The sequence below is a fragment of the Bacillus cereus group sp. MG16 genome, assembly GCF_040459875.1.
Lineage (GTDB): Bacteria > Bacillota > Bacilli > Bacillales > Bacillaceae_G > Bacillus_A > Bacillus_A paranthracis.
On the sequence record NZ_JARVHE010000001.1, the window covers coordinates 1,530,725 to 1,588,395 of the forward strand.

Sequence of the window (57,671 nt, forward strand, 5' to 3'; positions counted from 1 at the left end):
AGCGTTATAACATTCCATTCTTTAGAAGACCGTATTTGTAAAACGACGTTTAAGCGAAATAGTACAACGCCACAATTGCCACCAGGATTACCAATTATTCCTGATGAATTTAAGCCAAAATTAAAACTTATTACAAGAAAACCGATTTTACCTTCTGATATAGAGTTAGAAGAAAATAATCGAGCGCGTTCTGCGAAATTGAGAATCGCTGAAAAACGATAAAAAGGGGAGAGAGGTATGAGTAACTTAGCTGTAAAGTACAAGCAACAAGCGCAAGAAGAGGTTCAGATTCAAACGCCCCCACAGCAGATGGTTCAGCCGAAAGCTAAAGCGAAGATTACAAGAATCGAAAAACTGTTGTATGTAGTGTTTATTGGCTTTTTATTGTATGCCTGTGTAGCGTTTATTGGAAATAAAGCAGGCCTTTATCAAGTTAATGTAGAAGCTGCGACAATAGAACAAAAAATTGTACAGCAGCAAAAAGAAAATCAAGAGTTACAGGCTGAAGTAGAGAAGTTAAGTCGTTATGAACGAATCGCTGAAGTTGCAAAAAAACACGGGCTAGAAATTAATGCGAATAATGTGAAAGGCCTCAAATAAGGCAATAGGTGTGAAGGGAAAATGAAGAGAAATATGACTAAATTTCATACCAATAAGGGAGCAGGGTATTTTATGATTTTATTCCTCCTGCTCTTTTTGCTGTTATTAGCCCGATTTTTTTACATACAAGCGACAGGAACAGTGCATAATCAGGATTTGGATAAACTCGCTCAGCAAAAACATAGTAAAACAGGAGTTCTCGAAGCAAATCGCGGGACGATTTATGATCAAAACGGTCATGTGTTAGCGCAAGATGCAAACTCTTATAAACTTGTAGCGGAACTAAAAGGTGCGAAGCCGGTTGAGAATAAAGAGGATACCGCCAAGAAAATTGCGGGCGTACTCGGAAAAGATGAAAAGAAGATTTTAGATACGTTAAATAAAGAAGGTAGAAGTCAAGTAGAATTTGGGAATTTAGGTAAGGGCTTGACGAAAGAACAGAAGGAACAAATCGAAGCATTGAAATTGCCAGGTATATCTTTTATTACAGAAAATGCAAGAGTGTATCCAAATGGTGATTTCGCATCTTATGTTGTAGGTCATGCGAGACCTGATGATAAAGGAATTGCTATAGGACAATTTGGTTTAGAAAAGAGTTTGGATAAGTATTTAGGTGCTGCTAATGGAAAAGTAGCTTATACAGGTGACCGTAGAGGAGTATCTCTTGACGGTGGAAAAGTGAATGTAAAGGCACCTAAAAATGGAGATAATGTCTATTTAACGCTTGACCAACGTATTCAAAGTTATTTAGAAGACGCGATGAAAGAAGCGAGTAAACATTATGAACCGGAAAGCTTAATAGGAATTGTTGCGGATCCAAAAACAGGGAAAATATTAGCGATGTCTAGTAAACCTAGTTATGATCCGAACCAGGAAATTAATGAGTATTATTATAATGATGCAATTGCAAATGCATTTGAACCTGGATCAACAATGAAAATTTTCACGCTAGCAGCAGCTATTAATGAAGGTGTGTATAAGGGACAAGATTATTATCAGTCTGGTACATATCAAGTCGGGAACCGCAAAATAAAAGATCATAATGGCGGTGCTGGATGGGGATCTATCACATTTGATGAAGGGGTAGAGCGCTCTTCCAATGTAGCGTTTGCTATTTTAGGTGATCAAAAACTTGGTCCAGACCGTTTCCGAAAGTATATTCACGCTTTCGGATTAGATGAAAAAACGAATATTGATTTACCTGATGAAGGTTCAAATACCATTTTATTCGATCAGCAAATACAGCAAGTAACGACAGCTTTTGGACAAGGTTCTACTGTAACACCAATTCAGCTTGTACAAGCTGCAACGGCTATTGCGAACGATGGGAAAATGATGAAACCTTATACAATTGATAAAATTGTAGATCCGATAACAGGGGAAGTAAAATTAGAACATAAGCCAGAAGAAGTGGGCAAACCGGTTACAAAAGAGACAGCAGCGCAAGTAAGGCAGTTATTAGAACGTGTTGTTACATCACCGAAAGGAACAGGAACTGCTTATAAAGTCGATGGATATTCAGTTGGTGGTAAAACAGGAACAGCGCAAATTCCGGATGGAAAAGGTGGCTATATGACAGGAAGAGAGAATTATATATTCTCGTTCTTAGGTATGGCACCTATGGATGATCCGCAACTTGTTGTATATGTAGCTGTTAAAAAACCGAAGTTGAAAGATGATGAGAGTGGTGCACAACCTTTAGCTGATATTTTTAAATATGTAACGAAGAATAGTTTAGAGTATTTAAAGATTAAGCCTAATGAAGTGAAAGATCCGAAGAAATATGTGAAAGAGCAACAAACTGCTGTTCCAGATGTAACGGGAAAAACGATGGAAGAAGCGAAAAAAGCTATTGATAAAGCAAAACTTCGCCCAATCGTATTAGGTGAAGGGAAAGTACAGCAACAAGTACCGAAAGCGACTGAACAAACATTGAAGGGTGACCGAGTGTTCTTAGTGGGAGATCAACCTACAATGCCAAATATACAAGGCTGGGCACTTCGTGATGTTATGAATTTAGCAAAAACATTAAAGCTTAACTTAAAACCTACTGGTACCGGATATGTAACTGAACAAAGTGTGCCAGAAGGAACATTGTTGCAACCTGGTACAGAGTTAGGTGTAACACTTGTGCCGCCACTTGAACCACAACAAGAAGCAGAAAAGCCGTAATGGTAAAAGAGAAGAAGTTCTAATTAAATAAGTACAAGCATATATTGGAACAAGCTAGGCGTAAGGGAGGCTTGTTCCAATATGCGTGTATCAAATGTAACAGTTAGAAAACGACTTATTTTTATACTCATATCAGGTATACTTATTTTCACTATCATCGATATTCGTCTTGGATATGTGCAATTTTTTCTTGGGAATATGTTAACGGATCGTGCGAAAGATTCATGGAGTCGTAATATTACTTTTGAACCTGAACGTGGAAAAATTTTAGACCGAAATGGTGTGGAACTTGCCACGAATAAAAGTGCTCCAACTGTCTTTGTTGTACCGAGGCAAATTGAAAAACCAGCAGAGACTGCAGAGAAGTTAGCTGCAGTATTAGGTGTGGAAAAAGATGAGATTTATAAGAGGATTACAAAAAAAGAATCAATTGTAAGGTTAGATAAAGGCGGAAGGAAAATATCACATGATAAGGCGAAAGAGGTAAGAGGATTAAGTTTGAAAGGTGTTTATATCGCAGAGGACTCTATCCGGTACTATCCATTTGGCAACTTTTTATCACACGTATTAGGGTTTGCAGGTAGTGATAACCAAGGTCTTATGGGACTAGAAAAATATTATGATAAAGAACTAAATGGTGATGAAGGTCATGTGCGCTTTTTTGCAGATGCAAAAGGGCAAAGGATGCCTAATGTTGGTGATGATTTCAAAAAACCAGAAGCTGGTTTGAATTTAGGCTTAACAATTGATGCACGTATTAATAGAATTATGGAAAGAGAAATGAATATTGCAGAGTCGACATATAATCCAGATGGTATGATTGCGATTGCGATGAATCCGAAAAATGGTGAAATTTTAGGTATGTCGAGTCGGCCGAGTTTTGATCCGGCAGATTTTCAAAGTGTTTCTCCAGAAGTGTACAATAGAAATTTACCAGTATGGAGTACGTATGAACCTGGTTCAACATTTAAAATCATTACGCTAGCCGCAGCTTTGAATGAAAATTTAGTAGACTTAGAGAAAGATACGTTTTATGATGATGGAGCAGCTGAAGTTGGTGGAGCAAGATTGAAATGCTGGAAAGCAGGAGGCCATGGTAGCCAAACGTTTTTAGAAGTAGTTCAAAACTCTTGTAACCCAGGATTTATCGAACTGGGTGATCGTCTTGGTAAAGATCGATTGTTTAAATACATTCGTAATTTTGGCTTTGGACAAAAAACTGGAATTGACCTGCAAGGTGAAGGTAGTGGGATTTTATTTAATCTAGACAAAGTCGGTCCAGTCGAGCAAGCAACAACTTCATTCGGTCAAGGTGTTTCTGTTACGCCAATTCAACAAGTGGCGGCGGTAGCAGCAGCTGTAAACGGTGGAACATTGTATCAACCGTATATAGCTAAAGAATTTATTGATCCGAAAAACAATCAAGTTGTAAGTAAAAAGACACCTGTGGAAAAAAGAAAAGTTATTTCCAAGGAAACTTCAGAAAAAGTTCGGTATGCATTAGAGAATGTTGTAGCAAAGGGATCTGGTAAAGGTGCTTTTATTGATGGGTATCGTGTAGGCGGAAAAACAGGTACGGCCCAAAAAGTGAAAGATGGTAAATATTTAGAGAATAATTATATCGTATCTTTTATCGGTTTTGCTCCAGCAGATGATCCAGAAATTGTTGTATATGTTGCTGTTGATAATCCGAAAGGTGTAACGCAATTTGGTGGAGTAGTAGCAGCTCCAATTGTTGGGAATATTCTGCGGGATGCACTTCCTGTTATGGGAGTGAAACCGAGAAAAGAACAAGTTGAGAGAGAATATAAATGGGGCGATACACCAACTGTGGAAGTTCCGAATTTAATTGGTATGAAAAAGAAAGACTTACAGACGCAACTCGTTGATTTGAAGCTTGATATAAGCGGAGATGGAGAGAAAGTCATTAAACAGTCCCCAGAAGCAGGAGCTAAAGTGAAAGAAGGCTCAAAAATTAGAATTTACTTCGGGAATTAAAGGTAACCTAGTACGTTTTATGGTACAATTGGTGGAAGTGAGTTCTTTATAGAAGAGTTACTTAATTTGAGACCGCAAGAGTCTCGGTTATAAATAGGTCTATTTATTAGACACAGTAGCACTTACCTCCTATTTTACATAATTAGGAGGTAACGTGTTGCTTATTAATAAAAGAGATAAATACACAATGTAGAGAGGGTTTAGTGAAATGAAGTTGCATACACTTGTATCATGTTTGCATGATTTTCCAGTTGTTCCAAAAGAAAATCCAGAAATCACATCTATAGAAGCTGATTCACGTAAAGTGAAAGAAGGAAGCTTATTTGTATGTATGAAAGGATATACGGTTGATAGCCATGATTTTGCTAAGCAAGCAGCGGCACAAGGAGCGGCTGCTATTGTTGCGGAAAGACCAATTGATGTTGACGTTCCAGTTGTACTTGTGAAAAATACTTTTCGTTCGTTAGCGGTTTTAGCTGATTATTTTTATGGTCAACCAACACACAAGTTACATTTAATCGGTATTACAGGTACAAATGGAAAGACAACAACATCGCATATTATGGATGAGATTATGCGCGCACATGGTCATAAAACGGGGCTAATTGGAACGATTAATATGAAAATCGGTGATGAAACATTTGAGGTGAAAAATACAACACCAGATGCACTAACACTTCAACAGACGTTTGCAAAAATGGTTGAACACGGTGTGGATAGCACAGTAATGGAAGTTTCGTCACATGCTTTAGATCTTGGCCGTGTACACGGATGTGATTACGATGTCGCAGTGTTTACAAATTTAACACAAGATCATTTAGACTATCATAAAACGATGGAAGAATATAAACATGCAAAAGGGTTGCTATTTGCGCAACTTGGCAATAGTTATAACCATAATCGTGAAAAATACGCGGTATTGAATAACGATGATGCTGTAACAGCGGAATATATGAGAAGTACTGCAGCAACTGTTGTAACGTATGGAATTGATACAACAAGTGATGTTATGGCAAAAGATATCGTTATGACAAGTGGTGGAACTACATTTACGCTTGTAACACCGTATGAGAGTGTAAATGTTACGATGAAATTAATTGGGAAATTTAATGTATATAACGTACTAGCTGCGACAGCGGCAGGACTTGTTTCTGGTGTAAGTTTAGAAACAATCATTGATGTAATAAAGGAACTAGCTGGAGTTCCAGGACGTTTTGAAGTAGTTGATGGTGGACAAAATTATACAGTTATTGTTGATTATGCACATACACCAGATAGCTTAGAAAATGTATTAAAAACAGCAAAACAGTTTGCAAAAGGTGACGTATATTGCATCGTCGGTTGTGGCGGTGATAGAGATAGAACGAAGAGACCAATCATGGCAAGTGTTGCAACACGATATGCAACTCACGCCATTTACACTTCAGATAATCCAAGAAGTGAAGAGCCAGGAGCTATTTTAGATGATATGGTACATGGTGCAAATGGAAATAATTATGAAGTGATTATTGATAGAAAAGAAGCGATATACCATGCAATTGCTAACGCAAAAGCTGAAGATATTATCATTATTGCTGGTAAGGGTCATGAAACATATCAAATTATTGGTAAAGATGTTCATCATTTTGATGATCGTGAAATCGCTAAAGAAGCAATTACAGAGCGTTTAAACAACGAAGAGTAACAACGTGAGAGGAGGACTACATGTGCTTGAGCAAGGTTTATTAGTAACGGCTGGGGTAGCATTCTTAATTTCTGTTGCCCTTTCGCCATTGTTTATTCCATTTTTAAGAAAATTAAAGTTCGGACAGAGTATTCGTGATGAGGGACCAAAATCACATCAAAAAAAATCAGGGACACCGACAATGGGTGGTATCGTCATATACGTATCTATGATGGTAACTTCACTTATTATGGCGATTAAGTTTAATCATTTAGGTGCAGAGGTATCGTTATTACTATTAGTGACATTTGGTTACGGATTGATTGGATTTTTAGATGACTACATAAAGGTAGTTAAGAAGAGAAATCTTGGTTTAACATCAAAACAAAAATTAGTAGGTCAGCTTGTTATTGCTATTGCGTTCTTTTTAATTGGAAAAGGGCAAGCGTTCCACACATACATCATGATTCCGGGAACGGATGTTAAGTTTGAATTAGGTTGGGCGTATTTTGTACTTGTACTATTTATGCTTATTGGTGGATCAAATGCAGTTAACTTAACTGACGGTTTAGATGGTTTATTATCAGGAACAGCTGCTATTGCATTTGGAGCATTTAGTATTATTGCTGTGGCACAAGAGCAATTTGGAGTAGCGATATTCTGTATGGCAGTTGTAGGAGCTGTACTTGGATTTTTAGTATTCAATGCGAATCCAGCAAAAGTGTTTATGGGAGATACAGGTTCATTAGCTTTAGGTGGAGCCATTGCAGCTGTAGCAATTTTATTAAAACAAGAATTGCTACTTGTAATCATTGGCGGAGTATTCGTAATGGAAACTTTATCGGTTATTATTCAGGTTATTTCGTTTAAAACAACAGGAAAACGTGTCTTTAAAATGAGTCCATTACACCATCATTATGAATTATGTGGTTGGTCAGAATGGCGTGTTGTTGTGACGTTTTGGTCTGTAGGATTTTTATTAGCTGTGTTAGGAATTTATATCGGGGTGTGGATGTAATTGAAAACTGTAACTGAATTTCAAAATAAGAATATTCTTGTATTAGGCATTGCAAAAAGTGGTTATGCAGCAGCTACATTGTTACAAAAGTTAGGGGCAAATGTTATTGTAAATGACGGAAAGCCTTTAGCAGAGAATGTACTTGCTGCAGAATTACAAGCAAAAGGAATGGATGTTGTATGCGGTGGTCATCCTTTAGAATTATTAGAGAGAAATATTTCTCTTGTAGTAAAAAATCCAGGAATCCCGTATTCTAATCCAATATTAGTTGCTGCGAAAGAAAAGCAAATTCCAATTGTTACGGAAGTTGAATTAGCATATCGTATTTCAGAAGCACCATTTGTTGGGATTACGGGGTCTAACGGTAAAACGACGACGACAATGCTTACATTTGAAATGCTAAAAGAAGGACAAAAGCATCCCGTAATTGCAGGGAACATTGGAACTGTTGCGTGTGAAGTAGCACAGGATGCAAAAGAAAATGAAGTTGTAGTTACAGAGCTTTCATCGTTCCAATTGATGGGAGTAGAATTATTCCAACCTAAAATTGCTGCGTTTTTAAATTTATTTGAGGCCCACTTAGATTATCATGGGACGAAAAAAGAATATGGTTTAGCAAAAGCGAATATTTTTAAAAACCAAACAGAAAATGATTATAGTGTAATAAATGCAGATGATGCAGATGTGATGGCTTTATCTGCTTATAGTAAAGGTCAAAAAGTACTGTTCTCAACAACGAAAGAAATTGAAGATGGTGCGTGTATAAAAGATAATGCTCTTTATTTTAAAGGTGAAAAAGTTGTTGAAGTAGGCGATATCGTTTTACCTGGTCAACATAATTTAGAAAATATTTTAGCAGCGATGAGTATCTCAAAATTATTGGGTGTTTCTAATGAAGCGATTACGGCAGTTTTAAAACGTTTTACAGGTGTAAAACATCGTTTAGAATACGTAACAACTATAAACAACCGTAAGTTTTATAATGACTCAAAAGCAACGAATATGTTAGCGACAGAGAAAGCTTTATCTGCGTTTACACAACCGACTGTGTTATTAGCAGGTGGGCTGGATCGTGGAAATGAATTCGATGATTTAATTCCGTATTTCAAAAATGTTAAAGCGATTGTAACATTTGGACAAACAGCTCCAAAATTAGTAAGAGCTGCAGAAAAAGCGGGATTAGATACAATTGAAAGTGTCGATACTTTAGATGAAGCTGTAGTGAAAGCTTATGCTCATTCTACAGATGGCGATGTAATTCTTCTTTCTCCAGCATGTGCAAGCTGGGATCAATTTAAAACATTTGAAGAAAGAGGAGACATTTTTATACAAGCTGTGCATAAACTTATATAAAGTAAATCAAAACATCAGTAGGCTAACACCTACTGATGTTTTGTTACATAGGGCAAAAGTTTCTGCCTAAAGAGGTGGTGTTTATGGGTAATGAAGAAAACGCCTGATTTTATTCTCATCATCGTTACACTTGCGTTGTTAACAATCGGAATGATTATGGTTTATAGTGCGAGTGCGGTTTGGGCCTCTTATAAAATGGGGGACTCATTCTTTTTTGCAAAAAGGCAATTGCTATTCGCAGGTCTTGGTGTAGTGGCTATGTTTTTTATTATGAAAATTGATTATTGGGTGTGGCGTACGTATTCAAAAGTAATTTTGCTAGTTTGCTTCATTCTTCTTATTCTCGTTCTTATTCCTGGAGTAGGTCTTGTTCGAGGAGGAGCGCGAAGTTGGATTGGAATCGGGGCATTTTCCATTCAACCGTCCGAATTTATGAAGTTTGCGATGATTATTTTCTTAGCGAAATTTTTAGCGGAACGACAAAAATTAATTACCTCTTTTAAACGTGGTTTACTACCAGCTTTAGGTTTTGTATTTCTTGCTTTCGGAATGATTATGTTACAGCCCGACCTTGGTACAGGGACGGTAATGGTTGGGACATGTATCATTATGATATTTATCTCAGGAGCAAGAGTCTTTCACTTTGCAATGTTTGGTTTGCTTGGTGTAGCAGGATTTGTAGGGCTAATTGCATCAGCACCGTACCGGATGAAACGTATTACATCATATTTAGACCCGTGGTCAGATCCGCTTGGAAGTGGATTTCAAATTATTCAATCGTTACTCGCAATTGGACCAGGTGGATTATTCGGGCTTGGACTTGGACAAAGTAGACAAAAGTTTCTTTATTTACCTGAACCGCAAACAGACTTTATATTTGCAATCTTATCCGAGGAATTAGGTTTTATTGGTGGTTCATTTGTGTTATTATTATTTAGTCTATTATTATGGCGTGGGATTCGTATAGCTTTAGGAGCGCCAGATTTATATGGTACGTTTTTAGCAGTAGGTATTGTGGCGATGATTGCGATTCAAGTAATGATTAATGTTGGTGTTGTAACAGGATTGATGCCTGTTACGGGTATTACTTTGCCGTTTTTAAGTTATGGTGGATCAAGTTTGACATTAATGTTAATGGCAGTAGGTGTATTATTAAATATAAGTCGCCATTCTCGCTACTAAACCCTGTTTTATAAGACAGGGTTTTTCGTATGTGTACGAAGAAACAATATGTATATAGAAATAAATACGACTGTAATAAGAAAAAGAGAAGCGGAGGAGTTAGTAGTGCGTGTATTAGTAAGTGGTGGGGGCACTGGAGGTCATATTTATCCGGCTCTTGCTTTAATAAGAGAAATAAAAAAATTAAATCCGGAAGCAAGGTTTTTATATATTGGTACGGAGAATGGATTAGAGAGCACAATCGTGCCCAAAGCAGGTATACCGTTTCAATCTATTGTTATAAGTGGATTTAAGCGTAAAATATCGTTAGATAACGTGAAAACGGTGATGCGTTTTCTAAAAGGTGTACAAGATAGTAAACGATATATTCGTCGTTTCAATCCAGATATTGTAATTGGAACAGGTGGATATGTATGTGGACCTGTTGTATATGCTGCGGCAAAATTAGGTATTCCAACTATTGTACATGAACAAAATAGTGTACCTGGTGTAACGAATAAATTTTTGAGCCGCTATGTTGATAAAGTTGCAGTTTGTTTTGAAGCGGCTGCAGAACATTTTCCGCAGTCAAAAGTGGTCATGACAGGAAACCCACGAGCGTCAGAAGTAATGGATCAAAATGGAATGAAAGGAAAACGTTCAGTAGGTTTATCTCTTCCTAAAAAATCCGTGCTTATTTTTGGTGGCAGCCGTGGGGCTAGACCAATTAACGATGCTTTCGTAGAGGCAATTGAACAGTTTGGAAATAAAAGTTACGAAATATTGTATGTAACAGGTGAAGTTCATTACGACAAAGTGATGGATGCAGTGAAGCAAAAAGGGAACCCGAATAATGTTATTATTAAACCTTTCATTCATAATATGCCAGAAGTACTTACAGGTGTAGACCTTGTTGTCTCAAGAGCTGGAGCAACAACACTTGCAGAATTAACAGCGTTGGGTAAGCCAAGTGTGTTAATTCCGAGTCCTTATGTAACAAATAACCATCAGGAAAAAAATGCACGTTCTGTTGTCGATAAAGGAGCAGCAAAAATGTTGCTTGAAAAAGATTTAACAGCTGAAACACTTATTCGTGATATTGACGAGATTTTATTAGATGCACAAACATTACAAAATATGAAGCTTGCTGCTGGGCAATTAGGTATTCCAGATGCAGCAAATAAGTTGTATGAAGTAATGAATAAGCTTGTAAAAAAATAACGTTAGGTGAACGCCCTGCATACTACTGTAATAAGGATGCTTAGTATGGGGGAGATTGTTTATGGAGCAATTAGTAAATGAGCTTATAGAAGCAAATGTTGGTCGTGTGTTAGTGGATGAACCGTTAGCACGTTATACAACTATGAAAATAGGTGGACCAGCTGATATTTTAATTGTGCCAAAGCATGTTGCCGGTATTGAAAAAACGTTGCAGTTAGTAAAGAAATATAAAACAAAGTGGACTGTAATTGGTCGCGGTTCGAACCTTCTTGTATCTGATCTAGGGATAGAAGGTGTCGTTATTCGTTTAGGAGAAGGATTAGACCACTTAGAAGTCGAAAAACATAGAGTAAGAGTTGGTGGTGGGTATCCCCTGATTAAATTATCAACTTTACTTAGTCGTCAAGGGTTAGCTGGTCTGGAGTTTGCAAGTGGTATTCCAGGAAGTGTTGGCGGTGCAGTGTATATGAATGCAGGAGCACATAAATCGGATATATCAAACATATTCTCAAAAGCTCTTATTTTGTTTGAAGATGGAACAATTGACTGGTTAACGCATGAAGAAATGGAGTTTTCCTATCGTACATCTGTATTGCAAACGAAACGTCCTGGTATTGTTTTGGAAGCTGAGTTTCAATTGCAGATAGGAGAGCGTGAGGGAATTGTAAGTGTCATGCAAAAGAATAAAGATTACCGTCGTGAAACACAGCCATGGAATCATCCTTGTGCAGGAAGTGTGTTTCGGAATCCAATTCCATACTTTGCAGGAGATTTAATAGAGAAGGCGGGGCTTCGGGGTTATCAAATAGGTGGAGCTCAAATTTCTGAAATGCATGGGAACTTCATTATTAATACTGGTGGAGCTAGCGCGCAAGATGTATTATCTTTAATAGCATTAGTAAAACAAACAATCAAGGATAAATTTAGCGTAGAAATGCATACAGAAGTAGAAATCATTGGAAGATAACGGTTATTCGTTCCGCTCATTATCATTTATGTTATAATAAGAAGATAAGAACGGCATGAGGAACATGCCGTTCTTTATGTTACGTAGGGGGATCGTACATGAAAAATAGTAAAGTGATTAAACTACAGGATCGTGTACCAAAGTTAAAAAATCAACAGAAAAAAAACAAGAAAAATGTTAATCATCGGTTGATTTTATACATATCAATTTTATTTTTATTAGTTCTCTTTTTAATTTATTTTCGGTCTCCACTTAGCAATATAAAAAAGATAAGCGTGTTTGGAAATCATTATATGACAGATGAACAAGTGATGAAGGAATCAGGTGTGACATATGATACAAGTTATTTCCGAGTGACAGCACATAAAGCAGAAGAAAACTTAACGAAACGAAAAGAAATTAAAGCAGTAAATGTAAAGAAGCGTTTTCCAAATAAAATTGACGTTCATATTGAAGAATATTTAACGATTGGTTATATAAACAAAGATGGGAAATTACAACCGTTATTAGAGAACGGGAAAACACTTGATGTACTCCCGAACGGAAAACTTCCTGTTGCAGCGCCAATTTTTGAACCTTTTAAAGAGGAGAAAATGAAGGAGTTAATTGCTGAGCTTGAAAAATTAACACCAACTATTTTAAGGTCTATTTCTGAAATTCGTTATTCACCGACAAATGCGAATGAAGACCACCTTACTTTATATATGAATGAAGGGTATGAAGTGAGCGCTACGATTCAAAATTTCGCAAAACGTATGGAAGCTTATCCACTTATCTTAAAAACAATTGAGCCAGGTAAAAAGGTATTAATTGACTTAGAAGTAGGGGCGTATACGAAAGAATTAGGAGCAGAAGAAAAAAAAGAATAGAATGATAGTTTTCACTACGTTATTGTAGAAAAAAACGAAACGAATGTTCTGCTTGGTGCATAGGAATTTACAAGAATGGTTCATTTGATGAAAAATATGTAAAAATTCTTAGATTCATACTAGGATTGGTACAAGTTTCACTTTTCTATGAGTACATCTTAGTGTAGACTTATACTTGGCGGTAATCTTTACACTTGAAATAGAATTATTTCAAGATAAGCAGTTATTCACAGTTTACTGCAATATTCTTAAATGAATGTTAAATAAAAATAAGAAAAATATAGGGTTAAAAAAGGGAAACGTATAAAGACGTTGAATATTTTTCTTATAAATAGTAAAGTTGCGATTGTTGTTCCATATATTGAGTTGTATGGTATAAATAAAGAAGGAGGTGCCAAAGAATGAACAGCAATGAAATATATGTTAGTCTTGACATCGGTACATCCAATGTTAAAGTCATCATTGGTGAAATGGTTAATGACAGCTTAAACATTATTGGTGTTGGAAATGTAAAATCAAATGGTTTAAAGAAGGGATCGATAGTTGATATAGACGAGACTGTTCGATCAATTAAAAAAGCAATTGAACAAGCTGAGCGCATGGTGGGAATCCACATTGAGCAAGTTGTAGTAGGTGTCAATGCAAACCAGGTACAGCTACTTCCTTGTCACGGAGTAGTCGCTGTTTCAAATGAAGATCGTGAAATCGGGAATGAAGATGTCTTACGCGTTCTAGATGCAGCACAAGTTGTGTCAATTGCTCCAGAACGTGAGTTTATTGATGTGGTACCTCGACAGTTCATTGTAGACGGTCTTGACGAGATTAACGATCCGCGCGGGATGATCGGTGTAAGATTAGAAATGGAAGGTACACTTATTACAGGCTCGAGAACTTTACTACATAACCTACTTCGTTGTGTAGAAAAAGCAGGTCTTGAAATTGTTGATATTTGTCTTCAACCTTTAGCGGCTGCAACAGTTGCTATATCTTCAGATGAAAAAAATAGAGGAGTAGCCCTTGTTGATATGGGGGGAGGATCTACAACTTTATCTATTTTTAAAGATGGAGAGTTACAAGCGACGAGCGTATTACCATTAGGTGGAGACCATATAACGAAAGATATTGCGATTGGGTTGAAAACTTCAACAGAAAATGCAGATCAAATTAAGTTGAAATATGGACATGCTTTTTATGATACAGCGTCTGAAGAAGAGATGTTTACGGTTCCTATTATGGGAAGCGATCAAACAGAACAATATTCTCAGTTGGAATTATCGGATATAATAGAGGCTCGTGTAGAGGAAATTTTAATGTTTGTTCAAGATGAAGTGCGTAAGTTAGGGGTAAAGCAAGTAGCTTCTGGTTATGTACTAACTGGTGGAATTGCTTCTATGCCAGGTGTTCTTGATCTTGCATATGATATTTTACATGAAAATGTTCGTATAGCAACTCCTGATTATATTGGCGTGCGTGAGCCCCAATATACAAGTGGAGTAGGATTAATTAAACATTCTTATCAAAAAGCTAAGTTGCGTGGGAAAAATGTGCAGGAAAAACAAGAGCATTTTGAACCAGTACCAGCACCAGCTCCAACGCCGGTACAACAGCAACCTGCGAAACAAAAAACTCGTAATCAAAACAATAATAATCAAAATGATGACCGTATGATGTCAAAAGTAAAACGTGTATTCCGTTATTTATGGGATTAAAATTGGACACGAAAAATGAGGTTCTAGGGGGATTTCGACATGTTAGAGTTTGATACTACTCAAGATCAATTAGCGAATATAAAAGTTATCGGTGTCGGCGGTGGCGGAAACAATGCTGTAAACCGTATGATTGAACACGGTGTACAAGGTGTAGACTTTATCGCTGTGAATACTGATGCACAAGCATTAAATCTATCAAAAGCTGAAACGAAAATGCAAATTGGTGGAAAATTAACACGTGGACTTGGTGCAGGTGCAAACCCTGAAGTAGGGAAAAAAGCTGCAGAAGAAAGTAAAGAACAGATCCAAGAAGCACTTCGTGGTGCTGATATGGTATTCGTAACTGCTGGTATGGGCGGCGGAACTGGAACTGGTGCAGCTCCAGTTGTTGCTCAAGTGGCAAAAGAATTAGGTGCATTAACAGTTGGGGTTGTAACACGCCCATTTACATTTGAAGGACGTAAGCGTGCAACACAAGCGGCATCTGGTATTGCGGCATTTAAAGAAAATGTAGATACACTTATTGTAATTCCAAACGATCGCTTATTAGAGATTGTTGATAAAAACACGCCAATGTTAGAGGCATTCCGTGAAGCAGATAACGTATTACGTCAAGGTGTTCAAGGTATTTCTGATTTAATTGCAACACCAGGTTTAATTAACTTAGACTTCGCAGACGTAAAGACAATTATGTCTAATAGAGGTTCTGCTTTAATGGGTATTGGTTCTGGTAATGGAGAAAATCGTGCTGCTGAAGCTGCGAAAAAAGCGATTTCTAGTCCATTATTAGAAACATCTATTGATGGAGCTCAAGGTGTTATCATGAACATTACGGGTGGAGCTAACTTAAGCTTATATGAAGTACAAGAAGCGGCAGACATTGTAGCTTCAGCTTCAGATCCAGAAGTAAATATGATCTTCGGTTCGGTTATTAATGAAGGATTAAAAGATGATATCGTTGTAACTGTAATTGCAACTGGTTTTGATGATACAATTGCAACTCAACCACCAAAACCAATTATCCGTCCGAATGTGAATCACACGCAACAACAGCAACAGCCAGTAGCTCAACCACCAAAACAACGTGAAGTAAAACGTGAAATGAAGCGTGAAGAGCCAGTTGTACATGAGCGTCATTCAGATTCAGATGATATCGATATTCCAGCATTCTTACGTAATCGTCGTAGACGATAAAAGAAAAGGAGCATTTATGCTCCTTTTTTGTTTTATACAGGGAAAAGATCTGCCTAAGCAGGTCTTTTTTTATTTTATATATTTTAATCTATTCCGCTATTTGACGGATAGCACGATTGGTGCGTGGCGATTAAAGTTTCACTTTATATGTAAGTAAAAAGTATATAGCATTCTATGAAACATTTACTTTTATTTTTTACCGACAGATTATGTCTAGAAAGCACAAAATAACAAAAAAACACCTCCGCAAATTGACACACTTTCCTATTGGATATGCATTATACTAGTCTCAACTTAAAAAAAGAGGTGAATTGTTTGGTTGTTTACGCCGACGTTGTTTGGTTGTTAAACGCCTGCATTGATTTTCTTTTACTTTTATTAACGGCTACCGTGTTAAAAAAGAAGATCAAAAGATGGAGGCTTGTGTTAGGGGCATTGATAGGTTCAACCATTGTTATTTTTGCCTTTACTCCTTTTGCTTCTATGATGACACATCCAATTATGAAACTACTGTACTCGTTACTTATTGTGTATACAGCATTTGGGTTTACAACATTTAGAAATTATGCACAAACTGTTTTTACTTTTTACTTTGTAACCTTTATGGTTGGCGGAGGATTAATGGGCACTCATTTCTTTTTGCAAACGAATGAAATGGTAAATGGGTTGGTTCAATCTCAATCAATTTCTTACGGTGACCCAATTAGTTGGTTGTTCGTTATTTTTGGTTTTCCAGTCATTTATTATTTTTCTAAAAAGCGTATTGAAAGCGTAGAGGTTACAAAAATACACTATGATCAAATTGTGAAATTGAAAATTCAATTAGCTGAAGAGGAACTAGAACTCGCAGGTTTAATTGATAGTGGGAATCAACTTTACGACCCGTTAACGAAAACACCTGTTATGATTATGCATATTTCATCATTAGAACATTGTTTGCCAGCTTGGTTAACAGAACAAATTTATTCCAAAACACAGATTCCTCAAATACCAGAAAATGATTCTGGGTGGGCGACAAAATTACGCTTAATTCCTTTCCGAGCAGTAGGAGTAGAGAATCAATTTTTATGGGCAATTAAGCCAGAAAGTGTACAAATTTATCATGAAGGTAGTTCTATTGTCGTGAATAAAGTATTGATTGGATTAAATACACAACAGTTGTCAACCAATGGAGAGTATCAATGTATTGTGCATCCGAAAATGTTAATTTCGCAAAAAATGGTAATTGCTTAATAATGGGAGGCGGGATAATATGATGAAATTAAAATTTTATTTAGTATACCTTTGGTATAAAGTATTGTTGAAATTAGGAATTAAGACCGATGAAATTTATTACATTGGTGGAAGTGAAGCGTTACCACCGCCGTTAACGAAAGAAGAAGAGGAAGTTTTATTAAATAAATTGCCAAAAGGAGATCAGGCGGCAAGGTCGTTACTAATTGAACGTAATTTACGGCTAGTCGTATATATAGCAAGAAAGTTTGAAAATACAGGGATAAATATTGAAGATTTGATTAGCATTGGAACAATCGGGCTTATTAAAGCGGTAAATACATTTAATCCAGAAAAGAAAATAAAATTAGCAACATATGCCTCACGTTGTATCGAAAATGAAATCTTAATGCATTTACGCCGCAATAATAAAAATCGTTCAGAAGTTTCTTTTGATGAACCACTTAACATCGATTGGGACGGGAATGAACTTTTATTATCAGATGTATTAGGGACAGACGATGATATTATTACAAAAGATTTAGAAGCTACTGTTGATCGTCATCTTCTAATGAAAGCATTACATCAATTGAATGATCGTGAAAAACAAATTATGGAACTTCGGTTTGGGCTCGCTGGAGGAGAGGAAAAGACGCAAAAAGATGTAGCGGATATGCTTGGGATTTCACAGTCATACATTTCGCGTTTGGAAAAAAGAATCATAAAAAGGTTACGAAAAGAATTTAATAAAATGGTGTAAAGAATAAGACCAGCCGTTATGTAGGCTGGTCTTATTCTCTTTCGTTGTATGAGGAGAGACAACGAAAATGAAAAATGAAGAGAAAACCGCATGCATAAAATCCCCTTCAAAGGAAATACTTTACACTGTACAGCAACTCCCGATAGGAGGGAACACTTTGACGAGAAACAAAGTAGAAATTTGCGGTGTTGATACAGCTAAACTTCCCGTACTAAAAAATGATGAAATGCGTAAATTATTTCGTGAAATGCAAAGTGGAGAGATAAGCGCAAGAGAGAAATTAGTGAATGGAAACTTACGTCTTGTACTGAGCGTCATCCAAAGATTTAATAACAGAGGAGAATATGTTGACGATTTATTTCAAGTTGGTTGCATCGGACTTATGAAATCCATTGATAATTTTGATTTAGGCCAAAATGTAAAATTTTCAACGTATGCTGTGCCGATGATTATTGGGGAAATACGCAGATATTTGCGTGATAACAATCCGATTCGCGTATCTCGCTCCTTACGAGATATTGCGTATAAAGCGTTACAAGTAAGAGAAAAGTTGATTGCAGAAAATTCAAAAGAACCAACAGCAATGGATATTGCAAAAGTGCTTGAAGTGACTCATGAAGAAATCGTTTTTGCTTTAGATGCAATTCAAGATCCAGTTTCATTATTTGAGCCGATTTATAACGATGGGGGGGATCCTATCTTTGTTATGGATCAGTTAAGTGATGAAAAACAAAAGGACGAGCAGTGGGTTGAAGAGTTAGCTCTAAAAGAAGGAATGAAGCGTTTAAATGATCGTGAGAAAATGATTATTCGAAAACGTTTCTTCCAAGGAAAAACACAAATGGAAGTTGCAGAAGAAATTGGGATTTCTCAAGCACAAGTGTCACGTTTAGAGAAATCAGCTATTAAACAAATGAATAAAACGATTCAAGGATAAGGTTTCACCATTTATGGTGAGACCTTTTTATATGTCATATAGTTTGTTTGCGCTCATAGTAGGATAGTTGTGTTCATATAATGAAAATAATATGAGGTTGGTAAGAGGGTGCTTCCTGTTCATTTGTGAAACAAAGTTTTTTCGATTCGTCATATATAAGGGAGAGGATGAAAGTGATACAAATTTCGGAATTGCAGATGAAAGATATAATAAATGTTTCAGACGGAAAAAGGCTGGGGAATATTGGTGATATTGAAATTGATATGAACACAGGGAAGATCGATTCTATTATTATTTCTAAACAGGCACGTATGTTTGGGATTTTTGGGAAAGACGTAGAAATTGTAATTCCTTGGAAAGAAATTGTGAAAATTGGGGAAGATGTCATACTTGTTAGAGTAAATCCTGTTAATTCTGTAACAGAATCAATACAAACACCGACAATTTCATAAAGAATATTACAAATTCCTCTTTTTTTTCTGTTAGGATTATGAAAAAATAAAAGTATGGTAAAATAGACAGGAAGTACCATGCTTTTTTATGTTATTTTAATTAAAAGGAGCAGCCTTATGAGAGAACCATTTAAATATGTGGACGGTATACTGTATTTAGAAGCGTGGAAAGAACTTGGAAACATTACTGCTGGATTTACGACAAAAGATGGTGGGGTAAGTACGGGCTCCTTTCATGCAATGAATTTAGGATTACATGTGAATGATATTGCCGAGAACGTTCATGAAAATAGACGCATTTTAGCAAATAAGTTACAAAAACCATTAGAAAACTGGATTTGCTCTGAACAAGTTCATGATCATCATGTTGAAAAAGTAGGACAACAGGAAAAAGGAAGTGGCGTTTATTCATATGAAGACGGCATTTCAAAAACAGATGGCATTTATACGACTAATAATGATGTTCTTTTAACATCTTGTTATGCGGATTGTGTTCCACTCTATTTTTATGCACCATCACATGGTATGATAGGACTTGCGCATGCTGGATGGAAAGGGACTGTAAAAGAGATTGCAAAAGAAATGATTCAAAAATGGAATGCAGAAGGGATTTCGAGTGATGAAATTCATGTTGCGATTGGACCAGCAATTGGATCTTGTTGTTACGTTGTTGATGATCGAGTGTTAACAGCAGCAGAGCAAGTAGTAAACGGTTCTGTTCCTTATAAAAAAGTTTCTGACGGACAGTACGCAATTGATTTAAAAGAAATTAATCGTATATTATGTGTACAAGCAGGCATAAAAGAAGAGAATATTGTAATGTCATCTCTTTGTACAAGCTGTGAAGAACAACTGTTTTTCTCTCATCGTCGTGATCAAGGTAAGACAGGGAGAATGTTGAGTTTCATAGGTTTTAAGGAGGATGAAAGCAAGTGACAGTACAAAAAAATTTAACAACTGTAAACGAAGCAATTAAACAATCTTGCGCGCGAGCGGGACGTTCTTTGCAAGATATTAAACTCGTTGCAGTTACAAAAACGGTAGGAATTGAAAAAACAAACGAAGTAATTGAAGCAGGAATTATCGATTTAGGTGAAAATAGAAATGAAGGTTTCTTACAGAAGTATGAACATTTCGGTTCAAAAGTGAATTGGCATTTTATTGGATCATTACAAACGAGAAAAGTAAAAGAAATCATTAATGAAATCGATTATTTACATTCATTAGATCGTCTTTCACTTGCAAAAGAAATTCAAAAACGTGCGGATAAGAAAGTGAAATGTTTTATTCAAGTGAAAACATCATCTGAAGAATCAAAGCAAGGATTGGCAATAGAAGAAACCGTTTCTTTTATTCAAAGTTTGCAAGAATTGGATAAGATTGAAGTGGTTGGACTAATGACAATGGCTCCGTTTACAGAAGAAGAGGAAGAAATCAGACGCTGTTTTAAGACATTACGTATGCTACAAACAAAGGTGCAGGAGTTAGAATTATTACATGCGCCATGTAAAGAATTATCAATGGGAATGTCTAATGATTACACCATTGCGATTGAAGAAGGTGCTACATACATTCGTTTGGGGACGATTTTAGTAGGAAAAGCGTAAAAGGAAGGAGAATCTTATTATGAGTTGGTCAAAAGTAAAATACTTCTTTTTTGATACACCGGAAGAAAAAGAAGCAGCTCAATATAGTTATGAAAAGGAGCAAACGGACATGAAGAAGCAGCAAGATCCGCCAGAACAACAAGATGTTACGTTTCCAAAAGCGCAAACGAAACAAAATGTTGTGAGCATTGAAACAGCGAAGCAATCCTCAAAAGTTGTTTTATTAGAACCACGCACATATTCGGAAGCGCAAGGAATTGCGGACCATTTAAAAGGTAGACGAGCTGTTGTAATTAATTTGCAACGAATGTCTACGGATCAAGCTGTACGTATCGTTGACTTTTTAAGTGGTACTGTATACGCTATAGGCGGGGACATTCAAAAAATAGGACCGAAAACATTTATGTGTACGCCTGAAAATGTAGATATAGTTGGTGCAATTTCAGAGTTATTCGGTGAAGAAGAAGACACAAATATAAAGAGGTGGTAATACGCCATGGAAACAGTTTTAAGGCTTTTAGTTACTGCTATCGAGATTTACTCGTGGGCACTTATTATTTACATTCTCCTATCATGGTTCCCAGGTGCAAAGGAATCAACTTTCGGAGATTTTCTTGCCCGTATTTGTGAACCGTATTTAGAACCATTTCGCAGATTTATTCCGCCGCTTGGTATGATTGACATCTCACCACTTGTTGCGATTTTTGCGTTGAGACTTGCTACAAGTGGTTTAGTAACTTTATTCGGCTATTTCTTATAGTAAGAGGTTAAATACATGAGCATCTACGAGCATTTTAGACCTGATGAAGTGGTCTTTGTGGATAAAGTGTTAGAGTGGAAGCGAGCAGCAGAGTACCATCAAGTGAAGTTAACAGACTTTCTTGATCCAAGACAACAACAAATTGTCACGATGGTAATAGGACAAGGAGATGTTGCTGTACAATTTGATGGTGCAACGTCTCAAGCAGAGCGCAAAAGAGCACTCATTTATCCGGACTATCTAGTAATAAATGAAGAGGAATTTCAAGTAGAAGTATTGGAAATTGACTATCCTTCCAAGTTTTATACGCTAGAGCATAGGCAAATATTAGGTACATTTATGTCTCTCGGTTTAACGAGAGAAAAATGTGGTGATATTTTGCTTCAAGAAGATCGTGCCCAAATTGTAGTCGCGAAAGAAGTTGTATCTTATATTGAGATGAACTTACAATCTATAGGAAAAGTGAAAGTCTCCTTATCACCAGTGCAAGGGGAAAAAATTCTACAGATACAAGAAACGTGGGGGGAGAAATCCGGAACGGTTTCTTCACTTCGTTTAGATGTTATGTTAGCTGAAATGTTACATATATCTAGGCAAAAAGTACAACCTTTCATAAAAAATGGTTTAGTAAAAGTGAATTGGAAAACAGTGGAGCAAACCTCTTATGAATGTTATCCAGGAGATGTTTTTTCAGTGAGAGGATATGGACGCAGTAAATTGTTTTCTGTAGAAGGTAGAACAAAGCGCGACAAATGGAGAATTTTGTATGGTATACTAAAATGATTGGTTTTTTAGAAGGAAATCCTCCTATTTTGTCGAAGAAAAGATATAATTGAAAGAGGAAATTTAGATAACTACTTGGAGGTGGCGTTGTGCCGTTAACACCATTAGATATTCATAACAAAGAATTTGGTCGCGGATTCCGTGGCTATGATGAGGATCAAGTAAATGAGTTTCTTGATCAAATTATCAAAGATTATGAATTAGTCATTCGTGAGAAAAAAGCTTTAGAAGAACAAGTTGCACAATTAGAAGGGAAGTTAGATCATTTCTCTAATATTGAAGATACGTTAAACAAATCTATCGTTGTTGCACAAGAAGCAGCGGAAGAAGTAAAACGTAATGCCCAAAAAGAAGCGAAATTAATTGTACGTGAAGCTGAAAAGAATGCAGACCGTATTATTAACGAAGCTTTAGTAAAATCAAGAAAAGTTGCTTTTGATATTGAAGAGCTAAAGAAACAAGCGAAAGTATTCCGCACTCGTTTCCGTATGTTATTAGAAACACAGCTTGAAATGTTAAACAACGATGATTGGGATAAGCTAATTGAGTTAGAAGACGAAGTAGACGAGCTGTTGAAAAAAGAAGAAACAGTGTAAGCTTGACGTTTTTCTCATTATTACATATAATTTTAAACAACATATTTATTAAGAAAAACGAAGATAGGGATAAGTACCTTTTTCATACCTTATATAGCGAACTGAGGATGGTGTAAGCTCAGGATAAGGTGATAATGGGAATATCACCCTGGAGTTCCGCGCTGAACAAATAGAGTAAGCGTAGGCGTATATTCGCGTTAAGAATATAAAGAGGATTGTATACATACGTATAGAATCTACTAGGGTGGTACCGCGGGAGACTTTCTCGTCCCTTTTTGGGATGAGAAAGTCTCTTTTTTATTCCGTTTTTTAGGTCTTTCTTTTATACATGTAAGGAGGAATTGAGCATGGAGTACAAAAATACATTACTAATGCCAAAAACAGAGTTCCCGATGCGTGGGAATTTACCAAAACGTGAGCCTGCAATGCAAGAAAAGTGGGCGGAAATGAATATTTATGAAAAGGTACAAGAACATACGAAAGGTCGTCCTTTATTTGTACTGCATGATGGACCTCCATATGCGAATGGTGACATTCATATGGGACATGCATTAAATAAAGTATTAAAAGACTTTATCGTTCGTTATAAATCAATGACTGGTTTCTGTGCACCATATGTCCCAGGTTGGGATACACACGGTTTACCAATTGAACAAGCTTTAACAAATAAAGGTGTGAAGCGTAAAGAAATGACAGTTGCTGAGTTCCGTAAGTTATGTGCAGAGTATGCATATGAACAAGTAGAACGTCAGCGTGAGCAATTTAAGCGTTTAGGTGTACGTGCTGATTGGGATAACCCATACATTACTTTAGAGCCAGCATATGAAGCACAACAAATTAAAGTGTTTGGTGATATGGCGAAAAAAGGTTATATCTATAAAGGACAAAAACCAGTTTATTGGTCACCAACGAGTGAATCAGCTTTAGCAGAAGCTGAAATTGAATACCAAGATAAAAAATCTGCATCTATTTACGTAGCATTTCCTGTAAAAGATGGAAAGAACGTATTAGAAGGTGATGAGAAATACATTATCTGGACAACAACGCCTTGGACGTTGCCTGCAAACTTAGGTATTTCTGTTCACCCAGAACTTGAATACGCTATTGTAAAAGTAAATGGTGAAAAATATATTATTGCTTCTGAACTATTTGAGACAGTTGCAAAAACGTTAGAGTGGGAAAACGCTGAAGTTGTGAAAACAGTAAAAGGTAGCGAGCTTGAGTATACAGTTGCAAAGCATCCATTCTACGATCGTGATTCATTAGTTATGCTAGGAGATCACGTAACAACAGATGCAGGTACAGGTTGTGTTCATACAGCACCAGGACACGGGGAAGATGACTTTATTGTTGGTAAAAAGTATGGCTTAGAAGTACTTTGCCCAGTTGATGATAAAGGTGTATTAACAGAGGAAGCACCTGGATTTGAAGGCTTATTCTATGATAAAGCTAACAAGCCAATTACAGAAAAATTAGAAGAAGTAGGCGCATTACTGAAGCTAACATTCATTACGCATTCATATCCACATGATTGGAGAACGAAAAAACCTATTATTTTCCGTGCGACAGCACAGTGGTTTGCATCTATTGAAGCATTCCGTAAAGAGTTATTAGAAGCTGTTGCGGAAACAAAATGGGTACCAGCATGGGGCGAAACTCGTCTTCATAACATGGTTCGTGACCGTGGCGACTGGTGTATTTCTCGTCAACGTGCATGGGGTGTGCCAATTCCTGTATTCTATGCTGAGAATGGTGATCCAATCATTACGGATGAAACAATTAACCATGTAGCTGATTTATTCCGTGAACACGGTTCTAACGTATGGTTTGAGCGTGAAGCGAAAGATCTATTACCAGAAGGATTTACACATCCAGGTAGCCCAAATGGTGAATTCCGTAAAGAAACAGACATCATGGATGTATGGTTCGACTCAGGTTCTTCTCACCAAGCGGTATTAGAAGAGCGTAATGACTTACAACGTCCAGCAGATTTATATTTAGAAGGATCTGACCAATATCGTGGTTGGTTTAACTCTTCATTATCGACAGCAGTTGCTGTAACAGGAAAAGCGCCATATAAAGGCGTACTAAGCCACGGTTTCGTATTAGATGGTGAAGGACGTAAAATGAGTAAGTCGATTGGTAACATCGTCGTACCGAAGAAAATTATGGATCAATTAGGCGGAGATATTTTACGATTATGGGTATCTTCTGTTGACTATCAATCTGATGTACGTATTTCGGATGATATTTTAAAACAAGTAGCAGAAGTGTATCGTAAAATCCGTAACACATTCCGTTTCTTATTAGGAAACTTAGACGACTTTAAGCCAAGTGAAAATACAGTAGCTGTAGCTGAACTTCGTGAAGTAGATCGTTACATGTTAGTGAAATTAAATGACTTAATTACAAAAGTAAAAGAAGCATATGAGACATACGACTTCGCTGCTGTATATCATGCAATTCATAATTTCTGTACAATTGATTTAAGTTCATTCTACTTAGACTTTGCAAAAGACATTTTATACATTGAAGGTGCGAACCATGAAGATCGTCGTGCAATTCAAACTGTATTATATGATGTTCTTGTTGCATTGACGAAACTTGTAACACCAATCTTACCGCATACAGCTGATGAAGTATGGCCATACATTCCAGGTGTAACAGAAGAAAGTGTACAATTAACTGATATGCCAGAAGCTGTACAATTAGATGGTGCAGAAGCATTAAAAACAAAATGGGATGCATTTATGACATTGCGTGATGACGTATTAAAAGCGTTAGAAGTAGCTCGTAATGAAAAGGTAATCGGTAAGTCATTAAATGCAAGCATTACGCTATATCCAACTGCAGAAATGAAAGCTATGTTAGAGTCTATTAACGAAGACTTAAAGCAATTATTCATCGTTTCTGAGTACAAACTTGGTGGCATGATGGAAGAAGCGCCAGCAGATGCACCGAAGTATGAACATACAGCGGTTGTTGTTGTTCAAGCAACTGGTGAAACATGTGAACGTTGTTGGGTAGTTTCAGAAACAATTGGTAAAGATGCTGAACATGAAACATTATGTGAGCGTTGTGCAACGGTTGTTAAAGAAAATTATGTAAAATAATAAGGGGTGACTGCACGTAAAGTGCAGTCATTTTTTGTTAACAGTATATTGAAATAACTTTCACTCTCTTTCCTATGAAGGAAAAATGTGTGAGAGGTAAGCATATAAATTTCGGACACACTAATCGTACATTGCAACTGGGAGGAATGTACACGTGAATGAAATGTATATGGAAATCAAAGAAGAATTGCAATTGATGCGAAAAGAGTTACAAGAGAGGCTAGCTAAAGAGGTTATGTACAAATATAACACAGAGTTTAGCGAAGAGCTTGGGTATGAAATTAAGGAAGAGATAAAGAAAAAACTTTTATTACATGATATAAAAGAGGATTTAAAAGATGTAGAACGTGCATTATTTAAAATGGAAATAGATATGTATGGTATTTGTGAAGACACAGGGAGAGTAATGTCGGTAAAACAAATGAAAACGATGCCGACTGCACGTACCATTCATGAATTTTTCTATGAAAAAGTAAATGTATGAATGTGCACAACGATATTATATTACCTTTTTTTAATTTATTTTATTCTTCTATAAAGGTTCATTGTGAAAAGGTGGCAGCTATGCTAAAATTTTGAGGTACACTGTCTTTGTGGGGGAAATGAAAATGATATATTATGTAATAGCGTTATTTGTCATTGCCATCGATCAAATATCGAAATGGCTAATTGTAAAGAACATGGAATTGGGTACGAGTATTCCGATTATCGATAATGTATTATACATAACATCACATCGAAATAAAGGAGCTGCTTGGGGCATTTTAGAAAATAAAATGTGGTTTTTCTACATTATTACAGTCGTTTTTGTAGCATTTATCGTATTTTATATGAAAAAATATGCAAAAACAGACAAGCTTCTAGGAATTTCATTAGGTCTAATTTTAGGCGGAGCAATTGGTAATTTTATTGATCGTGTATTTAGACAAGAAGTAGTGGATTTCATTCACGTGTATATTTTCTCGTACAACTATCCAGTATTCAATATCGCTGATTCAGCATTATGTATTGGTGTTGTATTAATTATTATTCAAACATTATTAGAAGGCAAGAAAACGAAGGAGTAATTGAATGAGTGAAGTAGTACAAGTAACAGTTGCAGAAGAACAAAAAAACGAGCGAATTGATAAATTCGTTGCAGGAATAAATAATGAATGGTCACGTACACAAGTACAACAATGGATTAAAGATGACGTTGTTACAGTTAATGGAAAATCTGTAAAAGGGAATTATAAAGTTAGAGAAAATGATGAAATTACAGTGACGATTCCTGAGCCAGAAGAGTTAGATATTCAGCCAGAAGATATGAACTTAGAAATTTATTATGAAGATGCAGATGTACTTGTTGTTAATAAGCCGCGTGGTATGGTTGTGCATCCAGCACCAGGTCATACAAGTGGTACACTTGTGAACGGTCTTATGCACCATTGTACAGACTTATCAGGCATTAATGGTGTGATGCGTCCGGGTATCGTACATCGTATTGATAAAGATACGTCTGGTCTATTAATGGTTGCTAAAAATGATATGGCACACGAATCACTTGTAAATCAACTTGTAGCAAAAACAGTAACGAGACGTTACAAAGCGATTGTACACGGTGTTATTCCGCACGATAAGGGAACGATTGATGCTCCGATTGCTCGTGATAAGAAAGAACGCCAAAGTATGACGGTTGATGAAAATGGTAAGCATGCTGTTACGCATTTCCAAGTGTTAGAGCGATTCAAAGATTTCACACTTGTAGAATGTCGCTTAGAAACAGGGCGTACACATCAAATTCGTGTTCATATGAAATATATTGGCTATCCACTTGCAGGAGATCCAAAGTATGGACCAAAGAAAACATTAGATATGAACGGACAAGCACTTCATGCAGGTATTTTAGGCTTTGATCATCCTCGTACTGGTGAATATATTCAGTTTGAGGCACCGATTCCAGAAGTATTTGAAGACGCATTAAATATTTTACGAAAATAGTATTGACAAATCATAAGAAAACTGAGATACTGACAACAGTTAAATAATGATCCTTTAACACAGCCCCGTGAGGTTGAGAAGGTAACGGTTTGAAATGCATAGGGTATGCTATACCCTTTTTCAAAAGTCCTCTCGCACACGCTGAGAGGACTTTTTTTATACCATTACTCTCACGCAAGAAAAAAGCTTGGAGGTGTAGAGCATGCAAGAGAAAGCTGTCGTTTTAGATGACCAAATGATTCGCCGCGCTTTAACACGAATTAGTCATGAAATCGTGGAACGAAATAAAGGTGTCGATAATTGTGTTCTTGTCGGAATTAAAACTCGTGGAATTTTTATTGCACAACGTTTGGCAGAACGAATTGGTCAAATTGAAGGAAAAGAAATAGAGGTTGGAGAGCTAGACATTACGTTATATCGTGATGATTTAACGCTACAATCGAAAAATAAAGAACCACTTGTAAAAGGTTCTGATATCCCTGTAGATATTACGAAGAAAAAAGTTATCCTTGTAGATGATGTATTATATACAGGCAGAACAGTTCGAGCAGCAATGGATGCTCTGATGGATTTAGGTAGACCATCACAAATCCAATTGGCGGTTCTTGTTGATAGAGGTCATCGTGAACTACCAATTCGCGCTGATTATGTAGGAAAGAACATTCCAACATCAAGTGAAGAGCGTATCGAAGTTGATTTGCAAGAGACAGATCAACAAGATCGAGTAAGCATATACGATAAGTAAAGCCCTTTTAAATGTAGTCCTGTGAGGCTGCCAAAGGGTCTTGGCTTTCATATGTCAAATTTGGCATACGAAAGTGTAGGACTCTTTGTGCACAGGCACAAAGAGTTTTTTTATTGCAAAGATTTAAACTGAAGGAGGATGTAACAATGGAACAAAAGCCAGTGTTAGACGTTAATGAAGTACCGAAACCGGGAAAATGGTTATTTTTAAGTATACAACATTTGTTCGCGATGTTTGGATCAACAGTGCTTGTTCCGTTTTTAACAGGATTGAATCCGTCAGTAGCATTAATATCAAGTGGATTAGGAACGTTAGCGTTTCTTCTTATAACGAAAGGTCAAGTACCTGCCTATCTAGGATCATCATTCGCCTTTATCGCACCGATTATAACAGCAAAAACGGCAGGTGGACCGGGAGCAGCAATGCTTGGTGGGTTGCTAGCAGGGCTTGTGTATATCTTAATCTCAATCGGAATTAAGAAATCAGGATCAAAGTGGATTATGAAATTACTACCACCAATCGTAGTTGGTCCAGTAGTAATGGTAATCGGTCTAGCTTTAGCACATACAGCAGTTAACATGGCGATGAATGGTGCGGATGGCAAATATAGCTTTACACACTTTTCAGTAGCATTAGTAACATTAGCAATTACAATTATATGCTCAATATTCGGAAGAGGATTTTTCAGTATCATACCAGTGTTACTTGGCATTATCGGCGGATATATTTTCGCTTACTTCCAAGGGCTAGTAGACTTAAAGCCGGTAGCTGAGGCAAAATGGTTTGTTGTACCAGATTTCACAGTACCATTTGTAACATACACACCAGAGTTTTCATGGAAGATCGTACTCTTGATGGTACCAGTAGCACTAGTAACAATTTCAGAACATATCGGACACCAAATTGTACTAGGAAATGTTATTAAAAGAGATTTAATTGAAAAACCTGGTTTACACCGTTCAATCTTCGGTGATGGAGTAGCAACATTAATCGCATCACTAATTGGTGGACCACCGAATACAACGTATGGTGAAAACATCGGTGTGCTAGCAATTACAAGAGCGTACAGTGTATACTTATTCATCGGTTCAGCTGTATTCGCAATCATGTTCGGATTTATCGGTAAGATTTCTGCACTGATTCATTCGATACCAACACCAGTTATGGGTGGTGTATCCATCTTACTATTCGGTGTAATCGCATCAAGCGGATTACGTATGATGGTAGACGATAAAACAGATTTAAGTGACAAACGAAACTTAATGATTGCATCAGTAATACTAGTAATCGGTATTGGTGGAGCGGTACTTCACGTAGGAGAATCATTCCAAGTAGAAGGAATGGCACTAGCAGCAATTGTAGGTGTACTGCTAAATTTACTACTACCGGAAACGAAACAAATAAAACAATCTAAGCAGATTGCTTCATAATAATAACCTTTTAATTCAGTCCTGTGAGACCGGAAAGGGTGGCTTCTTTCTTGCACCCTAGTCTCACATGACTAGGGTATTTTTATGCGAAGGTTGTTATAAAAATACAAAAGTGGTAACATAAAAATCAGAAAGATGAGGGATGACGATGAGCCATTTGTTAACGATGAGTGAATTATCGGAAGTAGAAATTTCAGAAATCCTAAAAGACGCAGAAGATTTTGCGAATGGGAAAGAAAGCAAAACGACAGAGCAAACTTTTGTTGCAAACTTGTTCTTTGAGAATAGTACGAGAACAAGATTTAGCTTTGAAGTTGCTGAGAAGAGATTAGGACTTGATGTTTTAAACTTTTCAGCTGATGCATCTAGCGTACAAAAAGGAGAAACATTATACGATACGATAAGAACACTAGAATCAATCGGAACAAAAGCAGTGGTCATCCGCCACGAGCAAGATCGCTACTTCGATGAACTAAAAGATCAGGTGAATATTCCAATCTTAAACGCTGGAGATGGATGTGGAAACCACCCAACGCAGTGCTTACTCGACCTTCTTACAATTAAACAAGAGTTTGGAAGATTTGAAGGATTGAAGATTGCGATAGTAGGAGATGTTCGTCATAGCCGAGTAGCACGTTCGAATGCAGAAGCATTAACGAAACTGGGTGCAACAATTTACTTCGCAAGTCCAGAAGAGTGGAAAGATGAAGACAACACATTTGGAACATACAAACCATTAGATGAGCTTGTTCCAGAAGTGGATGTAATGATGTTACTTCGTGTACAACATGAGCGTCATGATCATTATGAAACAGACATTATGAAAGAGTATCATGAGAAACACGGATTAACAGTGGAAAGAGAACAGCGTATGAAAGAAGGAAGCATTATTATGCATCCAGCTCCTGTAAACCGAGATGTTGAAATTGCAAGTGAACTTGTTGAGTGTGAGCGTTCACGCATATTTAAACAAATGGAAAATGGAGTTTACGTAAGAATGGCTGTACTAAAACGCGCCTTACCAAATGTATTAGGAGGAATGAAACATGAATTACTTGTTTAAAAATGGTCGTTATATGAATGAAGAAGGAAAAATCGTAGCAACAGATCTTCTCGTACAAGACGGTAAAATCGCTAAGGTAGCAGAAAATATTACGGCAGATAATGCTGAAGTAATCGATGTGAACGGAAAGTTAATCGCACCTGGATTAGTAGATGTACATGTACACCTTCGTGAACCAGGTGGTGAACATAAAGAAACAATTGAAACAGGTACACTAGCAGCGGCAAAAGGTGGATTCACTACAATTTGTGCAATGCCAAATACACGCCCAGTACCAGATTGTAGAGAACATATGGAAGACTTACAAAATCGTATTAAAGAAAAAGCGCATGTTAACGTATTACCATATGGAGCAATTACAGTACGTCAAGCTGGTTCTGAAATGACAGATTTCGAAACGTTAAAAGAACTTGGAGCATTTGCTTTCACTGATGACGGTGTAGGCGTACAAGATGCTAGCATGATGTTAGCCGCTATGAAACGTGCAGCGAAATTAAATATGGCAGTAGTTGCGCACTGTGAAGAGAATACTCTTATTAATAAAGGTTGTGTACATGAAGGGAAGTTTTCTGAGAAACACGGATTAAACGGTATCCCATCAGTATGTGAATCTGTACATATTGCAAGGGATATACTGCTTGCTGAAGCGGCAGATTGTCACTATCACGTATGTCACGTAAGTACGAAAGGCTCTGTACGTGTAATCCGTGATGCAAAGCGCGCTGGAATTAAAGTAACAGCAGAAGTAACACCTCATCACCTAGTGTTATGTGAAGATGATATCCCATCAGCTGACCCTAACTTTAAAATGAACCCACCGCTTCGTGGAAAAGAAGATCATGCAGCATTAATTGAAGGTTTATTAGATGGAACAATCGATATGATCGCAACTGATCATGCACCGCATACAGCAGAAGAGAAAGCACAAGGAATTGAAAGAGCACCATTCGGAATTACTGGTTTTGAAACAGCATTCCCGCTTTTATACACAAACCTTGTGAAAAAAGAAATTATTACATTAGAACAATTAATTCAATTCTTAACAGAAAAGCCAGCTGATACATTCGGCTTAGAAGTAGGTCGCCTGAAAGAAGGTAGAACAGCTGATATTACAATTATTGATTTAGAACAAGAAGAAGAGATTGACCCAACAACATTCTTATCAAAAGGAAAAAATACACCATTCGCAGGTTGGAAATGTAAAGGATGGCCGGTAATGACAATCGTTGGTGGTAAGATCGCATGGCAAAAGGAGAGTGCATTAGTATGAAAAGACAACTTATCTTAGAAGATGGAACAGTATTAATTGGAACAGGTTTCGGAGGAGAAATCGAAAAGTCAGGTGAGGTTGTATTTACAACAGGAATGACTGGATATCAAGAAACATTATCTGATCCATCATATTGCGGTCAAATTGTAACATTCACGTACCCATTAATCGGAAACTACGGCATCAACCGTGACGATTTTGAATCGATTCACCCATCTGTAAATGGTTTAATCGTAAACGAAATTTGTGATCACCCATCAAACTTCCGTAATGAAATTTCGTTAAATGACTACTTAAAAGAAAGAAACATCCCAGGATTAGCAGGGATTGATACGAGAAAATTAACGAGAAAAATTCGTCAATACGGTACATTACGCGGACGCCTTTGTAATATGGATGCAGATGTAGAATACATCGTGAGTCAATTAAAAGCGACAGTATTTACAGATCATGTGAAACGCGTATCAACGAAAGATCCATACCCAAGCCCAGGCCGCGGACATCGCGTTGTACTAGTAGACTTCGGTATGAAACATGGTATTTTAAGAGAATTAAATAAACGTGATTGCGATGTGATTGTAGTTCCTTACAACACAACAGCTGAAGAAATTTTACGCCTTAGCCCAGATGGGATTATGCTAAGTAACGGACCTGGGGATCCAAAAGATGTACCAGAAGCAATTGAAATGTTAAAAGACATTATCGGTAAAGTTCCTTTATTCGGAATTTGCCTAGGACATCAATTGTTCGCTCTAGCATCTGGTGCGAATACAAGTAAGTTAAAATTCGGCCACCGTGGGTTAAACCATCCAGTAAAAAATCTTGCAACTGGAAAAGTAGCAATTACATCTCAAAACCATGGTTACGCAGTAGAAGAAGAATCAGTTGAAAATACAGAACTTGAAATTACACATGTTGCTTTAAATGATGGAACAGTAGAAGGCCTTCGTCATAAGAAGTTCCCTGCATTTACAGTACAATACCATCCAGAAGCTTCAGCGGGACCAGAAGATGCAAATGATTTATTCGAAGATTTCTTAACAATGATTGAAAACTTCAAGAAAGAAGGGGAAGAGTTATGCCAAAACGCCTAGACATTAACACAATTTTAGTAATCGGATCGGGACCAATTGTAATTGGGCAAGCAGCGGAGTTTGACTACTCTGGTACACAAGCTTGTCAATCTCTTAAAGAGGAAGGTTACAAAGTAATCCTTGTTAACTCTAACCCAGCAACAATTATGACCGATACTGCAACAGCAGATAAAGTATACATTGAGCCTTTAACATTAGAATTCGTAAGCCGAATCATTCGTAAAGAACGTCCAGATGCAATCTTACCAACATTAGGTGGTCAAACAGGTTTAAACATGGCTGTTGAACTTGCAAAATCAGGCGTACTTGAAGAGTGCGGAGTTGAAATTTTAGGAACAAAATTATCAGCAATCGAGCAAGCGGAAGATCGTGATTTGTTCCGTACATTAATGCAAGATTTAAATGAACCAACACCACCAAGTGAAATCATTCATAACCTTGATGAAGCATATAGCTTTGTAAACGAAATTGGTTATCCAGTAATCGTTCGTCCAGCATTCACATTAGGCGGAACGGGCGGCGGAATTTGCCATAACGAAGAAGAGTTAATTGAAATCGTAACAAGTGGTTTAAAACATAGCCCAGTAACACAATGTTTATTAGAGAAAAGTATTGCTGGTTGTAAAGAAATTGAATATGAAGTAATGCGTGATTCAAATGATAACGCGATTGTAGTATGTAACATGGAAAACATCGATCCAGTTGGTGTTCATACAGGTGATTCTATCGTTGTAGCACCGAGCCAAACGCTAAGCGACCGTGAATACCAAATGTTACGTAATACTTCATTACGAATTATTCGTGCACTAGGAATTGAAGGTGGATGTAACGTTCAGCTTGCACTAGATCCATATAGCTTCCAATACTATGTAATCGAAGTAAACCCACGTGTAAGTCGTTCATCTGCATTAGCATCTAAAGCAACTGGATATCCAATTGCGAAATTAGCAGCGAAAATTGCAGTCGGCTTAACATTAGATGAAATCGTAAACCCAGTAACACAAAAAACTTACGCTTGCTTCGAGCCAGCATTAGACTATGTTGTTTCAAAAATTCCACGCTGGCCATTTGATAAGTTTGAATCAGCGAACAGAACACTTGGAACGCAAATGAAAGCAACTGGTGAGGTTATGTCAATCGGACGTAACTTAGAAGAATCATTATTAAAAGCGGTTCGTTCTTTAGAGCTTGGCATTTATCACTTAGAATTAGACCACTTAAAAGAACTTGATAAAGAAACAATGAAAAAACGCATTATTAAAGCAGATGATGAGCGACTGTTTATCGTAGCAGAAGCAATTCGTCAAGGTGTAACGAAAGAAGAGATTAACGAATGGTGTGAAATGGACTTCTTCTTCTTACAAAAAGTTGAAAACATCGTAAATATGGAACGCGAAGTAAAAGCGAATGTAGGAAATATGGAAGTACTACAAACCGCAAAAGAAATGGGCTTCAGCGATCACTACATCGCAGCAGCTTGGAACAAAACGGAGCGCGAAATTTACGATATGCGTAAAGAAAATAATATGACGCCAGTATTCAAAATGGTAGATACTTGTGCGGCAGAGTTTGAATCTGCAACACCGTATTACTACAGCACATACGCTGAGGAAAACGAATCAATTGTAACAGATCGTAAGAGTGTAGTAGTTCTAGGATCTGGTCCGATCCGCATTGGTCAAGGTGTTGAGTTTGACTATGCAACAGTTCACTCAGTATGGGCAATTAAAGAAGCTGGATATGAAGCGATTATCATTAACAATAACCCAGAAACTGTTTCAACAGACTTCAGTATTTCTGACAAATTATACTTTGAACCATTAACGATTGAAGATGTAATGCACATCATCGATTTAGAAAAACCAGAAGGTGTTATCGTTCAGTTCGGTGGACAAACGGCGATTAACTTAGCGGCAAAATTAGAAGAACATGGTGTGAAGATTTTAGGAACATCACTTGAAGACTTAGACCGTGCAGAAGATCGAGATAAATTCGAAGCTGCTTTAACAAAACTTGGTATCCCACAACCAGTTGGTAAAACAGCAACGACTGTAGAACAAGCGGTAGCAATCGCAGAAGAAATTGGTTACCCAGTATTAGTAAGACCATCTTACGTACTAGGTGGACGTGCGATGGAAATCGTATATCGTCAAGAAGAACTACTGCACTACATGAAAAATGCAGTTAAAGTTCACGCAGATCACCCAGTATTAATCGACCGTTACATGGTCGGTAAAGAAATTGAAGTAGATGCAATTTCAGACGGTGAGAATGTATTCATTCCAGGTATTATGGAACATATTGAACGCGCTGGAGTTCACTCTGGTGACTCAATTGGAGTATATCCACCACAAAGCTTATCTGAAAAATTAAAAGAACAAATTATTGAACATACAATTGCACTTGGAAAAGGATTAAACATTGTTGGATTACTAAATATCCAGTTTGTAGTATTCGAAGATCAAGTGTACGTAATTGAAGTAAATCCACGTGCGAGCCGTACAGTACCATTCTTAAGTAAAATTACAGGTGTACCAATGGCAAACGTTGCAACGAAAGTTATTCTAGGGCAAGACCTAGTAGAGCAAGGATACGGAACGGGCTATCACCCAGAAGAGAAAGAAGTATATGTAAAAGCTCCGGTATTCTCATTTGCGAAATTACGCTCAGTGGATACAACATTAGGACCTGAAATGAAATCAACAGGGGAAGTAATGGGTAAAGATTTAACGCTTGAAAAAGCATTATACAAAGGGTTAGTTGCTTCTGGAATTAACATCCCAACGCACGGATCAGTAATCATTACTGTAGCGGATAAAGATAAAGAAGAGGCGATGGAAATTGCAAAACGTTTCCATGAAATCGGCTATAACTTATTAGCAACAGCTGGAACAGCAAAATCGTTAACAGAGCAAAATATCCCAGTACAAGTTGTAAACAAAATTGATTCTGAGGACTACAACTTACTAGATATTATCCGCCAAGGAAAAGCACAGTTTGTAATCAATACATTAACAAAAGGCAAACAACCAGCGCGTGATGGTTTCCGCATTCGCCGTGAATCAGTAGAAAATGGTGTAGCTTGCTTAACATCACTTGATACAACGAGAGCAATCTTACGAGTATTAGAATCTATGACATTCTCAGCTCATTCAATGAAAGAAATTACGCAAACAAAGCGTCACGAGGTGGTACATGCATGATGCAAAAGCAAAATATGATCGTCGTTAATCAAAAAGAAATCGCAAAGAACATTTACGAATTAGTGCTTCAAGGAACTTTAGTACAGCAAATGAACGAACCAGGGCAGTTTGTACACATTAAGGTAGCAGAGGGCATTGCGCCCCTTCTGCGCCGCCCAATTAGTATTTGTAATGTAGATCAAGAGAAGAACGAATTTACAATGCTATATCGTGCGGAAGGACAAGGGACAAAAACATTAGCAACTAGAAAACAAGGTGAAATGGTAGATGTATTAGGACCATTAGGACACGGTTTTCCTGTAGAAGAAGCAGAAGCTGGTCAAACAGCTTTACTAGTAGGCGGGGGGATTGGTGTACCACCACTTTATGAATTATCACAGCGCCTCGTTGCAAAAGGTGTACGTGTGATTCACATCTTAGGTTTTCAAACGAAAGATGTAGTTTTCTATGAAGAAAAATTTGCAGAACTTGGTGATACGTACGTTGCGACAGTAGACGGTACACACGGTACAAAAGGATTTGTCACAGATGTAATTGATCATTACGGAATTGACTTTGATATTCTTTATTCATGTGGTCCGTTAGCGATGCTTCGTGCATTAGAAGGACGTTACAAAGAGAAAAAAGCCTATATTTCATTAGAAGAACGTATGGGCTGTGGTATTGGAGCTTGTTTCGCATGTGTATGCCACTTACAAGAAGATCCAAGTGGACATTCTTACAAGAAGGTGTGTAGCGACGGACCAGTATTTCCAATCGGGGAGGTTGTACTATGAACAGATTGCAAGTTGAATTACCGGGATTATCATTAAAAAATCCAATTATACCAGCATCTGGATGCTTTGGGTTTGGTCGTGAATATGCACAGTTTTACGATTTAAGTGTACTAGGATCAATCATGATTAAAGCGACGACAGAACAACCACGCTATGGAAATCCTACGCCTCGTGTTGCTGAAACACCAGGCGGCATGTTAAATGCAATCGGACTTCAAAACCCAGGATTAGAAAAAGTAATGAATTCTGAATTACCATGGTTAGAACAATTTGACCTTCCAATCATTGCAAACGTTGCAGGTTCACAAGCTGAGGATTACGTAGCGGTTGCAAAGGAAATTTCTAAAGCGCCTAATGTCCATGCACTGGAATTAAATATTTCTTGTCCAAACGTAAAAACAGGTGGTATCGCCTTTGGTACAAATCCTGAAATTGCTGCTGATTTAACGAAGCGAGTAAAAGAGGTTTCTGAAGTACCTGTATACGTGAAGTTGTCACCGAACGTGGCAAACATTGTGGAAATTGCAAAAGCGATTGAAAATGCAGGTGCAGATGGTTTAACGATGATTAATACATTGCTTGGTATGCGTCTAGATTTAAAAACAGCTAAACCAATTTTAGCAAACCGTACAGGCGGATTATCAGGTCCTGCGATTAAGCCAGTAGCAATTCGTATGGTACATGAAGTAAGCCAAGCGGTTAACATTCCAATTATCGGAATGGGTGGTATTGAAACAGCGGAAGATGTAATCGAATTCTTCTACGCTGGCGCAAGCGCAGTTGCAGTAGGTACAGCGAACTTTATCGATCCATTCGTATGTCCGACAATTATTGAAGAGTTACCAGCATTACTAGATGAATTAGGATTTGATCACATTTCGGAATGTCAAGGAAGGAGCTGGAAGCAAACATGTCACAGTCGTTAATCGTTGCACTAGATTTCCCAGGGAAACAAGATGTAGAACAATTCTTGCGCCACTTTGAAGGGGAAGAGTTATTTGTCAAAGTTGGTATGGAGTTATTTTACAAAGAAGGCCCTGCGATTATTACGTACTTAAAAGAAAAAGGGCATAAGATCTTTCTAGATTTAAAACTTCATGATATTCCAAATACGGTAAAAAGCGCTATGCGTAGCCTAGCTAGTCTAGATGTTGATATGGTAAATGTTCATGCTGCTGGGGGAAGCAGCATGATGAAAGCTGCGATTGAGGGATTAGAGGAAGGTAAGCAAGAAGGAAAAGAGAGACCGATTTGTATTGCAGTTACACAACTAACAAGCACTTCGGAAGCTATGATGAAAAAAGAGATCGGCATTGAGAAAACGTTAGAAGAAGCGGTTGCTCATTATGCAAAACTAACGAAAGAAAGTGGACTTGATGGCGTTGTTTGCTCAACACTTGAAGTTCCAAAATTACGTGAAGTATGCGGAAATGAATTTGTAACAGTAACACCAGGGATTCGTCTTGCAAGCGATGATGTAAATGATCAGGTGCGCGTAGCAACACCGAAACGTGCGAGGGAACTTGGCTCAAGCTATATCGTAGTTGGACGTAGTATTACAAAAGCAGAAAATCCGCTTGAAGCGTATAAAACAGTAAAACAACAGTGGGAAGGTGTAACAGTATGAAAAAAGAAATCGTATCGCATTTATTAGAAATTGGAGCAGTATTTTTACAACCAAATGATCCATTCACATGGTCTTCAGGTATGAAATCACCAATTTATTGTGATAACCGTTTAACTTTATCTTATCCGAAAGTACGTCAAGCAATTGCAGCTGGATTAGAAGAGTTAATTAAAGAGCACTTCCCAACTGTAGAAGTTATTGCAGGAACAGCAACTGCTGGTATTGCGCACGCTGCATGGGTAAGTGATCGTATGGATTTACCAATGTGCTACGTACGTAGTAAAGCAAAAGGTCATGGTAAAGGGAACCAAATCGAAGGAAAAGCTGAAAAAGGTCAAAAAGTAGTAGTAGTAGAAGACTTAATTTCAACTGGCGGAAGTGCTATTACATGTGTAGAAGCACTTCGCGAAGCTGGCTGTGAAGTATTAGGAATCGTATCAATCTTCACATACGAGCTAGAAGCAGGAAAAGAAAAGTTAGAAGCAGCGAACGTAGTATCATATTCTTTAAGTGATTACAGTGCATTAACTGAAGTTGCAGCAGAAAAAGGTATGATCGGACAAGCTGAAACGAAAAAATTACAAGAGTGGCGTAAAAATCCAGCTAACGAAGCTTGGATCACAGCGTAACACGAAAAAAGACGACTGCGGGGGAACGCGGTCGTCTTTTTATATCACTGTTAAAACTTCATGTAAAGAGCATATAGTAGGAATATTGTACTTGAGTTGCGAGTTATCCCGATTTAACCATATCCCTTGCATTCCAGCTGCTGTACTACTAATTGCATCTATCTCTAATCGATCACCAATATAATAGCAATCTTTCATTTCAAGATTCGATTGTAATACAGTTCTTTGAAAAATTTTAGGGTTTGGTTTCGATATGCCAAGTTCACTAGAAGTAAATATGTATTTGAAATATTGTAGAATGTTTAGAGCAGTTAACTTTTCGACTTGTTGCTCATATTCAACGTTGCTAATGATACCTAATGAGTGTCCTTTTTCCTGTAAGGTCTGTAATGTATAGTTTACATCTTCAAACGTAGTCCAGTTGTTCTTATATAGTTCTATATATTGATTGAATCTGTGCTGAGATTCCTCAGGTGATAAGTTTAATCCATATGTTTTAAATAAATGATACATTCGAATCCTTTGTTGTTCTTGAAAAGATAATTCCTTGGATAAAAATTTGTTGAAATATTCTTCGGATAATTCATGCCAGACTTTTGTGGCCTCTAATTCATTACCTGAAAAAATAGTACTATATACTTGAAAGAAATCTATAATACCATTTCTTTCAGTGGCCTCATAATCAAGTAAAGTTCCATCGACATCAAAGAAAATCATATGACAATCTCCTCGTTAAAAACTATTTAGCGCTGTCCGCAACTTCATGTCCTCTCACAAACAATAAAGTCATATAAGAAACAATAAATGAGAAGATGCTATACATGCCAATCCAAAAGAAAAACTTCGGAGTAAAGGCGATAACACCTATTATTAAAAAACTAGCAAACGTTACAATCGGCATGATGTAATACGTTTTCGTCTTGCGGGTTCCAACAACAGAAATGATAAAGATAAGTAACGGACAAATTAATAAGACGAAAATCAATTCATTCATAGTTATGTCCCCTTTTCTAATGGAAGTAATCTGTTTCTCGTAAACGTTTAAAAAAATACTCTCTTAATATAACTTCGCTAACATGTATATAATCCCTTTTGAAAGTCAGTAATAAATGCTGGATTTCATCATAAAAAGCGTAAGCAAAAGAAAACTTGCTTACGCTATAGAATAAACATCGCAACGATCGTGGTGACAATTAAGCCAATCCCAACTGGTAAAAAGTTTCGACGTGCAAGTTCAAATGGATCGACTTTACAAATCGCAGCGGCAGGAATAAGTGCCCAAGGAATTAAAGTCCCGCCCCCGGTCCATATAGCTGCAATTTGCCCGAGTGCTGTTAATGTAGCTGTTCCATGGCCAAGTGCTGTTCCAAAAAGATTGGCAATGGAACCAGCAAGTGATATACCTGAAAAACCTGATCCATCTAAGCCGGTAATGACACCAACGATAGTTAATGTCCCTGCCGATACATATTGATTTAAAGGAACAGTTTGAGATAAAGCGATGCCTAAGTCGTTAATGATTCCGTGTGAACCTTTCGGTAAATAGTCCCCGATAATTTTCAAAAAGCCACTATCTCCTAAATAAAAGAGTGCAGCGATAGGAATAACTGGTCCGAAAATTTTAAAGCCAAATTGGAGCCCTTCTATAAAGTAATCGGTCGTTTTATTCAGTCCATTACCTTTGTAGGCGATGAGAGAAATGATGATAATCATAATAACAGTTGTTCCGCCGATAAGTGCAGTTGCGTCGCTTCCTTGTAGTTTAAATTGAATCATGCAAAGGATATCGATGGCATATACGATCGGAATACAAATAGCGAGCCATTTTTTTGTCCGAGGAGATAATGAAGTGAGCGTTTTAGAAGACGCAGTTGATGAAATAGACTCTTGTATAGATAAGCCTGTATGAAATTCTTTTCGTAAGAAGAAAAAAGCGACGGAAGTTGTCACAATGCCCATAACGATAACGAGTGGAACACTTGCAGAAACAACGCTAGAAACAGGAAGACCAGCAGCGTCTGCGGTTAATTTTGGTGCGCCTTGTATAACGAAGTCGCCGGATAAAGCAATCCCATGACCGAATAAGTTCATAGCAATTGCCACTCCAATTGGCGGAAGACCGACACGTACAGCAACCGGTAATAAAATAGCTCCCATTAAGGCAACAGCTGGAGAAGGCCAAAAGAAGAAAGAAATTGTCATCATCAAAAGACCGATAATCCAGTAGGCGAGGGTAGGGGTACGAATCATCTTTGTAAATGGTGAAATCATCGTATCATTTATGCCGGTATGAACGAGTAAATTGCTCATGGATACGATAATGGAAATGATTAATATAGTTGGTAATAGCTCAGTAATAGCGTAAATAAAACTTTGAAAAATGCCGCTAACGGCAAGAGGGATAGAACTTGTAGCAGTTAATGCTAATAAAAAGATGAAAACGATACAAATAATCGTCGTATCCTTTCGGAAAATAAAAAAGATAATAATGGTGAGTAAACAAATAACATAGAGAGCGTGTAATAGCGTTAATTCAACTCCCATAACATTCACATCCTTAGGCAATCGTGTAGTTTATTGTATGAAAGTAGGGGAAGTATGTGAGTATAGGAAAAAGAAAAAGTGAAATTTCATGTACTGTAATGGTAAGAATGATAAATGGATGTTACAATCCAATTAATTCCAAAAATAGAATTCAAGGAGGGCTTATGCACAAAAAAATTGGATTTTGGGGATTTATCATATCTTGTAGTCTATTAATTATTTTAAACCTGTTTACAAACAATGAATGGATCAGTATTATACCTGTTTTCGGATTTGTTTTTGTACTGTTATATAACTGGGATGATATGAAACAATATAGTAAGAAAAATATCGGAATTATGATAGGTACCATTGTTGTTTTCTCATTTTTCGTAGGAGTTATTTTAATAGAAGGGCAGAAGCAAATGGAGAAAATGTCTATTTTTCAAGAGTGGATGTCTTCTGCGAAGGGGCTTTATATTGTCATTGTAGTTGTTGTTTTTCTAAGAATTGTTATAAGGATAACAAGATACATATTAAAGGGAAAGTAGAATGGTGGAGTATGAATGAGAGAGAAAATTGGGTATTATGGTGTGCTCGTTTGTTTGCTATTATCAGTTATTTCAGGGCAATTTCTTAACAGTGCATGGGTGCTAGTTATATTATGTATAGGGGTATTGGTTTTTGCTCCTATGTATCGCTGGGACGAGTGGAAAGTATACAGTCGAAAAAAGAAAATTGTTTTCAGCATCGAGTTTGGTATTATAATTAGCACGATTCCATTTTCGTTACTGAAGGGAAATGAAATAATAGATGGAATTGTAATGTTTCAAGGATGGTTATTTTTTGCGAAATTGTTATATTTAATATGCATTTTAATAGTGGTAGCGCTAGTCGTTAAAAAAGTAAATGAAAAGCTATTCGCTAACGAATAGAAAATGCCACCAAATAAGGTGGCATTTTCTCATTTTATTGAATGAGCTTTTTGCATCTTCTTAATTAAACGAATTTGTCCGCGATGATTGATTTCATCTTCAAATACGTGAAACCATTTAAAATAGTTATTTGCTTGTTTGTCATACCAAAAGTCTGTCGTTTTAAACAGCCATTCATCAGGTAACGATTGGAATGTTTCAATTGTTTTGGAACGTACTTCTTGTAATGTATCAATATAAAATTCTATAGAGTTTCCTTTTATTTTCTCACGTCCAAGAGCTTCTAACTCGAGGCCAGGTAACCATCTTTCTAGTTCGGCCTCCGTTGGTTCGCGGTCTTCAAAAGTATGAATCTGGTAGTAAAATTCAACAGCAGCCATGTGATATAATAGCATGCCGATTGAATTTGCTTCCTCGTTATATAAATAATCAAGTTCTTCCATTGTTAAATCTTCCACCGCTTGCATTGTTGTATAGCGAGCGTAATTCATCATGGAAACTAGTTTGGAAAATTCAGGATGTAAACTATCGATTTTATCTATTACAAAGTTCAATTACAATTCCCCCTCTTTAAACGAATACTCCAGAGAAGGAATTCTATGTGCAGAGAAAAAATCCTGTTGAAAATTTCAAAATATTAACAAGGGATTACAATTAGTTCTCTATTTGATTTTGTAATAACTTCATATCCGTCTTTTGTAATGACAATATCATCTTCAATTCTACAACCGCCCCAGTTCGGTATGTAAATACCTGGTTCAACTGTAACGACCATACCCTCTTCTAAAGTAGCCTTACTTTCTTGGGATAGGCGGAGAGGTTCATGAATTTCTAATCCAAGACCATGACCAGTAGAATGTCCAAAATATTGACCGTATCCATGCTCAGTAATGTAGTTTCTCGTTATATCATCGATACGTTTTGCAGTTTCTCCAGGTTTAATCGCTTCAGTCCCGCGTTTTAATGCTTCAAGTACAATATTGTATATCTTTTTGAATTCTTCTGATGGTTCCCCGATTACTACAGTACGTGTTATATCGGAACAATATCCGTCGTAAAGTGCACCGAAATCTAATGTAACGATGTCGCCTCGTTCAATTATTTTATTTGATGCAACTCCATGTGGAAGGGAAGAACGAACACCAGAAGCTACAATAATTTGAAATGATGAAGATGCAGCACCTTTTTTTCGCATGAAAAATTCTAATTCATCTCGTACAGTATTTTCACTTATTCCCGGTTTTAGAAACGTAAGAATGTGGTGAAATGCTTCGTCCGCAATATTAGCTGCAATTTTCATTGTTTCTATTTCAGGTGTGTCTTTAATGATACGAATATTTTCGATAATTTCGCACACTTGAATCATTTCTGCCTGTACGTACTTTTGCAAGTTTTTATATTGTTGCAATGTCATGTTGTTTTCTTCAATTCCAAGCTTTTGAATGTTTAATTTTGATACTTGATTTGCAACTTCTTCCTCTAAATTTCCTTTATGCATAATAATTTCAGCATCTTTTATTTGTGATTTTGCTTGATCTACATAGCGGAAATCTGTTATAAAAACAGCTTGATCGGCAGAGATTAAGACGGCGCCAGCACTACCTGTAAAGCCTGTTGCATATTGGCGGTTTTCTTTTTTTGTAATAAGTAACCCGTCAATTTCATAGTTCTGTAGTTGATTTTGGATTTTATTAATTTTTAAAGTCATATTAATTCCCCCTATTCACAGTATTGTATAAAGCAAATAGTGTGCCAAAGTGTATATTTGAAGAAAGGATAAGAACTACATATATTTAAGTTGAAGTGAAAAAATAGCTAGCCACTTGTAGGAGACAGGTCATTTATAAATAATTGGTAGGGATGAAGAAACATTGATTTGAGTTGTGCTTTATATACATACTGTAAAAAATTTTATACAGATATGGAATAACACTGTCAATCTTTTTGACAATATATAAAATGACAAAAGAAAGATATTACGAACTAATGGAAAAGAATAAAAAATGCGCTGCTTATAAGCAACGCATTTTTTTATTTAAGCTTTTAATTTCATTACAGTATCAGCATCTGGTGTTACATAAACAGTTTGCTGATTGTCGTACGTAACAAAACCAAGTTTTGCACCACTCGGTTTTTTCACATGGCGTATTTTGGTGAAATCAACAGGTACAGAACTAGACTCTTTTGCTTTACTGTAATAAGCAGCAATTTTGGCAGCTTCTAGTAAAGTTTCTTCAGCAGGTTCTAAAGAACGAATGACAACGTGAGAACCAGGTATATCTTTCGTATGTAACCAAATTTCATCACGACGGGCAAATTTCGTTGTTAAATAATCATTTTGTTTATTGTTTTTACCGACGAAAATCTCTGTGCCATCACTTGCTACATATTTATCTAATACTGGTTTAGTAGGCTTTTTCTTTCCGTTTTTCGTTTTACGATTGCGCATATAACCTTCTTCAGCTAATTCCTCACGAATTTCTTCAATATCTTTTGAAGAAGCAGCTTCCATTTGTTGAAGTAAGCTATCAAAATAAAGAATTTCTTCCTTTGTTTTTTCGATTTGTTCTTCTACAACAACAACGGAATTTTTCGCTTTTTGGTACTTTTGGAAATAGCGTTGTGCATTTTCAGATGGCGTTTTTAAAGGATCTAATGCGATCTTTACAGTTCCACCATTTTCATCATAATAGTTAACGACTTCAATATCTTTATCGCCTTTTTTCAAAGCGTACATATTGGCTGTAAGTAGTTCTCCAAATAGTTGATATTTATCTGCTTTTCCAGCATCTTGTAATGTTTTTTCTAGTTTAATGAGTTTTTTCTCATTTTTATTTTTTTCGTTTTGCATAAAGCGCTCTAAATCATGAGCTTGTTGTTTTACACGGTCACGCTCTGCTTTTCCAAAAAAGAAACGGTCTAGCAATTCACTAACAGATGAAAATGTCTTGTCTTCTCCAGCTAAGTGCGCAAGAGGGAAAAGATAAAAGAATTCTTTCCCATTTGAAGTAGTCATTGTTGGTGAATATGTATGAGTTAATAATGGTTTTTGTATGGAGAAAAATGCGTCAGCTAATGCTTTTTCATTTACCATACCTGCTTTTTTCACTACTTCTTTTGCGAATAACGGTGATATTCCGGTAAAGGTTCCGACTAGCTGTTTATCCATGTTTCCAGATAGAAAGTCTAGCGGTCTAATAAATTCATCATTTGTTTCGATCTGAAGTGGGTTGATTTTATGTTGTGCTGGTGGTGCAATATATTCAGCTCCAGCGTATACAGTTCGATGTCGGTTTACTGCTAAGGAAACGTGTTTTAAGCTATCTAAAATATTGTTTGTTTTTGTGTCTACTAAAATGATGTTACTATGTCGTCCCATAATTTCAATTACTAATGTTTTTAGCGATTCATCACCAATTTCATTTCTGCTACGAACGGTAATTTGAATAATACGCTCTAAATCAATTTGTTCAATTTTTTCAATGAATCCACCTTCTAAATGCTTACGAAGAAGCATACAGAACATTGGCGGAAGTGCAGGTGAATCATAATTTTGATTTGTTAAGTGTAAACGTGCATATGTCGGATGAGCGGAAAGAATCAGTTTTTGATTTTTTCCGTTTGCTCGAATATGTAATAAAATCTCGTATTTTGAAGGTTGATATATTTTTGAAATTCTTCCCGTGTAAAGAGAATTTGCAATTTCATGTGTAATCGCTCTTGTAAATAATCCATCGAATGCCATAAATGAACACTCCTTTCTAACTAAAAGTTAATTATAGCATTTTTTTGGACGAGGCTGAATAAGCTTTCAATAGAGTATGTCTGGAATCAGGAGGTCGATAGCAGGATGAACTGGTATGGAATGCGTGCACATGAAGTGGAAGAAAGAACGAATACGAATGTGAAGGTTGGACTTACAGAGAAAGAAGCAGAAGGGCGAATAAAAAAATTTGGTACAAATGAACTAGATGAAGCAAAAAGGCCTTCTGCACTAATGGTATTTTTGGCGCAATTTAAAGATTTTATGGTGCTTGTTTTGTTTGGTGCAACAATCGTTTCGGCTTTTTTAGGGGAATACATTGATTCTATTGCGATTGTGGCAATTGTTATTATCAATGGTATTCTCGGATTTTTTCAAGAAAGAAAGGCTGAAAAGTCCTTGGAAGCTTTAAAAGAGCTAGCCGCCCCACAAGTAACTGTACTGCGAAATGGAAAGTGGGTAAAGGCACCGTCTAAAGCACTCGTTTTAGGTGATGTTATTAAATTTTCTAGTGGCGATCGTATTGGAGCTGATGTACGTCTTGTTGAGGCGTCGAGTTTATATATTGAAGAATCAGCTTTAACAGGAGAGTCAGTTCCAGTGCAGAAGAAAGTAGAAGCGTTGCAAGGGCAAGATGTTTCAATTGGTGATCAAAAAAATATGGCTTTTATGGGTACGATGATTACACGAGGGTCTGGAACAGGAGTCGTTGTAGCAACGGGTATGAATACAGCGATGGGCCAAATTGCAAATATGTTGCAAAATGCAGAGCAAATGGAAACACCATTGCAAAGAAGATTAGAGCAACTTGGGAAAATATTAATTATTGTGGCTCTTATTTTGACAGCGCTTGTCGTGTTAGCTGGTGTGTATCAAGGGAATGAAGTATATCATATGTTTTTAGCTGGCGTGTCGCTAGCTGTTGCTGCTATTCCAGAAGGGTTACCAGCAATCGTTACAGTAGCTTTATCGCTTGGTGTACAGCGTATGATAAAAAAGAGAGCAATTGTAAGGAAGTTACCAGCAGTAGAAACGTTAGGCTGTGCTTCTGTCATATGCTCTGATAAAACAGGAACGATGACGCAAAACAAAATGATGGTAACACATATGTGGTCAGGTGGAGAATTGTGGAAAGTGACAGGCCAAGGGTATGAACCTAATGGCTCTTTTATGAAAGGTGAAAAAGAAATTAATCCAGCTAAGACGAAATCACTTTATCAACTACTTACATTTGGTTCGCTATGTAATAACGCAAATATTATTCAAAAGAAAAAGGCGTATGTATTAGATGGAGATCCAACTGAGGGGGCGCTTGTAGCTGCAGCAATGAAAGCGGGGATAACGCGTGAGGCGCTGAAAGGGAAATTTGAAATTATTCGTGAATTTCCGTTTGATTCAACTCGAAAAATGATGAGTGTTATTGTACGAGATCGAGAGGGGAAAAAGTTTGTCGTTACGAAGGGAGCACCAGATGTCCTTCTGCAAATGAGTCAAACGATTTTATGGGGGGATAAGCAGCAACCATTAAGTGAGTTGTATAGAAAAGAAGTACAGACGGCTATTCATAGCTTAGGTAGTCAAGCACTTCGAACAATTGCAGTTGCTTTTAAGCCTTTAAAAGTAACAGACTCAATTGAACATGAAAGAGACGTTGAAAAAGATTTTATGTTAGTTGGAATACAAGGAATGATTGATCCGCCAAGACCAGAAGTAGAGCGGGCAGTAAAAGAGTGCAGAGAAGCTGGTATTCGAACAGTGATGATTACAGGTGATCATAAAGTGACTGCAATGGCGATTGCAGAACAATTAAGCATTTTACCACCAGGTGGACGCGTTGTTGAAGGGGTAGAACTCGCAACTATGGATGTAGAAGAATTAGAAAATGTTGTAGAAGATACGTATGTATTTGCTCGTGTATCACCAGAACATAAATTGAAAATTGTTAAGGCGTTGCAAAATAAAGGACATATAGTGGCGATGACAGGTGATGGAGTAAACGATGCTCCGGCTATAAAAACTGCGGATATTGGGATAGCGATGGGAATTACAGGGACAGATGTTGCAAAAGAAGCTTCATCTCTCGTATTGCTGGACGATAATTTCGCTACGATAAAATCAGCAATTAAAGAAGGTAGAAATATATACGAGAACATACGTAAGTTTATTCGTTATTTATTAGCATCGAACGTTGGAGAAATTTTGGTCATGTTATTTGCCATGTTACTTGCACTACCGCTGCCGATGGTTCCAATTCAAATTTTATGGGTGAATTTAGTTACTGACGGTTTACCGGCGATGGCATTAGGTTTGGATAAGGCCGAGGGAGACGTGATGAAGAGAACGCCGCGTCATCCGAAAGAAGGGGTATTTGCTAGAGGGCTTGCCTGGAAAATTATAAGTCGTGGCTTTCTAATTGGGGCAGTGACGCTAGTAGCATTTATTATTGCGTATAATCAACATCCAAATGAACTGAAATATGCACAAACTGTAGCGTTTGCAACATTGGTACTTGCGCAGCTGATTCATGTATTTGATTGCCGAAGTGAGCATTCTGTTTTCCACCGCAATCCGTTTGGAAATGTGTATTTAGTAGGAGCGGTTATCATTTCATTACTACTCATGCTAGTCGTTATATATTATCCACCGTTACAACCGATTTTTAGCACGATGCCAATACAAGCGAGAGATTGGTTGTTAATTGGAGGTTTATCGTCAATTCCGACCTTCTTATTAGTAGGCTCTTTATTAACAGGGAAAAAGGGGAAGAAGGAAAAGCCAATATTATATAAGAAGGGATTAAACTTGAAATAGTCAATGATATGAAAATGTGATATAATTTACAGAAGGTAGTAGAGCCTTGTCTCTATTACCTTTTTCATTGAGTTATTTCATGGCTTGGATGTGATAAAAAATGATTTGTAGTATGACAGGATTTGGAAGGTCGAAAGTAGAGAGTGATACTTTTCAAATTATAGTAGAAATGAAATCGGTGAACCACCGTTTTCTAGAGATGAGTATTCGACTACCGAAGCAAATGACGGTATTTGAAGACAAAATTCGTAAAATAATTGCACAGCAAGTTCGCCGTGGACGTATTGAAGTGTCTATTAGTATAGCGGGTGAAGGGCTTGTTGAAAGAAAATTAAGTGTGAATTGGTCGCTTCTTGAGCAGTACCAATCAATTATGGAAGATATAAAAGGAAAATTTCAATTACAAGATTCTATTACACTCGAGCAATTAATGGCAATGCCAGAAGTAACAGCGATTGAAGAGGTAGAAAACGTAAATGAACAATTTGAGAACAGTTTATATGAGGCTGTTCGCCAAGCTGCTCATATGTTAAAAACGATGAGAGATGGCGAAGGAGAACGATTACATAAAGATATAGCGTATCGCTTACAAGAGATTCATAATTGTGTAAATGCTATTATTCCGCATGCACCAATTGTTACACAAAAATATCGTGAACGATTAGAAAATCGCTTAAAGGAATTACATAATCAAGATCTAGATGAACAAAGATTGCTAACAGAAGTTGCAATCTTTGCTGAGCGTTGTGATATTCACGAAGAGTTAGTTCGTTTGCAAAGTCATTTAGAACAATTCCGTGAAACACTGCAGGTTGAAGAGCCTGTTGGAAGAAAAATGGATTTCATCGTGCAAGAGATGCATAGAGAAATTAATACGATTGGTTCTAAGGCAAATGACTTAACAATTTCAAAATATGTTGTAGAAATGAAAAATAACCTTGAAAAAATTCGTGAACAAGTACAAAATATTGAGTAGCTTTCAAAAAATATATAAAGTTATACGTGGTGGAGAAATCGGATAGACTTACTAGGAGGCGCAAACTATGGCCATGAGGTTTTTAAATATTGGATACGGAAATATTGTATCTGCTCATCGAATTATTGCTATTGTAAGTCCGGAGTCAGCTCCTATTAAACGAACAGTACAGGAAGCACGCGAACATAATGCTTTGCTTGATGCTACGTATGGGAGAAAAACAAGGGCGGTTATTGTTATGGATGATGGGCATGTTGTATTAAGTCCAATTCAGCCAGAGACGATTGCACATCGTTTGAATAATAAAGAAGATTTAAGTGAGGAAGGGTAGGTTTTACATATTTATGAGAAGTAGAAGAGGATTGCTCATCGTTCTTTCAGGACCTTCTGGGGTTGGTAAAGGAACGGTTCGAAAAGAGCTGTTTAGTCATGAGGATACACGTTTTCAGTACTCCATTTCAGTAACGACACGTAAGCCACGTGAAGGTGAAGTGGATGGTGTGGATTATTTCTTTAAAGAGAGAGAAGAATTTGAGGAAATGATTCGTAATGAAAAATTACTTGAGTGGGCTGAGTTCGTAGGTAATTATTACGGAACACCAATTGACTATGTTGAAAAAACATTACAAGAAGGAAAAGATGTATTCTTAGAAATTGAAGTGCAAGGAGCAATTCAAGTTAAGAAAGCTTTCCCAGAAGGTGTATTTATTTTCTTAGCACCTCCAAGTTTATCTGAACTAAAGAACCGAATTGTCGGTCGTGGTACAGAAACTGAAGATGTTATTGAAAATCGTTTAACGGTAGCGAAAGAAGAAATTGATATGATGGACGCTTACGACTACGTTGTAGAAAACGACCAAGTTGAACTAGCTTGTGAAAGAATTAAAGCAATTGTGGTTGGCGAACATTGCCGCCGCGAAAGAGTAGCAAAATATTATAAAGAAATGACGGAGGGTCTATAATTATGTTAAATCCATCAATTGATTCATTATTAACAAAAATCGATTCTAAATATACACTTGTAACAGTGGCTGCAAAACGTGCGCGCGAAATGCAACTTGCTAATAACTGTGTTGTAGAAAAACCAGTTTCTCATAAATGTGTAGGTAAAGCATTAGAAGAAATCGATATTGAAGCGTTAAGCTACGTACCAAGTGAAGATAAAGTAACTGAATAAGACTTTGTCTTCGACAATTTAAAACATAGACTTTATAATTTTCTATGTAACGGTAACAACCTATTTACAAGTAGGTTGTTATTTTTTTACGGTAGGGAAGAAATATTGATACTGATGAGCTGATAATCTTGTTTCAGTATTATAAGTTTGAAAAAGAAAGAGGACGAGCCATATGCTAAAAGGGAAAAAGATACTTTTATGTGTAACAGGAGGCATTGCGGTCTTTAAAGCGGCTGCGTTAACGAGTAAATTGACACAATCTGGTGCTATTGTAAAAGTAATGATGAGTGAGTCGGCAATGAAATTTGTTACACCTCTTACATTCCAAGCGCTTTCTCGCCATGATGTATATACGGATACATTCGATGAGAAAGACTCAGCTGTTATTGCTCATATCGATTTAGCAGATTGGGCAGATGTTGTACTTGTTGCACCTGCTACAGCCAATTGTATTGGAAAGTTAGCTAACGGTATTGCAGATGATATGATTACAACTACTTTGTTAGCTACTACAGCCCCAGTGTGGATTGCACCTGCTATGAATGTGCATATGTATGAAAATAAAATTGTTCAAAAAAATATGATGACGTTAAAAACGTTAGGATATACATTTATTGAGCCTGGAGAAGGTTTTTTAGCGTGTGGTTATGTAGCGAAAGGAAGATTAGAAGAACCTGAAGCGATTATCGCACGGTTAGAAGAGGCTTTTTCAGAACAAAAACCATTGCATGGAAAAAGAATATTAATAACTGCTGGTCCAACACGTGAAAAGATTGATCCAGTTCGTTTTATGACCAATTTTTCTTCTGGAAAAATGGGATATGCGATTGCGGAAGTGGCAGCGAACTTAGGCGCTGATGTTATACTCGTTTCGGGACCGACAGCATTACATCCACCATTACATGTAACTACGGTGCAAGTGGAATCTGCACAAGATATGTTAGAGGCGGTTATTCAACATTATGAAGACGTAGATGTTGTTATTAAAACAGCAGCAGTTGCAGATTATCGCCCGAAATACGTTCATGATAATAAAATGAAAAAGAAAAATGGCGATGCTGTAATTGAACTTGAGAGAACAGTAGATATTTTAAAAACGTTAGGTGAGATGAAAGACAAACAGTTACTTATCGGTTTTGCGGCTGAAACGACAAACGTAGAGGAATATGCAACGAAAAAATTACGTGAGAAAAATGCGAATATGATTGTTGCAAACGACGTAAAGGCGCAAGGAGCTGGATTTGGTACAGATACGAACATTGTAACAATGTATAGAAAAGATGGAGAAGTTATAGAGTTGCCACTTTTAACGAAGAAAGAGGTTGCTCGTGAAATATTAAAGCAAATTGAAATGATGTTAGAAGATGATCGTCTATGAAATTTGCAAGTGTAATTGTTGATGTACCTGCACGTCAGACAGATCGACCATTTGATTATATTATCCCTAAAAAATGGGAAGATATTGTCCAGACAGGCATGCGTGTAGTAGTTCCGTTTGGCCCAAGGAAATTGCAAGGTTTTATTATTGGGATTAAAGATTCGGTTGAAGTAGAAAGTAAGAAGTTAAAGACAATTCATGAAATTTTAGATGTGACACCCGTTTTAAATGAAGAGTTGTTAAAGCTAGGGTATTGGCTTACAAGTGAAACGTTATGTTATATGATTTCAGCTTTTCAAGTTATGCTTCCAACGGCGATAAAAGCAACATATAAAAAACGTCTACAACTTCGTAAACAAGAAGAAGTAGCACCTGAACTACTGTTTTTATTTCAGGACAAAGAAGCGATAGATTGGGAAGCGATTGAGACGCAGCCACAGCTATACCGCACGATTCAACAAGAAATTAAACATGGTACGATTGAAGTTGTTTATCAAGTAAAAGATAAAGTACAAAAGAAGAAACAAAGAGTCGTTCAACCGGAGTTGCCAGAAGATAAATTAGAATTAGCAGCATTTGAACTGAAAAGTAAAAAACAACAAGATGTCCTCTATTATTTTGTGGAAAATTATAAAAGTGTACCGTTGAAAGTAATAACAGAAGAGTTACAAATAACAGATGCTCCAATTAAAGCACTTGTTAAAAAGGGACTACTCTCAGAAAAGTATGTGGAAGTGTACCGAAATCCGTATGACGATGACGATTTTGAACAAACGAAACCATTCCCACTTACTGAGGAACAAAAGCAAGTTATTACACCGATTTTATCATCAATTACAAATGAAACTTACAATCCATTTTTACTATATGGTGTTACAGGAAGCGGAAAAACAGAAGTATATTTACAATCTATAGCAGCGGTGCTCGAGAAAGGAAAAGAAGCTATTGTACTTGTTCCTGAAATTGCACTAACGCCTCAGATGGTAGATCGTTTTAAAGGTAGGTTTGGCTCACAAGTTGCAGTTCTTCATAGTGCGCTGTCTGTTGGAGAAAAATATGATGAATGGCGTAAGATTTTAAGAAAAGAAGTGAAAGTCGTAGTTGGTGCACGTTCAGCTGTATTTGCTCCTTTTGAAAATTTAGGGATTATTATTATTGATGAGGAACATGAATCGAGCTACAAGCAAGAAGATAATCCGAGGTATCATGCAAGGGATGTAGCTGTGTGGAGAGGACAATATCATAAATGCCCTATCGTTCTTGGTAGTGCAACACCGACGCTTGAATCGTTTGCAAGAGCGAAAAAAGGTGTGTATGAATTACTGACGATGGAAAAACGTATGAACGAACAAGCTTTACCGACAGTAGTGATTGTTGATATGCGTGAAGAACTTCGTGACGGGAATCGCTCCATGTTTTCAAAGGCACTGCATGAAAAAATAGCAGATCGGTTAGAAAAGAAAGAACAAATGGTGCTCTTTTTAAATAGAAGAGGTCATTCTACATTTGTTATGTGCCGTGATTGCGGGTATGTTGTACAATGTCCGCATTGTGATATCTCGCTGACATATCATAAAATGAATCATCGTTTAAAATGCCATTATTGCAGTTACGAAGAAAATATGCCGACTGCGTGTCCTGCTTGTCAAAGTACATACATTCGTTTCTTTGGTACAGGTACGCAAAAGGTAGAAGAAGAAATTACAAAACTATTTCCAGAGGCACGAGTCATTCGAATGGATGTAGATACGACGAGTCGTAAAGGGATGCATGAGAAATTATTAAAGGCGTTCGGGGAAGAAAAAGCAGATATATTACTTGGAACACAAATGATTGCAAAAGGGTTAGATTTTCCGAAAGTAACGCTTGTTGGTGTTTTAACTGCTGATACGATGCTTCATTTACCTGATTTCCGGGCGAGTGAAAAGACTTATCAGTTATTGACGCAAGTAAGTGGACGAGCAGGCCGACATGAATTGCCAGGGGAAGTTATAATTCAAACGTATACGCCAGAACATTATAGTATAGAGTTAGCAAAGAACCAACAATATGATGTGTTTTTTGATCAAGAAATGCAAATGAGGCGAACGAGACAATATCCACCTTATTACTATGTTGTACTTGTGACGGTATCTCATCCAGAATTATTAAAGGCAGTACAAGTGACGGAAAAAATTGTCGGTCATTTACGGACGCACTGTTCGCAGCAAACGATGGTGTTAGGACCGGTTGCTTCAGCAATTCCAAGGATAAAAGATAGATATCGTTATCAATGCATGATAAAATACAAACGGGAACCAAACTTAAAGAACGTGCTCAAAATGGTAAATGAACATTATCAAGCAGAAATGCAAAAAGAGCTACAAATCTCAATTGATTTTAATCCAACAATGTTAATGTAGCGGAGGGAAATATGGCAGTTTTAGAAATAGTAAAGCATCCAAATGAAGTGTTAGAAACACCGTGTGAAAGAGTAATTAACTTTGATAAAAAGTTAGTGAAATTGTTGAAAGATATGCATGAAACAATGTTAATTGCGGACGGAGTCGGTTTAGCTGCGCCTCAAGTAGGGGTAAGCTTGCAAGTGGCGGTAGTTGATATCGGTGATGATACTGGGAAAATTGAGTTAATCAATCCATCGATATTAGAAAAACGTGGTGAACAAGTAGGTCCCGAAGGCTGTTTAAGCTTCCCGGGACTTTATGGTGAAGTGGAACGTGCGGATTATATTAAAGTGCGTGCGCAAAATCGTCGAGGCAAAGTATTTTTACTAGAAGCAGAAGGGTTTTTAGCGCGTGCAATTCAACATGAAATCGATCATTTACACGGTGTGTTATTTACATCGAAAGTGACAAGATATTATGAGGAAAACGAATTAGAATAGGTATTAAAAGGAGCGGTTTTTAAATGATAAAAGTAGTATTTATGGGAACACCGGACTTTTCAGTGCCGGTGCTTCGTCGTCTTATTGAAGATGGCTATGATGTAATAGGTGTTGTGACGCAACCAGATCGTCCGGTAGGCAGAAAGAAAGTATTAACACCTACACCTGTTAAAGTGGAAGCAGAAAAACATGGTATTCCAGTGTTACAACCGTTAAGAATCCGTGAAAAAGACGAATATGAAAAAGTATTGGCATTAGAGCCGGATTTAATTGTAACAGCTGCGTTCGGTCAAATTGTACCAAATGAAATTTTAGAAGCACCGAAGTATGGATGTATTAACGTCCACGCTTCTTTACTTCCTGAACTTCGTGGTGGTGCACCAATCCATTATGCAATTATGGAAGGGAAAGAAAAAACAGGTATTACAATTATGTATATGGTAGAAAAATTGGATGCTGGTGATATTTTAACGCAAGTAGAAGTGGAAATTGAAGAGCGTGAAACGACAGGCTCGTTATTTGATAAGTTAAGTGAAGCAGGGGCACATCTTTTATCTAAAACAGTACCTTTACTAATTCAAGGTAAGTTAGAACCAATTAAACAAAACGAGGAAGAAGTAACGTTTGCATATAATATAAAACGTGAGCAAGAGAAAATTGATTGGACAAAAACAGGTGAAGAAGTATACAATCACATTCGCGGATTGAATCCATGGCCAGTTGCTTATACAACTTTAGCAGGACAAGTTGTTAAAGTATGGTGGGGAGAAAAAGTACCTGTAACGAAATCAGCTGAAGCAGGTACGATTGTTGCGATCGAAGAAGATGGTTTTGTTGTAGCAACTGGTAATGAAACGGGTGTTAAAATTACAGAATTGCAACCTTCTGGTAAAAAGCGTATGAGTTGTGAGCAATTTTTACGTGGCACAAAACCTGAAATTGGAACGAAGTTAGGAGAAAATGCATGAGACAAAATGTTCGTGAATTAGCTCTTGATGGTTTAATTCAAGTAGAAAAAAGTGGTGCATACAGTAACTTACTTTTAAATAATCTAATTGAAAAAAGTACAATTGATAGAAAAGATATTGGTTTATTAACTGAAATTGTATATGGAACAATTCAACGTCGTGATACATTAGATTATTATTTACAACCTTTTTTAAAAAAGAAGGTTGAGGCATGGGTAAGGGTATTGCTTCGTTTATCGTTATATCAAATGATCTATTTAGACCGAGTACCAGAAAGAGCGGCTATTCATGAAG

General features: G+C 37.0%; 55 protein-coding genes and 1 other annotated feature (2 of these 56 running past the window's edge). Of the genes, 49 read left to right on the top strand and 6 right to left on the bottom strand.

Annotated elements, in window-relative coordinates; translation table 11 throughout:
* The 37 genes from rsmH to pyrE form a co-directional block, all read left to right on the top strand.
* Positions 1–222, top strand: the 3' end of a protein-coding gene (rsmH, locus tag QCI73_RS08105; RefSeq protein ID WP_000481789.1) for a 16S rRNA (cytosine(1402)-N(4))-methyltransferase RsmH. Its footprint begins 711 nt before the window's first position; only the last 222 of its 933 coding nucleotides appear in the window; its start codon lies off the left edge, out of view; its stop codon occupies positions 220–222.
* A gap of 15 nt (positions 223–237) precedes the next feature.
* Entirely contained in the window at positions 238–600 is a 363-nt protein-coding gene (gene ftsL, locus QCI73_RS08110) for a cell division protein FtsL (protein WP_000067083.1), read from the top strand.
* A 21-nt stretch (positions 601–621) separates the two neighbouring features.
* Positions 622–2,772 (top strand): penicillin-binding protein, encoded by a 2,151-nt coding sequence (locus tag QCI73_RS08115; protein ID WP_483299572.1) that lies wholly within the window; start codon positions 622–624, stop codon positions 2,770–2,772.
* 81 nt (positions 2,773–2,853) lie between these two features.
* Positions 2,854–4,770 carry a stage V sporulation protein D gene (locus QCI73_RS08120; protein ID WP_001266227.1) on the top strand — a complete coding sequence of 639 codons (1,917 nt, stop codon included), beginning with the start codon at positions 2,854–2,856 and terminating at the stop codon, positions 4,768–4,770.
* A gap of 208 nt (positions 4,771–4,978) precedes the next feature.
* Entirely contained in the window at positions 4,979–6,454 is a 1,476-nt protein-coding gene (murE, locus tag QCI73_RS08125; protein ID WP_000766300.1) for a UDP-N-acetylmuramoyl-L-alanyl-D-glutamate--2,6-diaminopimelate ligase, read from the top strand.
* A 22-nt stretch (positions 6,455–6,476) separates the two neighbouring features.
* A complete protein-coding gene (mraY, locus tag QCI73_RS08130) occupies positions 6,477–7,451 on the top strand; it encodes a phospho-N-acetylmuramoyl-pentapeptide-transferase (RefSeq protein WP_000893058.1) in 975 nt (324 codons plus the stop codon).
* Positions 7,452–8,804, top strand: coding sequence for a UDP-N-acetylmuramoyl-L-alanine--D-glutamate ligase (murD, locus tag QCI73_RS08135; RefSeq protein WP_000860124.1), 1,353 nt, complete (start codon positions 7,452–7,454; stop codon positions 8,802–8,804).
* Positions 8,805–8,894: 90 nt separating this feature from the next.
* A complete protein-coding gene (gene spoVE, locus QCI73_RS08140) occupies positions 8,895–9,986 on the top strand; it encodes a stage V sporulation protein E (protein ID WP_000753510.1) in 1,092 nt (363 codons plus the stop codon).
* A gap of 105 nt (positions 9,987–10,091) precedes the next feature.
* Entirely contained in the window at positions 10,092–11,186 is a 1,095-nt protein-coding gene (gene murG / locus QCI73_RS08145; protein ID WP_001265415.1) for an undecaprenyldiphospho-muramoylpentapeptide beta-N-acetylglucosaminyltransferase, read from the top strand.
* 61 nt (positions 11,187–11,247) lie between these two features.
* Positions 11,248–12,153, top strand: a complete 906-nt coding sequence (gene murB / locus QCI73_RS08150) for a UDP-N-acetylmuramate dehydrogenase (RefSeq protein WP_048550540.1) — start codon at positions 11,248–11,250, stop codon at positions 12,151–12,153.
* 98 nt (positions 12,154–12,251) lie between these two features.
* Positions 12,252–13,022 (top strand): cell division protein DivIB, encoded by a 771-nt coding sequence (gene divIB, locus QCI73_RS08155; RefSeq protein WP_327922582.1) that lies wholly within the window; start codon positions 12,252–12,254, stop codon positions 13,020–13,022.
* A 401-nt stretch (positions 13,023–13,423) separates the two neighbouring features.
* Positions 13,424–14,731 carry a cell division protein FtsA gene (ftsA, locus tag QCI73_RS08160; RefSeq protein ID WP_001087553.1) on the top strand — a complete coding sequence of 436 codons (1,308 nt, stop codon included), beginning with the start codon at positions 13,424–13,426 and terminating at the stop codon, positions 14,729–14,731.
* Positions 14,732–14,770: 39 nt separating this feature from the next.
* A complete protein-coding gene (gene ftsZ, locus QCI73_RS08165; RefSeq protein ID WP_000888991.1) occupies positions 14,771–15,925 on the top strand; it encodes a cell division protein FtsZ in 1,155 nt (384 codons plus the stop codon).
* 315 nt (positions 15,926–16,240) lie between these two features.
* Entirely contained in the window at positions 16,241–17,158 is a 918-nt protein-coding gene (gene spoIIGA / locus QCI73_RS08170; protein ID WP_000261994.1) for a sigma-E processing peptidase SpoIIGA, read from the top strand.
* A 19-nt stretch (positions 17,159–17,177) separates the two neighbouring features.
* Positions 17,178–17,897, top strand: a complete 720-nt coding sequence (gene sigE / locus QCI73_RS08175) for an RNA polymerase sporulation sigma factor SigE (protein WP_000976948.1) — start codon at positions 17,178–17,180, stop codon at positions 17,895–17,897.
* 157 nt (positions 17,898–18,054) lie between these two features.
* A complete protein-coding gene (sigG, locus tag QCI73_RS08180; RefSeq protein WP_000197753.1) occupies positions 18,055–18,834 on the top strand; it encodes an RNA polymerase sporulation sigma factor SigG in 780 nt (259 codons plus the stop codon).
* 167 nt (positions 18,835–19,001) lie between these two features.
* The gene (locus QCI73_RS08185) at positions 19,002–19,286 is read left to right on the top strand and encodes a YlmC/YmxH family sporulation protein (protein WP_001998116.1); all 285 of its coding nucleotides are present in this window, start codon (positions 19,002–19,004) and stop codon (positions 19,284–19,286) included.
* Between the two features lie 117 nt (positions 19,287–19,403).
* A complete protein-coding gene (gene pgeF / locus QCI73_RS08190) occupies positions 19,404–20,222 on the top strand; it encodes a peptidoglycan editing factor PgeF (RefSeq protein ID WP_001209002.1) in 819 nt (272 codons plus the stop codon).
* A complete protein-coding gene (locus QCI73_RS08195) occupies positions 20,219–20,893 on the top strand; it encodes a YggS family pyridoxal phosphate-dependent enzyme (protein ID WP_044791556.1) in 675 nt (224 codons plus the stop codon). Before pgeF ends, QCI73_RS08195 begins: the two co-directional genes overlap by 4 nt.
* A 19-nt stretch (positions 20,894–20,912) precedes the next feature.
* On the top strand, positions 20,913–21,383 hold the full coding sequence (locus QCI73_RS08200) for a cell division protein SepF (protein ID WP_000119138.1): 471 nt from the start codon (positions 20,913–20,915) through the stop codon (positions 21,381–21,383).
* Positions 21,384–21,389: 6 nt separating this feature from the next.
* Positions 21,390–21,653, top strand: a complete 264-nt coding sequence (locus tag QCI73_RS08205) for a YggT family protein (RefSeq protein ID WP_000450919.1) — start codon at positions 21,390–21,392, stop codon at positions 21,651–21,653.
* 15 nt (positions 21,654–21,668) lie between these two features.
* Complete coding sequence (locus QCI73_RS08210; protein ID WP_000029725.1) at positions 21,669–22,436, top strand: YlmH family RNA-binding protein; 768 nt, start codon at positions 21,669–21,671, stop codon at positions 22,434–22,436.
* Between the two features lie 89 nt (positions 22,437–22,525).
* Complete coding sequence (gene divIVA, locus QCI73_RS08215) at positions 22,526–23,032, top strand: septum site-determining protein DivIVA (RefSeq protein WP_001131612.1); 507 nt, start codon at positions 22,526–22,528, stop codon at positions 23,030–23,032.
* 51 nt (positions 23,033–23,083) lie between these two features.
* Positions 23,084–23,308 (top strand) — a binding site (T-box leader).
* A 71-nt stretch (positions 23,309–23,379) separates the two neighbouring features.
* Positions 23,380–26,145, top strand: a complete 2,766-nt coding sequence (gene ileS2, locus QCI73_RS08220; protein WP_000455935.1) for an isoleucine--tRNA ligase — start codon at positions 23,380–23,382, stop codon at positions 26,143–26,145.
* Between the two features lie 154 nt (positions 26,146–26,299).
* Positions 26,300–26,629, top strand: a complete 330-nt coding sequence (locus tag QCI73_RS08225) for a TraR/DksA C4-type zinc finger protein (RefSeq protein WP_001004664.1) — start codon at positions 26,300–26,302, stop codon at positions 26,627–26,629.
* Between the two features lie 124 nt (positions 26,630–26,753).
* Positions 26,754–27,212 (top strand): lipoprotein signal peptidase LspA, encoded by a 459-nt coding sequence (gene lspA / locus QCI73_RS08230; RefSeq protein WP_353822740.1) that lies wholly within the window; start codon positions 26,754–26,756, stop codon positions 27,210–27,212.
* Between the two features lie 4 nt (positions 27,213–27,216).
* The gene (locus QCI73_RS08235) at positions 27,217–28,125 is read left to right on the top strand and encodes an RluA family pseudouridine synthase (RefSeq protein ID WP_046198490.1); all 909 of its coding nucleotides are present in this window, start codon (positions 27,217–27,219) and stop codon (positions 28,123–28,125) included.
* A gap of 202 nt (positions 28,126–28,327) precedes the next feature.
* A complete protein-coding gene (pyrR, locus tag QCI73_RS08240) occupies positions 28,328–28,870 on the top strand; it encodes a bifunctional pyrimidine operon transcriptional regulator/uracil phosphoribosyltransferase (protein ID WP_001156487.1) in 543 nt (180 codons plus the stop codon).
* 146 nt (positions 28,871–29,016) lie between these two features.
* Positions 29,017–30,300 carry a uracil permease gene (gene uraA / locus QCI73_RS08245; protein WP_000435920.1) on the top strand — a complete coding sequence of 428 codons (1,284 nt, stop codon included), beginning with the start codon at positions 29,017–29,019 and terminating at the stop codon, positions 30,298–30,300.
* 148 nt (positions 30,301–30,448) lie between these two features.
* Positions 30,449–31,363: an aspartate carbamoyltransferase gene (gene pyrB / locus QCI73_RS08250; RefSeq protein ID WP_000018853.1), complete on the top strand. Its 915-nt coding sequence runs from the start codon at positions 30,449–30,451 to the stop codon at positions 31,361–31,363.
* Positions 31,347–32,633 carry a dihydroorotase gene (pyrC, locus tag QCI73_RS08255; protein ID WP_353822741.1) on the top strand — a complete coding sequence of 429 codons (1,287 nt, stop codon included), beginning with the start codon at positions 31,347–31,349 and terminating at the stop codon, positions 32,631–32,633. The genes pyrB and pyrC overlap by 17 nt, the downstream gene beginning before the upstream one ends.
* Positions 32,630–33,727 carry a carbamoyl phosphate synthase small subunit gene (locus tag QCI73_RS08260; RefSeq protein ID WP_000828682.1) on the top strand — a complete coding sequence of 366 codons (1,098 nt, stop codon included), beginning with the start codon at positions 32,630–32,632 and terminating at the stop codon, positions 33,725–33,727. The genes pyrC and QCI73_RS08260 overlap by 4 nt, the downstream gene beginning before the upstream one ends.
* A complete protein-coding gene (gene carB, locus QCI73_RS08265) occupies positions 33,712–36,930 on the top strand; it encodes a carbamoyl-phosphate synthase large subunit (protein WP_061131594.1) in 3,219 nt (1,072 codons plus the stop codon). Before QCI73_RS08260 ends, carB begins: the two co-directional genes overlap by 16 nt.
* Entirely contained in the window at positions 36,927–37,706 is a 780-nt protein-coding gene (gene pyrK / locus QCI73_RS08270) for a dihydroorotate oxidase B electron transfer subunit (RefSeq protein ID WP_000983358.1), read from the top strand. The genes carB and pyrK overlap by 4 nt, the downstream gene beginning before the upstream one ends.
* On the top strand, positions 37,703–38,632 hold the full coding sequence (gene pyrD / locus QCI73_RS08275) for a dihydroorotate oxidase B catalytic subunit (protein WP_001081057.1): 930 nt from the start codon (positions 37,703–37,705) through the stop codon (positions 38,630–38,632). The genes pyrK and pyrD overlap by 4 nt, the downstream gene beginning before the upstream one ends.
* A complete protein-coding gene (gene pyrF, locus QCI73_RS08280) occupies positions 38,617–39,333 on the top strand; it encodes an orotidine-5'-phosphate decarboxylase (RefSeq protein WP_000083496.1) in 717 nt (238 codons plus the stop codon). Before pyrD ends, pyrF begins: the two co-directional genes overlap by 16 nt.
* On the top strand, positions 39,330–39,962 hold the full coding sequence (pyrE, locus tag QCI73_RS08285; RefSeq protein ID WP_353822742.1) for an orotate phosphoribosyltransferase: 633 nt from the start codon (positions 39,330–39,332) through the stop codon (positions 39,960–39,962). Before pyrF ends, pyrE begins: the two co-directional genes overlap by 4 nt.
* Before the next feature lie 39 nt (positions 39,963–40,001).
* Here the strand turns inward: pyrE and QCI73_RS08290 are convergent, their stop codons facing one another.
* The 3 genes from QCI73_RS08290 to QCI73_RS08300 all read right to left on the bottom strand — a co-directional run bounded on the left by QCI73_RS08290 (position 40,002) and on the right by QCI73_RS08300 (position 42,506).
* The gene (locus tag QCI73_RS08290; RefSeq protein ID WP_353822743.1) at positions 40,002–40,679 is read right to left on the bottom strand and encodes an HAD family hydrolase; all 678 of its coding nucleotides are present in this window, start codon (positions 40,677–40,679) and stop codon (positions 40,002–40,004) included.
* A gap of 22 nt (positions 40,680–40,701) precedes the next feature.
* Positions 40,702–40,956: a YbeF family protein gene (locus QCI73_RS08295; RefSeq protein ID WP_327922586.1), complete on the bottom strand. Its 255-nt coding sequence runs from the start codon at positions 40,954–40,956 to the stop codon at positions 40,702–40,704.
* A gap of 164 nt (positions 40,957–41,120) precedes the next feature.
* Entirely contained in the window at positions 41,121–42,506 is a 1,386-nt protein-coding gene (locus tag QCI73_RS08300) for a hypothetical protein (protein ID WP_327922587.1), read from the bottom strand.
* A 98-nt stretch (positions 42,507–42,604) separates the two neighbouring features.
* Between QCI73_RS08300 and QCI73_RS08305 the strand changes: the two genes are divergently transcribed.
* Together QCI73_RS08305 and QCI73_RS08310 are read left to right on the top strand one after the other, a co-directional pair.
* Positions 42,605–43,036 carry a YoqO family protein gene (locus QCI73_RS08305; RefSeq protein WP_353824098.1) on the top strand — a complete coding sequence of 144 codons (432 nt, stop codon included), beginning with the start codon at positions 42,605–42,607 and terminating at the stop codon, positions 43,034–43,036.
* 15 nt (positions 43,037–43,051) lie between these two features.
* Positions 43,052–43,420, top strand: a complete 369-nt coding sequence (locus QCI73_RS08310; protein WP_327922589.1) for a YoqO family protein — start codon at positions 43,052–43,054, stop codon at positions 43,418–43,420.
* Positions 43,421–43,449: 29 nt separating this feature from the next.
* On the opposite strand, the gene QCI73_RS08315 is transcribed toward QCI73_RS08310, so the two are convergent.
* From QCI73_RS08315 to QCI73_RS08325, 3 genes are all read right to left on the bottom strand, one after another.
* Positions 43,450–43,974, bottom strand: a complete 525-nt coding sequence (locus QCI73_RS08315) for a DinB family protein (RefSeq protein ID WP_318581903.1) — start codon at positions 43,972–43,974, stop codon at positions 43,450–43,452.
* A gap of 83 nt (positions 43,975–44,057) precedes the next feature.
* Entirely contained in the window at positions 44,058–45,128 is a 1,071-nt protein-coding gene (locus QCI73_RS08320) for a M24 family metallopeptidase (RefSeq protein WP_327922590.1), read from the bottom strand.
* A gap of 327 nt (positions 45,129–45,455) precedes the next feature.
* Positions 45,456–47,165 carry an Rqc2 family fibronectin-binding protein gene (locus QCI73_RS08325; RefSeq protein ID WP_000863254.1) on the bottom strand — a complete coding sequence of 570 codons (1,710 nt, stop codon included), beginning with the start codon at positions 47,163–47,165 and terminating at the stop codon, positions 45,456–45,458.
* A gap of 105 nt (positions 47,166–47,270) precedes the next feature.
* On the opposite strand from QCI73_RS08325, the gene QCI73_RS08330 reads away from it, so the two are divergent.
* The 10 genes from QCI73_RS08330 to rsmB form a co-directional block, all read left to right on the top strand.
* On the top strand, positions 47,271–49,994 hold the full coding sequence (locus tag QCI73_RS08330) for a calcium-translocating P-type ATPase, SERCA-type (protein WP_353822744.1): 2,724 nt from the start codon (positions 47,271–47,273) through the stop codon (positions 49,992–49,994).
* Positions 49,995–50,094: 100 nt separating this feature from the next.
* Positions 50,095–50,970, top strand: coding sequence for a YicC/YloC family endoribonuclease (locus QCI73_RS08335; protein ID WP_353822745.1), 876 nt, complete (start codon positions 50,095–50,097; stop codon positions 50,968–50,970).
* A 67-nt stretch (positions 50,971–51,037) separates the two neighbouring features.
* Positions 51,038–51,301 (top strand): extracellular matrix/biofilm regulator RemA, encoded by a 264-nt coding sequence (gene remA, locus QCI73_RS08340; RefSeq protein ID WP_001251456.1) that lies wholly within the window; start codon positions 51,038–51,040, stop codon positions 51,299–51,301.
* 13 nt (positions 51,302–51,314) lie between these two features.
* Entirely contained in the window at positions 51,315–51,932 is a 618-nt protein-coding gene (gmk, locus tag QCI73_RS08345) for a guanylate kinase (protein WP_001257738.1), read from the top strand.
* 2 nt (positions 51,933–51,934) lie between these two features.
* A complete protein-coding gene (gene rpoZ / locus QCI73_RS08350) occupies positions 51,935–52,147 on the top strand; it encodes a DNA-directed RNA polymerase subunit omega (protein ID WP_000933969.1) in 213 nt (70 codons plus the stop codon).
* Between the two features lie 172 nt (positions 52,148–52,319).
* Complete coding sequence (coaBC, locus tag QCI73_RS08355) at positions 52,320–53,525, top strand: bifunctional phosphopantothenoylcysteine decarboxylase/phosphopantothenate--cysteine ligase CoaBC (protein WP_000911756.1); 1,206 nt, start codon at positions 52,320–52,322, stop codon at positions 53,523–53,525.
* Positions 53,522–55,927 (top strand): primosomal protein N', encoded by a 2,406-nt coding sequence (gene priA / locus QCI73_RS08360; protein WP_353822746.1) that lies wholly within the window; start codon positions 53,522–53,524, stop codon positions 55,925–55,927. Before coaBC ends, priA begins: the two co-directional genes overlap by 4 nt.
* 11 nt (positions 55,928–55,938) lie before the next feature.
* Positions 55,939–56,409, top strand: a complete 471-nt coding sequence (def, locus tag QCI73_RS08365) for a peptide deformylase (RefSeq protein ID WP_000279468.1) — start codon at positions 55,939–55,941, stop codon at positions 56,407–56,409.
* A 23-nt stretch (positions 56,410–56,432) separates the two neighbouring features.
* On the top strand, positions 56,433–57,377 hold the full coding sequence (gene fmt, locus QCI73_RS08370) for a methionyl-tRNA formyltransferase (protein ID WP_000598789.1): 945 nt from the start codon (positions 56,433–56,435) through the stop codon (positions 57,375–57,377).
* Positions 57,374–57,671 carry the 5' end (the start) of a 16S rRNA (cytosine(967)-C(5))-methyltransferase RsmB gene (gene rsmB / locus QCI73_RS08375; RefSeq protein WP_001249687.1) on the top strand. 1,037 nt of this gene lie beyond the right edge of the window, so 298 of the gene's 1,335 nt are visible here — the first part of the coding sequence; the start codon lies at positions 57,374–57,376; the stop codon falls past the right edge of the window. Before fmt ends, rsmB begins: the two co-directional genes overlap by 4 nt.

Coding starts and splice junctions, on each gene's coding strand:
- ftsL (WP_000067083.1), top strand. CDS start 238: ATGAGTAACTTAGCTGTAAAGTACAAGCAACAAGCGCAAGAAGAGGTT.
- QCI73_RS08115 (WP_483299572.1), top strand. CDS start 622: ATGAAGAGAAATATGACTAAATTTCATACCAATAAGGGAGCAGGGTAT.
- QCI73_RS08120 (WP_001266227.1), top strand. CDS start 2,854: ATGCGTGTATCAAATGTAACAGTTAGAAAACGACTTATTTTTATACTC.
- murE (WP_000766300.1), top strand. CDS start 4,979: ATGAAGTTGCATACACTTGTATCATGTTTGCATGATTTTCCAGTTGTT.
- spoVE (WP_000753510.1), top strand. CDS start 8,895: ATGAAGAAAACGCCTGATTTTATTCTCATCATCGTTACACTTGCGTTG.
- murB (WP_048550540.1), top strand. CDS start 11,248: ATGGAGCAATTAGTAAATGAGCTTATAGAAGCAAATGTTGGTCGTGTG.
- divIB (WP_327922582.1), top strand. CDS start 12,252: ATGAAAAATAGTAAAGTGATTAAACTACAGGATCGTGTACCAAAGTTA.
- ftsA (WP_001087553.1), top strand. CDS start 13,424: ATGAACAGCAATGAAATATATGTTAGTCTTGACATCGGTACATCCAAT.
- ftsZ (WP_000888991.1), top strand. CDS start 14,771: ATGTTAGAGTTTGATACTACTCAAGATCAATTAGCGAATATAAAAGTT.
- sigE (WP_000976948.1), top strand. CDS start 17,178: ATGATGAAATTAAAATTTTATTTAGTATACCTTTGGTATAAAGTATTG.
- QCI73_RS08185 (WP_001998116.1), top strand. CDS start 19,002: ATGAAAGTGATACAAATTTCGGAATTGCAGATGAAAGATATAATAAAT.
- pgeF (WP_001209002.1), top strand. CDS start 19,404: ATGAGAGAACCATTTAAATATGTGGACGGTATACTGTATTTAGAAGCG.
- QCI73_RS08200 (WP_000119138.1), top strand. CDS start 20,913: ATGAGTTGGTCAAAAGTAAAATACTTCTTTTTTGATACACCGGAAGAA.
- QCI73_RS08205 (WP_000450919.1), top strand. CDS start 21,390: ATGGAAACAGTTTTAAGGCTTTTAGTTACTGCTATCGAGATTTACTCG.
- QCI73_RS08210 (WP_000029725.1), top strand. CDS start 21,669: ATGAGCATCTACGAGCATTTTAGACCTGATGAAGTGGTCTTTGTGGAT.
- ileS2 (WP_000455935.1), top strand. CDS start 23,380: ATGGAGTACAAAAATACATTACTAATGCCAAAAACAGAGTTCCCGATG.
- lspA (WP_353822740.1), top strand. CDS start 26,754: ATGATATATTATGTAATAGCGTTATTTGTCATTGCCATCGATCAAATA.
- QCI73_RS08235 (WP_046198490.1), top strand. CDS start 27,217: ATGAGTGAAGTAGTACAAGTAACAGTTGCAGAAGAACAAAAAAACGAG.
- pyrR (WP_001156487.1), top strand. CDS start 28,328: ATGCAAGAGAAAGCTGTCGTTTTAGATGACCAAATGATTCGCCGCGCT.
- uraA (WP_000435920.1), top strand. CDS start 29,017: ATGGAACAAAAGCCAGTGTTAGACGTTAATGAAGTACCGAAACCGGGA.
- pyrB (WP_000018853.1), top strand. CDS start 30,449: ATGAGCCATTTGTTAACGATGAGTGAATTATCGGAAGTAGAAATTTCA.
- pyrC (WP_353822741.1), top strand. CDS start 31,347: ATGAATTACTTGTTTAAAAATGGTCGTTATATGAATGAAGAAGGAAAA.
- QCI73_RS08260 (WP_000828682.1), top strand. CDS start 32,630: ATGAAAAGACAACTTATCTTAGAAGATGGAACAGTATTAATTGGAACA.
- carB (WP_061131594.1), top strand. CDS start 33,712: ATGCCAAAACGCCTAGACATTAACACAATTTTAGTAATCGGATCGGGA.
- pyrK (WP_000983358.1), top strand. CDS start 36,927: ATGATGCAAAAGCAAAATATGATCGTCGTTAATCAAAAAGAAATCGCA.
- pyrD (WP_001081057.1), top strand. CDS start 37,703: ATGAACAGATTGCAAGTTGAATTACCGGGATTATCATTAAAAAATCCA.
- pyrF (WP_000083496.1), top strand. CDS start 38,617: ATGTCACAGTCGTTAATCGTTGCACTAGATTTCCCAGGGAAACAAGAT.
- pyrE (WP_353822742.1), top strand. CDS start 39,330: ATGAAAAAAGAAATCGTATCGCATTTATTAGAAATTGGAGCAGTATTT.
- QCI73_RS08290 (WP_353822743.1), bottom strand. CDS start 40,679: ATGATTTTCTTTGATGTCGATGGAACTTTACTTGATTATGAGGCCACT.
- QCI73_RS08295 (WP_327922586.1), bottom strand. CDS start 40,956: ATGAATGAATTGATTTTCGTCTTATTAATTTGTCCGTTACTTATCTTT.
- QCI73_RS08300 (WP_327922587.1), bottom strand. CDS start 42,506: ATGGGAGTTGAATTAACGCTATTACACGCTCTCTATGTTATTTGTTTA.
- QCI73_RS08305 (WP_353824098.1), top strand. CDS start 42,605: ATGGTAAGAATGATAAATGGATGTTACAATCCAATTAATTCCAAAAAT.
- QCI73_RS08310 (WP_327922589.1), top strand. CDS start 43,052: ATGAGAGAGAAAATTGGGTATTATGGTGTGCTCGTTTGTTTGCTATTA.
- QCI73_RS08320 (WP_327922590.1), bottom strand. CDS start 45,128: ATGACTTTAAAAATTAATAAAATCCAAAATCAACTACAGAACTATGAA.
- QCI73_RS08325 (WP_000863254.1), bottom strand. CDS start 47,165: ATGGCATTCGATGGATTATTTACAAGAGCGATTACACATGAAATTGCA.
- QCI73_RS08330 (WP_353822744.1), top strand. CDS start 47,271: ATGAACTGGTATGGAATGCGTGCACATGAAGTGGAAGAAAGAACGAAT.
- QCI73_RS08335 (WP_353822745.1), top strand. CDS start 50,095: ATGATTTGTAGTATGACAGGATTTGGAAGGTCGAAAGTAGAGAGTGAT.
- remA (WP_001251456.1), top strand. CDS start 51,038: ATGGCCATGAGGTTTTTAAATATTGGATACGGAAATATTGTATCTGCT.
- gmk (WP_001257738.1), top strand. CDS start 51,315: ATGAGAAGTAGAAGAGGATTGCTCATCGTTCTTTCAGGACCTTCTGGG.
- rpoZ (WP_000933969.1), top strand. CDS start 51,935: ATGTTAAATCCATCAATTGATTCATTATTAACAAAAATCGATTCTAAA.
- coaBC (WP_000911756.1), top strand. CDS start 52,320: ATGCTAAAAGGGAAAAAGATACTTTTATGTGTAACAGGAGGCATTGCG.
- priA (WP_353822746.1), top strand. CDS start 53,522: ATGAAATTTGCAAGTGTAATTGTTGATGTACCTGCACGTCAGACAGAT.
- def (WP_000279468.1), top strand. CDS start 55,939: ATGGCAGTTTTAGAAATAGTAAAGCATCCAAATGAAGTGTTAGAAACA.
- fmt (WP_000598789.1), top strand. CDS start 56,433: ATGATAAAAGTAGTATTTATGGGAACACCGGACTTTTCAGTGCCGGTG.